Origin of the sequence: Blastomonas ursincola (genome assembly GCF_013607875.1) — a bacterium.
GTDB lineage: Bacteria > Pseudomonadota > Alphaproteobacteria > Sphingomonadales > Sphingomonadaceae > Blastomonas > Blastomonas ursincola.
Genome location: NZ_VDES01000002.1, coordinates 1,184,297 through 1,241,967, shown reverse-complemented (window position 1 = coordinate 1,241,967; position 57,671 = coordinate 1,184,297). Strand labels below are relative to the sequence as shown.

General features: G+C 64.5%; 51 protein-coding genes and 1 riboswitch (1 of these 52 cut by a window edge). Of the genes, 22 read left to right on the top strand and 29 right to left on the bottom strand.

The window, feature by feature from the left end; all coding sequences use genetic code 11:
* Positions 1-99, top strand: the end of a protein-coding gene (locus FG486_RS12040; protein WP_181267652.1) for a DUF4384 domain-containing protein. It extends 381 nt beyond the left edge of the window; only the last 99 of its 480 coding nucleotides appear in the window; its start codon lies beyond the left edge, outside the window; the stop codon is at positions 97-99.
* 125 nt (positions 100-224) lie between these two features.
* Here the strand turns inward: FG486_RS12040 and FG486_RS12035 are convergent, their stop codons facing one another.
* Entirely contained in the window at positions 225-2,093 is a 1,869-nt protein-coding gene (locus FG486_RS12035) for a DNA/RNA non-specific endonuclease (protein ID WP_194249880.1), read from the bottom strand.
* Between the two features lie 148 nt (positions 2,094-2,241).
* Complete coding sequence (locus FG486_RS12030; protein WP_181267651.1) at positions 2,242-3,573, bottom strand: hypothetical protein; 1,332 nt, start codon at positions 3,571-3,573, stop codon at positions 2,242-2,244.
* Positions 3,574-3,757: 184 nt separating this feature from the next.
* Between FG486_RS12030 and FG486_RS12025 the strand changes: the two genes are divergently transcribed.
* Positions 3,758-4,411, top strand: coding sequence for a Crp/Fnr family transcriptional regulator (locus FG486_RS12025; RefSeq protein WP_066275075.1), 654 nt, complete (start codon positions 3,758-3,760; stop codon positions 4,409-4,411).
* A 58-nt stretch (positions 4,412-4,469) separates the two neighbouring features.
* Here the strand turns inward: FG486_RS12025 and FG486_RS12020 are convergent, their stop codons facing one another.
* The 8 genes from FG486_RS12020 to FG486_RS11985 are packed head-to-tail and all read right to left on the bottom strand — an operon-like array spanning position 4,470 to position 14,806.
* Complete coding sequence (locus tag FG486_RS12020) at positions 4,470-5,897, bottom strand: tetratricopeptide repeat-containing protein (RefSeq protein ID WP_338401608.1); 1,428 nt, start codon at positions 5,895-5,897, stop codon at positions 4,470-4,472.
* 15 nt (positions 5,898-5,912) lie between these two features.
* A complete protein-coding gene (locus FG486_RS12015; RefSeq protein WP_181267649.1) occupies positions 5,913-6,587 on the bottom strand; it encodes a hypothetical protein in 675 nt (224 codons plus the stop codon).
* A gap of 3 nt (positions 6,588-6,590) precedes the next feature.
* On the bottom strand, positions 6,591-8,291 hold the full coding sequence (locus tag FG486_RS12010; RefSeq protein ID WP_181267648.1) for a toll/interleukin-1 receptor domain-containing protein: 1,701 nt from the start codon (positions 8,289-8,291) through the stop codon (positions 6,591-6,593).
* A complete protein-coding gene (locus FG486_RS18190) occupies positions 8,209-8,595 on the bottom strand; it encodes a cytochrome b/b6 domain-containing protein (protein WP_241695707.1) in 387 nt (128 codons plus the stop codon). The genes FG486_RS12010 and FG486_RS18190 overlap by 83 nt, the downstream gene beginning before the upstream one ends.
* 40 nt (positions 8,596-8,635) lie before the next feature.
* Complete coding sequence (locus FG486_RS12000; protein WP_181267647.1) at positions 8,636-9,172, bottom strand: GNAT family N-acetyltransferase; 537 nt, start codon at positions 9,170-9,172, stop codon at positions 8,636-8,638.
* Positions 9,173-9,192: 20 nt separating this feature from the next.
* Complete coding sequence (locus FG486_RS11995) at positions 9,193-10,590, bottom strand: efflux transporter outer membrane subunit (protein ID WP_194249879.1); 1,398 nt, start codon at positions 10,588-10,590, stop codon at positions 9,193-9,195.
* Entirely contained in the window at positions 10,587-13,673 is a 3,087-nt protein-coding gene (locus tag FG486_RS11990) for a multidrug efflux RND transporter permease subunit (protein WP_181267646.1), read from the bottom strand. The genes FG486_RS11995 and FG486_RS11990 overlap by 4 nt, the downstream gene beginning before the upstream one ends.
* Positions 13,674-13,684: 11 nt before the next feature.
* Positions 13,685-14,806, bottom strand: coding sequence for an efflux RND transporter periplasmic adaptor subunit (locus FG486_RS11985; RefSeq protein ID WP_181267645.1), 1,122 nt, complete (start codon positions 14,804-14,806; stop codon positions 13,685-13,687).
* Between the two features lie 163 nt (positions 14,807-14,969).
* Between FG486_RS11985 and FG486_RS11980 the strand changes: the two genes are divergently transcribed.
* The 4 genes from FG486_RS11980 to FG486_RS11970 all read left to right on the top strand — a co-directional run bounded on the left by FG486_RS11980 (position 14,970) and on the right by FG486_RS11970 (position 17,792).
* Positions 14,970-15,659 carry a response regulator gene (locus tag FG486_RS11980; protein ID WP_181267644.1) on the top strand — a complete coding sequence of 230 codons (690 nt, stop codon included), beginning with the start codon at positions 14,970-14,972 and terminating at the stop codon, positions 15,657-15,659.
* Positions 15,656-16,696: a molybdopterin cofactor-binding domain-containing protein gene (locus FG486_RS18065; RefSeq protein WP_206678387.1), complete on the top strand. Its 1,041-nt coding sequence runs from the start codon at positions 15,656-15,658 to the stop codon at positions 16,694-16,696. Before FG486_RS11980 ends, FG486_RS18065 begins: the two co-directional genes overlap by 4 nt.
* 125 nt (positions 16,697-16,821) lie before the next feature.
* Positions 16,822-17,322, top strand: a complete 501-nt coding sequence (locus tag FG486_RS18060; protein ID WP_206678386.1) for a molybdopterin cofactor-binding domain-containing protein — start codon at positions 16,822-16,824, stop codon at positions 17,320-17,322.
* 14 nt (positions 17,323-17,336) lie between these two features.
* A complete protein-coding gene (locus FG486_RS11970) occupies positions 17,337-17,792 on the top strand; it encodes a (2Fe-2S)-binding protein (RefSeq protein ID WP_181267643.1) in 456 nt (151 codons plus the stop codon).
* A 557-nt stretch (positions 17,793-18,349) separates the two neighbouring features.
* On the opposite strand, the gene FG486_RS11965 is transcribed toward FG486_RS11970, so the two are convergent.
* Genes FG486_RS11965 through FG486_RS11910 form a run of 12 tightly spaced genes read right to left on the bottom strand, consistent with a single transcriptional unit; the run spans position 18,350 to position 29,893 of the window.
* On the bottom strand, positions 18,350-18,904 hold the full coding sequence (locus FG486_RS11965) for a histidine phosphatase family protein (protein ID WP_231749992.1): 555 nt from the start codon (positions 18,902-18,904) through the stop codon (positions 18,350-18,352).
* 20 nt (positions 18,905-18,924) lie between these two features.
* A complete protein-coding gene (locus FG486_RS11960) occupies positions 18,925-19,716 on the bottom strand; it encodes an adenosylcobinamide-GDP ribazoletransferase (RefSeq protein ID WP_231749993.1) in 792 nt (263 codons plus the stop codon).
* A gap of 1 nt (position 19,717) precedes the next feature.
* Positions 19,718-20,716: a nicotinate-nucleotide--dimethylbenzimidazole phosphoribosyltransferase gene (gene cobT / locus FG486_RS11955; protein WP_137775445.1), complete on the bottom strand. Its 999-nt coding sequence runs from the start codon at positions 20,714-20,716 to the stop codon at positions 19,718-19,720.
* Positions 20,716-21,354, bottom strand: coding sequence for a 5,6-dimethylbenzimidazole synthase (gene bluB, locus FG486_RS11950; protein WP_181267642.1), 639 nt, complete (start codon positions 21,352-21,354; stop codon positions 20,716-20,718). The genes cobT and bluB overlap by 1 nt, the downstream gene beginning before the upstream one ends.
* On the bottom strand, positions 21,351-22,808 hold the full coding sequence (locus FG486_RS11945) for a cobyric acid synthase (RefSeq protein ID WP_137775447.1): 1,458 nt from the start codon (positions 22,806-22,808) through the stop codon (positions 21,351-21,353). Before FG486_RS11945 ends, bluB begins: the two co-directional genes overlap by 4 nt.
* Entirely contained in the window at positions 22,796-23,722 is a 927-nt protein-coding gene (gene cbiB, locus FG486_RS11940; protein WP_181267641.1) for an adenosylcobinamide-phosphate synthase CbiB, read from the bottom strand. Before cbiB ends, FG486_RS11945 begins: the two co-directional genes overlap by 13 nt.
* Positions 23,723-23,724: 2 nt before the next feature.
* The gene (locus tag FG486_RS11935) at positions 23,725-24,501 is read right to left on the bottom strand and encodes an ABC transporter ATP-binding protein (RefSeq protein ID WP_066282999.1); all 777 of its coding nucleotides are present in this window, start codon (positions 24,499-24,501) and stop codon (positions 23,725-23,727) included.
* Positions 24,498-25,469 carry a FecCD family ABC transporter permease gene (locus FG486_RS11930; RefSeq protein ID WP_181267640.1) on the bottom strand — a complete coding sequence of 324 codons (972 nt, stop codon included), beginning with the start codon at positions 25,467-25,469 and terminating at the stop codon, positions 24,498-24,500. Before FG486_RS11930 ends, FG486_RS11935 begins: the two co-directional genes overlap by 4 nt.
* A complete protein-coding gene (locus tag FG486_RS11925) occupies positions 25,466-26,317 on the bottom strand; it encodes an ABC transporter substrate-binding protein (RefSeq protein ID WP_181267639.1) in 852 nt (283 codons plus the stop codon). The genes FG486_RS11930 and FG486_RS11925 overlap by 4 nt, the downstream gene beginning before the upstream one ends.
* The gene (gene cobO / locus FG486_RS11920) at positions 26,314-26,925 is read right to left on the bottom strand and encodes a cob(I)yrinic acid a,c-diamide adenosyltransferase (protein WP_066283013.1); all 612 of its coding nucleotides are present in this window, start codon (positions 26,923-26,925) and stop codon (positions 26,314-26,316) included. Before cobO ends, FG486_RS11925 begins: the two co-directional genes overlap by 4 nt.
* Complete coding sequence (locus FG486_RS11915; RefSeq protein ID WP_181267638.1) at positions 26,922-27,953, bottom strand: threonine-phosphate decarboxylase; 1,032 nt, start codon at positions 27,951-27,953, stop codon at positions 26,922-26,924. Before FG486_RS11915 ends, cobO begins: the two co-directional genes overlap by 4 nt.
* On the bottom strand, positions 27,953-29,893 hold the full coding sequence (locus FG486_RS11910; protein ID WP_181267637.1) for a TonB-dependent receptor plug domain-containing protein: 1,941 nt from the start codon (positions 29,891-29,893) through the stop codon (positions 27,953-27,955). The genes FG486_RS11915 and FG486_RS11910 overlap by 1 nt, the downstream gene beginning before the upstream one ends.
* A 144-nt stretch (positions 29,894-30,037) precedes the next feature.
* Positions 30,038-30,243: riboswitch (cobalamin riboswitch) on the bottom strand.
* Positions 30,244-30,296: 53 nt separating this feature from the next.
* On the opposite strand from FG486_RS11910, the gene cobU reads away from it, so the two are divergent.
* The 7 genes from cobU (at position 30,297) to FG486_RS11875 (ending at position 38,852) form a co-directional block, all read left to right on the top strand.
* Positions 30,297-30,791, top strand: coding sequence for a bifunctional adenosylcobinamide kinase/adenosylcobinamide-phosphate guanylyltransferase (gene cobU / locus FG486_RS11905; RefSeq protein WP_338401621.1), 495 nt, complete (start codon positions 30,297-30,299; stop codon positions 30,789-30,791).
* Between the two features lie 365 nt (positions 30,792-31,156).
* The gene (kdpF, locus tag FG486_RS11900; RefSeq protein ID WP_116969614.1) at positions 31,157-31,246 is read left to right on the top strand and encodes a K(+)-transporting ATPase subunit F; all 90 of its coding nucleotides are present in this window, start codon (positions 31,157-31,159) and stop codon (positions 31,244-31,246) included.
* Positions 31,246-33,261, top strand: a complete 2,016-nt coding sequence (gene kdpB / locus FG486_RS11895) for a potassium-transporting ATPase subunit KdpB (protein ID WP_181267635.1) — start codon at positions 31,246-31,248, stop codon at positions 33,259-33,261. The genes kdpF and kdpB overlap by 1 nt, the downstream gene beginning before the upstream one ends.
* 18 nt (positions 33,262-33,279) lie before the next feature.
* Positions 33,280-34,938 carry a potassium-transporting ATPase subunit KdpA gene (gene kdpA / locus FG486_RS11890; RefSeq protein ID WP_181267634.1) on the top strand — a complete coding sequence of 553 codons (1,659 nt, stop codon included), beginning with the start codon at positions 33,280-33,282 and terminating at the stop codon, positions 34,936-34,938.
* Positions 34,939-34,964: 26 nt separating this feature from the next.
* Positions 34,965-35,519: a potassium-transporting ATPase subunit KdpC gene (gene kdpC, locus FG486_RS11885; protein WP_181267633.1), complete on the top strand. Its 555-nt coding sequence runs from the start codon at positions 34,965-34,967 to the stop codon at positions 35,517-35,519.
* An 11-nt stretch (positions 35,520-35,530) separates the two neighbouring features.
* Positions 35,531-38,176, top strand: a complete 2,646-nt coding sequence (locus FG486_RS11880) for a sensor histidine kinase (RefSeq protein WP_181267632.1) — start codon at positions 35,531-35,533, stop codon at positions 38,174-38,176.
* Positions 38,169-38,852, top strand: a complete 684-nt coding sequence (locus tag FG486_RS11875; protein WP_181267631.1) for a response regulator transcription factor — start codon at positions 38,169-38,171, stop codon at positions 38,850-38,852. The genes FG486_RS11880 and FG486_RS11875 overlap by 8 nt, the downstream gene beginning before the upstream one ends.
* A 625-nt stretch (positions 38,853-39,477) precedes the next feature.
* Here FG486_RS11875 and FG486_RS11870 read toward each other — a convergent pair.
* Genes FG486_RS11870 through FG486_RS11860 form a run of 3 tightly spaced genes read right to left on the bottom strand, consistent with a single transcriptional unit; the run spans position 39,478 to position 41,737 of the window.
* Positions 39,478-40,584 carry an NADH:flavin oxidoreductase/NADH oxidase gene (locus FG486_RS11870; protein WP_206678385.1) on the bottom strand — a complete coding sequence of 369 codons (1,107 nt, stop codon included), beginning with the start codon at positions 40,582-40,584 and terminating at the stop codon, positions 39,478-39,480.
* Positions 40,584-41,039 carry a VOC family protein gene (locus tag FG486_RS11865; protein ID WP_181267629.1) on the bottom strand — a complete coding sequence of 152 codons (456 nt, stop codon included), beginning with the start codon at positions 41,037-41,039 and terminating at the stop codon, positions 40,584-40,586. Before FG486_RS11865 ends, FG486_RS11870 begins: the two co-directional genes overlap by 1 nt.
* Before the next feature lie 2 nt (positions 41,040-41,041).
* The gene (locus tag FG486_RS11860) at positions 41,042-41,737 is read right to left on the bottom strand and encodes a type 1 glutamine amidotransferase domain-containing protein (protein ID WP_181267628.1); all 696 of its coding nucleotides are present in this window, start codon (positions 41,735-41,737) and stop codon (positions 41,042-41,044) included.
* A gap of 219 nt (positions 41,738-41,956) precedes the next feature.
* Between FG486_RS11860 and FG486_RS11855 the strand changes: the two genes are divergently transcribed.
* Both FG486_RS11855 and FG486_RS11850 read left to right on the top strand, forming a co-directional pair.
* Positions 41,957-42,841, top strand: coding sequence for a LysR family transcriptional regulator (locus tag FG486_RS11855; protein WP_181267627.1), 885 nt, complete (start codon positions 41,957-41,959; stop codon positions 42,839-42,841).
* Positions 42,842-43,517: 676 nt separating this feature from the next.
* A complete protein-coding gene (locus tag FG486_RS11850) occupies positions 43,518-44,300 on the top strand; it encodes a ubiquinone biosynthesis protein COQ4 (protein WP_241695705.1) in 783 nt (260 codons plus the stop codon).
* On the opposite strand, the gene FG486_RS11845 is transcribed toward FG486_RS11850, so the two are convergent.
* From FG486_RS11845 to FG486_RS11835, 3 genes are all read right to left on the bottom strand, one after another.
* The gene (locus FG486_RS11845) at positions 44,297-44,929 is read right to left on the bottom strand and encodes a TetR/AcrR family transcriptional regulator (RefSeq protein WP_066283049.1); all 633 of its coding nucleotides are present in this window, start codon (positions 44,927-44,929) and stop codon (positions 44,297-44,299) included. The two genes, FG486_RS11850 and FG486_RS11845, sit on opposite strands and share 4 nt — an antisense overlap.
* Positions 44,930-45,141: 212 nt before the next feature.
* Positions 45,142-45,513 carry a tRNA-binding protein gene (locus FG486_RS11840; protein WP_066283052.1) on the bottom strand — a complete coding sequence of 124 codons (372 nt, stop codon included), beginning with the start codon at positions 45,511-45,513 and terminating at the stop codon, positions 45,142-45,144.
* Between the two features lie 112 nt (positions 45,514-45,625).
* Positions 45,626-46,513, bottom strand: a complete 888-nt coding sequence (locus tag FG486_RS11835) for a LysR family transcriptional regulator (RefSeq protein WP_181267626.1) — start codon at positions 46,511-46,513, stop codon at positions 45,626-45,628.
* A 118-nt stretch (positions 46,514-46,631) separates the two neighbouring features.
* Here FG486_RS11835 and FG486_RS11830 point away from each other — a divergent pair, with 118 nt between their 5' ends.
* The 7 genes from FG486_RS11830 to FG486_RS11800 all read left to right on the top strand — a co-directional run bounded on the left by FG486_RS11830 (position 46,632) and on the right by FG486_RS11800 (position 56,362).
* Positions 46,632-47,480: an oxidoreductase gene (locus tag FG486_RS11830; protein WP_181267625.1), complete on the top strand. Its 849-nt coding sequence runs from the start codon at positions 46,632-46,634 to the stop codon at positions 47,478-47,480.
* Positions 47,481-47,953: 473 nt separating this feature from the next.
* Positions 47,954-49,045, top strand: coding sequence for an efflux RND transporter periplasmic adaptor subunit (locus FG486_RS11825; RefSeq protein WP_338401607.1), 1,092 nt, complete (start codon positions 47,954-47,956; stop codon positions 49,043-49,045).
* 3 nt (positions 49,046-49,048) lie between these two features.
* Positions 49,049-52,246: an efflux RND transporter permease subunit gene (locus FG486_RS11820; RefSeq protein ID WP_181267623.1), complete on the top strand. Its 3,198-nt coding sequence runs from the start codon at positions 49,049-49,051 to the stop codon at positions 52,244-52,246.
* Positions 52,243-53,715, top strand: coding sequence for an efflux transporter outer membrane subunit (locus tag FG486_RS11815; protein ID WP_181267622.1), 1,473 nt, complete (start codon positions 52,243-52,245; stop codon positions 53,713-53,715). Before FG486_RS11820 ends, FG486_RS11815 begins: the two co-directional genes overlap by 4 nt.
* 151 nt (positions 53,716-53,866) lie before the next feature.
* The gene (locus tag FG486_RS11810; protein ID WP_066281291.1) at positions 53,867-54,466 is read left to right on the top strand and encodes an isochorismatase family protein; all 600 of its coding nucleotides are present in this window, start codon (positions 53,867-53,869) and stop codon (positions 54,464-54,466) included.
* 115 nt (positions 54,467-54,581) lie between these two features.
* Positions 54,582-55,373, top strand: a complete 792-nt coding sequence (locus FG486_RS11805; RefSeq protein ID WP_171009897.1) for a pirin family protein — start codon at positions 54,582-54,584, stop codon at positions 55,371-55,373.
* A gap of 104 nt (positions 55,374-55,477) precedes the next feature.
* Positions 55,478-56,362, top strand: coding sequence for an NmrA family NAD(P)-binding protein (locus FG486_RS11800; protein WP_181267621.1), 885 nt, complete (start codon positions 55,478-55,480; stop codon positions 56,360-56,362).
* 15 nt (positions 56,363-56,377) lie between these two features.
* Here FG486_RS11800 and FG486_RS11795 read toward each other — a convergent pair.
* The coding region (locus tag FG486_RS11795; protein WP_206678384.1) for an alginate export family protein at positions 56,378-57,671 on the bottom strand (1,294 nt) is incomplete at its 5' end.

Here is a 57,671-nt window from a genome sequence, read left to right as displayed (position 1 = left end):
CGGGAGCCTGGCGGCCGCGCCGCCAGTGCCGATATGAAACTCGCCGGCAATCATCGTCGGCAGGAGGTCACGCTTCGTTATCGCACCATCGGCCCCTGATCGCGCGTTCGGACACTCGTGGCTCAAAAGCCAACCACGCGAGGCCTGCACGGGGGGCTTCGCGTGGTGGCAACCATCGCACCAGGCTTCTGACGCGCCGCAATGGCGCGACCGCGAACCAGCGCTTATTCCTGCTCGGCGATGAACTGAGCCAGTTGCGCGGAGTCATGCGGTATGACCTCGCGGAGCGGCATCGCCTCGAAATAGTCGAGATCGATCTTGCGGACCTCGTCCTGTCGCGAGAAGACCATGCTGGCAATGCCCTGCATCAGCTCTTCGAGACTGGTCTGCCCCGCCAGTCGCTCGGCCACGTCATGACCGAAGGCCTCCATCACGTCGATGGTTATCGGAAGCACATGCTCGCCCGGGTCCTTGTAGCCCGTCATGAGCTCGCGATCGAACAGCGCCTCGTCCCAATGCGCCAGCGCCGTTCCAGGGCCGCCATCGCGCTCGACCTCCATGCCGGCAAGCGCAGCCATTCGTTTGACTGCATCCGGATAGAAGCGACCAGTTTGAGCGTCGAACAACTGTGACCAATTGTCCCAGCCTATCCCGAGCGTGTGGCCGATCTCGTGGATGATTGTTCCCGCGATCTCGTCAGCGGTGAAATCAAGCAGATACCGGGTGTTGAACTCGACCTGGCCGTACCGAACCCCGTCCTGTTCATAGGGCTGGTAGGCGCGTGCGATCGTATTGCCGAGATGGGTAAACAGCCCCAGACGGATGACGATCGAATAGCGCGGAAGGACGAAGCGGTTCCAGAAGTTGCACGCCGCGCGCGCTCCGTTCCTTAGCCGGTCCCCTGCATCGTTGACGATCTTGTAGGTGATGATGTTCGCCGGTGCGGCGACGATGCCGGCAGGCGGTTGCGGCGCAATGACAGGATCACCGGAAGCGGGGGCTTGCCCTCCCGGCTTGTCACCCCCGGAGCGATCGCTGGCGATCTCCTTGGCGCGCATGAGCCAGGAAAGCGTGTGCTGAAGAGTCTCGGCACGAGCCCTTTCCTCGCGCGTCGTCTGGCGGTGCTCGCCCAGCACCTGCTCGCTGGTCAGCCTTGCCTCTTCCTGCAGGTCCGCGATGAGCCCATCGATCGTCGATGCCACCGGCTGGGCCGCAGCGGGAACATCGAACTTTTCCTTCCACGTTTCGCGTCGACTCTCGATCGCCCGCATCAGGCGACTCGGCGCATCGGCTTGCATCGCAAGCTTGGCTGTCTCATCCGATTCCTGCCCGATCACATAGGTCCGTGCCCAGGAATCGAAGAAGCGAAGCTTGGTGCGCCGCTCGATTTCCTCGCGGGTCGACGGGTAAGCATCGGGATCGCTGCTGCGCGGCGCGGTCTGCGGGATGAGGAAGCAGTCGAGCTTGACGTTGGCGGGAGTCTCGTAAGGGTAGCGAACCGGATCGACGACCAGCGCGAAATAGGCCTCCGGCACCGGCACCAGCTTGCCCCCGTCGCGCGACACGTGCGGCGGATCATCGCCGAATACGGGTCCGACAATCACCCAGGCATAGTCCGCGCCGGGCTCGGTCTGGACGCCTCTGATCGCCTCCTCCAGCTTCGCCCACACACCCTGGTTGAGCACCTCGTACTGAGGGCTCATGTTCGACATCAGGAACGTCTCCATCTGCGCGAGACGTCCATATTGGCGGTTGATCACTTCATTGGGCGTCATGTGCCCGACATTGAGCGGAATGTTCCCGATCCTGCCGAACGTCCGGTTGCTCAACCGAAGCGCGGGGTCGAGCCGAACATCCGTATAATAGTGGAGAGGCCGCCTGAAATCGACCGCCGCCTCGGCATGCGCCACGCTATAGGCGGACCAGGCCGGCTGAAGCGTCTTGGGCGAAAATCCGACGACATAGCCCTGGTTGACCAGTATCTGCACGGGCCGATCAGGATCGAGATTCTGCGGCGCGCCGCGCCACAGGTGCAGATCGAGATGATGCGCCATCCCGGCGCTCAGCGGATGTATAGTGGTGTGATCGATCATGATATCCCCCATGGCGCCCCTGAGCGACAAACCGCCGATGGCGCGTTACCGTCAATTTGTTCCAATACCACAATGCTGCTTCGACTGCGGCGCGCATCTCGGAGTGGCCCATGTGCCATTCGACATCCGGATCGCCTCCTTCGCCCTCCTAGCTGCCGGGCGGCGCGTTACGTTCTTCCTCCTCTTTCTTCGCTTTGGCTTGTGCATCGTTGAGCGCCTTGAGCGCATCGGCTTGCGTTCGCCGTTCGACCGCTCTTTTGAGGGCATTGGTCTGTGCATCGCGCTGTTCGATTCCTGCCGCCACCCCGGCGTCGATCACCCCTGCCAGCGCATCCGCGCCGCCGGTACTGGTATATCCGATCGAGGTCAGTTCGCCCGTCTCAGCAAAAGTTGCCGTGACGGCGCGTGATCCGAAAATCCCGCTTCCGTCGAAGGGGATGATTTTGAGCGGGCCGATCTGCGGCGCCGGAACCGTTTTCTTGACCGTCGCCTCCTTATAGGCTGCGAAGGCGCGCGCGGCTTCGACATCTTTCAGTTGGCCGGGATTGAAATTCGGATCCGACGGTTCCAGAATGGCGTCGACTGAACCAGGCTCCCGATAGACTAGCGCGCGATAGATTTTTTGCTGACCGCTGCGCGGCGTTGTGGCGGCAGCATCCAGCTTGGTGACATAATTGGCTCTCGCGGTGAATTGCAGCATCTGCCCAAGACCGATTGCCTCAAAAGCTAGCTTCAGATCGTTGCTATCACGATAATCGAACCAATCGGACAAATTGGCTGGCGCAAGCTGCTGGGGCAGATTCTGATCCGTGCCGGGGGTCCAGACCACCGGTTTGAGACTGATCGTCAACCGCTCATTCGTCGCGTCGATCGCTTTTTCGGTGCGAGCGATCCGGTCAAGCTGGCTTTCCGACGCATTCCCGCTCGACAGCGCCTTCCTGAGGCCGTCCAGTTCCTTCTCCAGCTCGTTCCGCTGGTTGATCAATTGAGCGATTTCGTCCTTGCACTTGATCACCGCAGAAGATGATTTGATGAAGCCTGCGGCAACAGGAGGAACGCCGACAGTCAACGCGCCCACGAAGCTTACAGCCTTGATCGCAGCGGCGACGATCTTCCCGCCCTGCCCGGTCGAACTGCCGTTGAAGCTCTTGAGCGTGCCGTTCTCATGATTTTCAAGCTTGATTGCACGATCGACGAACAGGTTGCCCTTGGGGTTGATGCGGATTTTTGTGCCACGGAAATAGGACGGCGTGATTGCTGTCACGGTGTCCATCGCAAAGCCGGACAGATCATTCGTATCGCCACGCGGACAGGTCGTAATTCTGTAGCTGACGCCAAAAGTGATCTTCACCTCGGGCAAATGGTAATCCAGCGTAAACGGCGGCTCCTGCTCGTTAGACTTCGGCTCGGCATGGGCTGGCGCAGAGACCGCTGCTGCCGCAGTCGAAAGGATCGCAATCATGACATTGGATTTGCGCATTGCTGTTGCTCCAGTTTATGTTGCGGCATGCGTCGGACCGTCTTGTGGCGATCAGCCAGGCCTGGAATCAGGGATGTCATTTCTGTCGATGGTGTGCGCGTGATTGCCGTCACGCCCGGCGCGGGCTCCGCCGACATCTTCGCGCGCCCCCGCTGCCCGACCTTGTTCGCTGCCAGGGCCTCTCATGGACCGGGTTGAGCGGCTTGCCGCGCTGGCATCCTTCTTTGCTTGCAGCGCCGCGGAGGCGGAGCGGCTCAACAACGCCATGGCCTTCGTCACCTATGCCCATGGCCAGACGCTGATCCATCAGGGCGATATGGGGGCAAAGGTCTGGATCGTGCTGGCCGGCCAGGCGCAGTTGCAGGTGATCGGCGGCGATGGTCAGGTCCAGTTGCTGATGGCGCACGGCCCGGGCGAACTGTTCGGCGCCTTGCCGCACGAGCGCGTGTTCGTATCGGACGTGATCGCACGAGACCGGATCGCGGTGCTTGAAATTGCCAGCATCAGCCTCAACCGCCTGATGCAGGAAGAAACGCGGATCGGCAGCGGCCTCGCGATGATCCTGGCACGCCAGTATCACGCTGCGCTCGACCGCATGGCCGCGCGCATCACGCTGTCGGCCACGGGCAGGGTCTGCGCTGAACTGCTCAACGCGGCGGGCGACGGGGACAGCATCGCCCCGCCGCCGGTGGTCGCAGCATTAGGCCTGATGGCGCAGACCACCCGCGAGACCGCCTCTCGCACGATCAACGGACTGATGCGGCGCGGCATTGTGCGGCGCGAGGCAGACCGGCTGACCATCGTCTCGCGCAAATTGCTCGAGGACATGGTCATCTAGCAGGTCGCGGCGAAAGGCCGGGCCAAGGTATCGGGCTCGCACCTGCGCGGACTTAAGGTTAGATGACGCTCCAGATCGGTTCGCGACCCGATGGCAGCGGCAGTTCGCCCAGCTCTTCCACCGTCCCGTCCCACCCGGCCAGGACCAGCGCCATGGCGGTGGGCTCGTCGCTGACCACCGTATTGGGATTGGCCACGGCCGCAAGCGCAGCTGCGCGCTGCAGGAGCGGCGAAGGGGCGTCATCGGGATCGCCGGGCGCCAGCAGGATTGCCGCACGACCGCTGGTGCCAGCGCTGGCAAGACGCCGTGCCTCGGTCGCCGCCGACAGAAGATCAGCGTGGATCGACCATGTGTGCTGATCCGCCCATACAAAGGTCTGCAAGCTCTGACGGGCAATGTCCGGGCTGGGTCTGGAAACTGGCGACCGCGCCGCCTCGATGATCGTCAAGGATCGACCGCTATCCCGCCACGCTGCCAGTTGCGGGCGCAGACCTTCGCCCTTGCCGAGCACGGTGACCGCAATGGCCCGGCTGGCGAGGACCTGAGCGTTGCGCACCGCGCGTCCCATCGCCACCCGGTCGGCATAGTCCACGGCGAGCGGGAGCGTGGGATCGCCCAGACCATAAGCCGTGACGGTGCTGGCCTGCGCCAGTGCCTCATCGAAGCGGCTGGTCCAGCGATCGCCGAACGCGGCGACGGAAATCTGACGAAACCGATCGACAGGATAGGGCAGCACGACGTGCAGCTCGGCCGCCGGGCATTCCGCATCGCGCCAGGCGATAAAGGCTTCCGCAAAGAGCAGGTCTGCTCCGGCAGCCAGAGCGCCGAAAGCAAAGCCCGGGCGCTCGCTGGCGATGAACTGCGCGATCGCCGCGACGACATCGGAAGCGTCGGGGTCGAGGCCGGTAATCCCGCTAAAATGGATGCTCGGCGGCGGTCGGTGCATGTCGAGCCATGCTGCATCCCAGCCTTTCTCGGCCAGGATCAGCGCGAACTGTTGGATGGTCGCGGCGTGATCTTCCCAGGCGTGCGGCTGCCGGGCCATCGCTGTGCCCAGCGCGGCGCGCGCCTCGGCCTCGTGATCGAGCAGCAGCAGGGCCTCGGCCCGCGTCGCTTCGCGCCAATAAGGCGTTTCGCCTTCGGCGGGATCGGCAGCGATCAGGTCGAGGACGTCCTCTGCAAAGCGCCGGGCCTGTGCGGGCTTGCCGGCGAACAGCGAGAGCGACGCCGCGTTGATCAGCGGATAGCTCGATCTCGCGATCTCCGCCGCCCTTGCATAGAGCTGCGCCGACTGATCGAACAGCCGCGCCCGGCCGGACCCTGCACCTGCACGCTTGGCCCGATCCTTGACGAGCCTCGCCTGCAGGGTCAGCGCCTTTGGATCGCTCGCAGAATCGAGCAGGCCATGCTCCGCCATCAAGGACCACGCCCGCTCCGGTGAGCCGGAACGGGCGAGGCGCAGGATTTGGGTGTAAGGGTTCAGCAAGGGACGACAGGCCTGTTATTCGAAGAACTCGATCATGCTGGCCCCGTTGGGTGGATGAATTCCGCCGTGATTGAGCATCGGCAACTCTGTTCCGGGCGCATGAGGTTCCTTGGGCGGGCGTGGCTTCTTGAACACCGGCGATATGGCGTCATCGGAATCGACGAAATCGAACACGATGGGGAAGCGCGCATACGAGCCAGCGTTCTTTGCCTTGTCGAGGGCGCTCGACGCGTCCACCACAAATGAACACACGGTCGGGTGCTTGCTGCCCGGCAATTTATGCTGCTTCGCATCGGTAATGATCGGGCTCTCTGGCATGCCCTCGATCGCCAGCGGCGTCACGATCTTGTCGCCGAAATAGGTTGCGGCATCATGAAGCGGACCGACGACACCATCCTCCGACGCGTCTTGCGCATGGCTGTGGTCGCCGCTGATCGCCACGAACACCAGACACGGCTGCGCGGGGTCGAAGGCCAGGTCGATCCCGCGGGGAGCATGCGTCGAGGCAGCGGGTTCCCACGATTTCGTCGCATCGCCCTGCTCGATCTCTTTCAAGGCTTCTGCCAAAGTGCCCTGAGACTTGCGCCTGAAGGCCGTCAGGACCTTTGCATAGCCCTTGTCGGCCTCTTCCTTGCTGTTGCCAATCACGAACAGGAAGATGTGTTCATGGGCAGGTGCACTTTCACTCATCGCTCATTCCTCCAACCGCTTGCGAAAATTGTCCAGATTTGATCGCCAGTCCGCCCGTTCAGGATCGAGCTGCGTCAGTTCCTGTGCGATCCGCAAGGCCGTCGTCAGCATCGCGCGCCTCACCGGCGGCGCCTCGAAGGATGCGAGATAGCCATAGATTTCCATCCGCTGCGACTTGATCTTGCGGTTGTCCGGGTGTGTGGAGGCAAGCCGGTCGGCCAGCTGCAAGGTCTTGCGCCGGACGCTGCCGGCATCATCGCGCCGGCCCGCCTGTTCCAGCGCGACGCTGTGCCACATCATGTTGAAGACCAGATCATAGGGCGCGCGCGAGGCGACCTTGTCGTCGGCAGCCAGCCGCTCGCCGAGCTCGACCGCGATCCGGCACTTGCCGAGCGTGGAATCGTCGACCGCTCTCGCCAGCCCATCGATTGCGCACAGATTGCCCGCGACCAGCGCCGTAGCCCGCCGCCATTCGGGGTCGCCGCTTTTCCAGGCCCGCAGCCCGGACAGCAGCGCCCAGCTCTGCCGGAGCTCGGCCTCGGCCTGTGCAGCTTTCCCTTCGGCTTCGGACAGAACGGCCAGGCGATTGAGGCTGAGGGCGTGATCGAATTGGCGCTCCGGATCGTCCGGCGCATCACCGAGCAGGCTCAGGGTCGTGCGCGCCCTCTCGCTGAGATTGCGCCGCGCCAGCGCGTAATCCTTGCGGAAGATGGCATCCTCGCCGAGCCGGCCGATAACCCGCGCACGCCGTTCCAGACTGTCGGGCGAGAGCGCAGTCAAGCTTTGCTGCCCTTCGTAATAGGCAAGGGCGCGCTGGTTCACGCGCGCCATCACCGCAACCCCCGCGGTGCCGGCAAGGTCTTCTTGCAGATCGGTCAGCATGAATTCGATCAGCCCCTCGGCCGCAGCCTGTTGCCGTTGCGCTTCGCCGCGCGCTTTGAGGGCGATCGCTGTCATCACCGCCATCACTAGGGCAATCGCGCAGGCCAGCCCCGTGACGGCCATCACGCGCCTTATCTGCCTTTGGCTGTCGCGCTGCACCAGCGCATCCAGCGGCACCCCGATGACGCCGGCCACCACCTTGAGGAACCCGAGGCGATAGCCATCGCCTTGCTTGCGCAGGTCCGCCGCCAATGGTTCGCAGCCGTCCTGCAGCAGCGCCGGGAAGGCCTCGCGGGGTTCTCCGTCGATCAAAGCCGCGAGGATCGGCCGATCGGGATGCAGTTCGCGGAACAGCGCGATTTCGCGCGCCACCCATTGCGAGGCCCTGGCCTCGGGCGAGCAGAGCACAATCAGCGCCTGCGAGGACGCGAGCGCGTTGCGCACGCTGGCCGAAAGATCCGTTGCGGCGGCGAGGTCCTCACGATCGCGAAATATCGTGCCGATCCGGCCATCGCCCCCCGCCGGACGCATGTGCCGCGGCAGGCGATACCGTTCGAGCTTGCGATGCAGCCGCTGTGCGGCGGCGAAGTCCGCGTGGCTATAGCTCAAAAATGCCCGAAAGGATGGTGCAGCCGCGCTTCTCCCCTCGCTTGCCTCCACGTACCTGCCCCCCACCGCACGACAACTGAGTCCATGTAATCGTACGGCACTCGATAGTAGTTCATCTGTACTCAAAAGGCTACAGGCCTTGAATTGAGAGGTCGTTCTTCTGACGGTTTGAATCCTGCTTTCTTCCTGCGGATTTAAGGCGCGTCCGATCATCTGGGCCTAAGCTGACCGCATGAAATCGAGTAGGTTCAACGAAGCACTGATCGTTGCGATATTGAAGGTGCAGGCGACTCGTACGCGGATTGCGGTTGCTTGCCCGGTTCACACCGCAGCCATAACTGCCAGTAAGGTACACCTCCTTCACCGGCAGGGCGAGCGTGGCCGCAGGCGTGTCTCCGGGCAGGCTGGTCATGTACCAGCCGGACCAGATTAGACCCAGAATGATGACCGCGCGCAGCCAGTGCAGCATGTGCATCGAAAGCGGGTATTTCGTCAGCTGTTCAGCGGCGTCTGTCATGGAATGCACTTCCCCAGGATCAGATATTGCGCAGGCCGCCCTAGAGCCGAACGGGGTTCTTCGTCTTCATGAAGCGGAACATTTCCCCGTCACCGGGCAAGCCTGTGCTGCTCGATTGGTCCGGCTCCGAATGGCGTTCGTTGAAATATTCGACGATGTGGAAACCGCAGACATTGACGTAGAAGTGGATGTTGCGCTTCTCGAAACAGGGCGTGGCGGTTTCCCAGCTGCGCGTTTCGGGAAACATCGCCTCGATCGCGGACCATGCTGCCTTGCCTAATCCACGGCCGTGCTGATCGGGCGAGACATACAGAAGGTCGAGCGAATTTGCCTGGGTGTCGCGGTTGATCGTCACGACCGCGCCACCGACACGGTGCCCCTCGCGGAGGATCTGCAACACGATCGCATGGGGTGCGGACAGCGCTTCGTCCAGTTCGGCATCCGACGGTATCGGGCCGTCTGGCAGCCCGCCCAACTCCTCGACCACGGCAACGGCAAAGGCTGCCTGCAGCTCACGCTTGAAGGCGGGGTAATCGGCCGGGGTGGCGGTGCTAAGCGTTATCTGGCTGCAAGTCATGTCTTCGTCCTGTCGTTGTTTCAGGCACCGCCGCCCAGGGCACGGTAGAGCGCGGTCGCGCTGGTGAGTTCGCCGTGGCGCGCGGAAAGCAGCGCCTGCTGCGCAGCATAAAGCGTGCGCTGCGCATCGAGCAGTTCGAGCCGACTGGTCACCCCGGCCCGGTGCGAAAGACGGGTCAGGGCCAGTCTGCGTTTGGCCTGTGCCACGGCGGCCTTCTGCGCATCCAGCTGCGCGGTGAAGGTTGCTCTGGCGGCAAGGCCATCGGCGACCTCGCGAAAGGCGGTCTGGATCGCCTTTTCGTACGTGGCAATCGCGATCGACGTACGCACGCGCGACAGGTCGAGCGAGGCCTTCAGCTCGCCACCGCGAAAGATCGGGACGGAAAGCGCGGGGGAAAACGACCAGCTCTGGTTGGCCGACTGGAACAGCGATTGCAGCGCGAGGCTGGCAAAGCCGAACGCCCCGGTGAGCGACAGGCGCGGGAAAAAGGCTGCGCGCGCCGCGCCGACATCCGCATTGGCAGCGCGCAACTCGTGCTCCGCCTGCATGATGTCCGGTCGGCGGATGAGCAGATCGGACGGTGTATCGGCGGCGAGCGCGGTGCGGATCGGCTGGCCCATCAGGTCGATCGGTTCGGGCAGGTCCGTCAGCATGGGATAGCCGACCGCCAGCACCAGCGCATGGCTCGCCTGCATGTGCTCGCGCTGCCGTTGCGCCAGATCGGCCTCGGCCTGGCGAACCTGCCCCTCGGCTTGGGCGAGATCCATCCCGCCCGACTGGCCTGCGGCGTGACGCTGCTGCGTGAGGCGCAGCGAATCCTGCCAGTCGGCCAGGGTCGCCCGGGTCAGCCGCAGCTGCTCGTCGGCCAGCCGTTCGGCCAGATAGGCGTCGGCGACCGCTCCGATGACAGCCAGCCTGACCGCGCGCTGGCCCTCGCGCGAGGCCAGATAGCGCTCGCTCGCGGCAGCATTTTGTGCACGCAGCCGACCGAACAGGTCGATCTCGAAGCTGGTCAGCGCCGCCTGCGCCGTCACCTGACCGAAGGTGATGCCGGTATTTTCTCCCGGGGTCACGCCCACCCCTGCCCCCGCCACGCCCGATGGCTGGCGCTGGCGGGTATAGCCGGCATCCAGATTGACATTGGGCAGGCTTTGCGCCCGCTGGATACCGATCTGCGCGCGCGCCCCTTCGGCATTCAGCGCCGCGATGCGCAGGTCGCGGTTTTCGTTCAGCGCCAGTGCGATCAGCCGCTGCAGGCGCGGATCGCCGAACATCGCCCGCCATTCGGGCACCGCTTCACCGTCGAGCGCCACCGGATAGGCTGCAGCGACCGGCGGCGGCGGCAGATCAAGCCTGGAGGTCAGCGAGCAGGCGGTCGTGGCCAGCATCAGCCCGAGAACAAGGGCGCGCACCTTCATGCCTTTCCTGCCTTCCAGCGTTCCGCCAGACCCAGAACCACCACAAAGAAGACGGGCACGAAGATCACGGTCAGGACGGTGCCGGTAATCATTCCGCCGAACACGCCGGTGCCGATCGCCGTCTGCGTTTCCGCGCTCGCCCCGCGCGCCAGCATCAGCGGCACGACGCCCAAGGTGAAGGCCAGGCTGGTCATGATGATCGGGCGCAGTCGGACCCTGGCGGCCGTCATCGCTGCGGCCATCGGTCCCATGCCCTGTTCGCGATAGCGCTTGGCGAATTCGACGATCAGGATCGCATTCTTGGCGCTGAGCCCGATGATCGTGATCAGGCCGACGCGGAAGAAGATGTCGTTGGACAGGCCACGCAGCAGCACGGCAGCCACCGCGCCGATCAGCCCCAATGGTACGACCAGCAGGACGGAGGTCGGGATCGTCCAGCTTTCGTAGAGCGCGGCCAGCACCAGGAAGACGACCAGCATCGACAGCGCGAGCAGCAAGGGGGCCTGGGCACCGGCCTCGCGTTCCTGCAGCGATGCCCCGGTCCAGTCGATGCCGAAGCCGCGCGGCAGGCGGGCGGCGATCGCTTCCATCGCCTTCATCGCATCGCCGCTCGAAACGCCGGGCGCGGGCGAGCCGGTGATGCTGATCGAGGGATAGCCATTATATTTGGACAGTTGCAGCGGACCGCTTTCCCATGTGACCGCCACCAGCTCGGACAGCGCCACCGCCCCGCCCGCCGCGTTGCGGACGCGCATCGCCAGCACATCGTCGATGTTCATGCGATGCGGCGCATCGGCTTGCACGATCACCTGCTGCAACCGGCCCTGGTTGGGGAAGTCGTTGACATAGGCACTGCCGAGCGCGGTGCCGATCATGTCGGTGATCGCGGCAAACGATACACCCATCGCGCGCGCCTTGGCCCGGTCGATGTCCAACCGGATGCTCGTCCCGCTCGGCAATCCGTCGGCATAGACATTGGCGAGCTTCGGGTCGCTGGTAGCAAGCCGGAGCAGCTGATCACGCGCAGCTTCCAGCGCGGCGCGCCCCTTGCCCGCGCGATCCTCCAGGCGCAGCGTGAACCCGGACGAAGTGCCAAGTTCCTCGATGGCGGGCGGCATCATGTTCATGACCGAGCCTTCGTGGACCGCCCTGGCCATGGCCGCATCCGCCGCAGCGATTTCCGCGCGGGCATCGGCGCCGGGCTTGAGGATCGTGTAGATCATCGCGGCATTGGCCCCCGAGCCGGAAAAGCCGAAGCCGAGAATGGCCTGTGTGGTCAGCACCCCGGGCCGGGTTGCGGCGAAACGCTCGAACGCGCTCACCGCTTCCATCGTGCGGCTGGCGGTCGCGTCCGCCGGAAGCTGGAACGTGGTCATGTAATAGCCCTGATCCTCCTCGGGCAGGAATGACGAGGGCAGATTGACGAAGCCGATGCCCATCAGCCCGGCGAGCAGTAAGAAGATCGCCATCATCCGCCCGGTCTGCTTCAGCAGACGTCCGACCCAGGTCTCGTAAGCCGTGCTCGTCCGATCGAACCAGCGGTCGAAGGCGCGGAAGAAGCAGTGCTTCGGCCGCTCGCGGTCGACGGGCTTGAGCAAGGTGGCGCACAGCGCAGGCGTGAGCGTGAGCGCGAGTAAGGCAGAGAGCAGGATCGACACCGACATGGCGACGGCGAACTGGCGATAGATGGTGCCTACCGAACCCGAGGCAAAGGCCATCGGTATGAACACCGCCGACAGCACCAGTGTTATGCCGATGATCGTCGGCGTGATTTCCGCCATCGCGCGGATCGTCGCGTCGCGCGGGCTCAGCTTCTCCTCGTGCATCAGCCGCTCGACATTCTCGACCACCACGATGGCGTCATCGACGATGATGCCGATCGCGAGCACCATGCCGAACATGGTGAGCACGTTGATCGAAAAGCCCGCCAGCAGCATCACCGCGATGGTCCCGAGCAGCGCTATCGGCACGACGAGGGCCGGGATGAGCGTGTAACGCACGTTCTGGAGAAACAGGAACATCACCAGAAAGACGAGCACCATCGCCTCGACGAGCGTGTGCAGGACCTTCTCGATCGATACCCTGACAAAGGGCGCGGTGTCGTAGGGTGCCGACCAGCTCACGCCCTCGGGAAATCCATGCGACAGCTCGGCCATCCGCGCATTGACCGCCTTGGATACGGCAACGGCATTGGCGCCTGGCGACAGCTGGATCGCGGCGGATGCGGCGACCTTGCCATTTTCGCGCGTGGCGGTGCCGAAGCTCTGGCGGCCCAGCTCGATCCGGGCGACCTTGTCCAGCGTGACCGAAGATCCGTCCGCATTGGCCTTCAGGATGACCGCGCCGAAATCCTCCGGCGTCTTCAGCTGCCCGTCCGCGGTGAGCGGCACGGTGACCCGCTGCCCCCCGCTCGTCGGCTCGGTGCCCAGCGAGCCAGGCGCGATCGGGATGTTCTGTTCGGCAATTGCGGCGGTCACGTCACTGGCCGTCAGGCCGAAGCCCGCCAGTTTCGCCGGATCGATCCAGATGCGCATCGCGCGCTCGGCCGAAAAATTCTGGACCCGCCCGACGCCCGGCAGGCGCTTGAGCTCGTCGACGATGTTGCGTGTCATGTAATCGGCGAGCGCGACCTCATCGAGCCGTCCATCGTCCGACATCAGGCTGACGATCATCAGGAAGCCCGCGGACGCCGATTCCACCGTTACCCCGGCCTGGCGCACCGCCTGGGGCAGGCGCGCCTCGATCGACTTGAGCCGGTTCTGCACATCGACCTGCGCCATTTCCACATTGGTGCCGGGACGGAAGGTCGCGGTGACGGTTGCGCTGCCCGAGGTATCGGCGCTGCTCTCGAAATAGAGCAGGTTCTTCACCCCGGACATCTCGCGCTCGATCAGCGAGACGACGCTGTCGTTCAGCGTCTGCGGCGTCGCTCCGGGATAGCTGGCATAGATGCTGACGCTGGGCGGCGCGACGCTGGGAAAGCGGGCGACCGGCATCTGCGGCAGCGCGATGACGCCTGCAAGCACGATGGCTATCGCGATGACCCAGGCGAAGATGGGCCGGTCGATGAAGAAACGGGGCATCAATGGACCTTTCAGCGCTGGCGCCAGGGCCGGGTATCGACCGGGGTATTGGGCTGGACGCGGTCCTGCCCCTCGACGATCACGCGCTCGCCCCGGCGCAGGCCCGACACGATCACGTACCGCCCGTTCACCAGCGACCCCAAGGTGACGCGGCGGGCGCGCACGCGGTCCTGCTGCCCGACGACGCTGACCTGCGCCGCGCCCTCAGCATCGCGGGTGACGGCCTGCTGCGGCACCGTCAGTGCGGCAGACGGCTTGCCCTGCGGCAGGCGGGCACGCACGAACATGCCCGGCAGCAGCAATTCGCCTGGGTTGTCCACCGCGACGCGCACCAGCACGTCGCCGGTGCCGGGATCGACCGCGATGCCCGAAAGCAGGATGCGACCCTTGACCGGATGCACCTGGCCCGAGGCGTTCACGATCTCGACCAGCCCATCGCCCTTCCCCGCCGCGCGCATCGCGGCATAACGTTCGACCGGCTGGCGGATGTCGACATAAACCCGGTCGATCTGCTGCACGGTCGCCATCGCATTGGCGTCTCCGGCCGTAACCAGCGCGCCTTCAGTTATGTTCGCAGCGCCGATCCGCCCGGATATGGGCGAAGTCACCCGCGAGAAGCCGATATCGAGCTGACGGCGGCGCAGGATCGCGCGTGCCTCGCCCACCTCGGCTGCGGCCTGGTTGCGGGCGGCGACCGCATCGTCATAGCTTTGCCGCGAAATGGCATCGGCAGCGACCAGCGGTTGCAGCCGCTCGGCCTGCATTTTCGCGCGCGCAAAGGCCGCCGAGGCCTTGGCCAGCGTCGCGCGCGCGGTATCGGCATCAGCGCGATAGGGGGCGGGGCTGATCTGGAACAGCGGCTGCCCGGCGCGGACCATCGCGCCCTGCTCGAACAGCATGCGCTGGACAATGCCGCCGACCTGTGGCCGGATCTCCGCCGTCCGCCAGGCAATGACGCGTCCGGGCAGTTCCTCCACCGGCGCAGCGGTCGACGGGGCGACCGTGATGACCGAGACGGTGACCGCCTCTGGCGTGGCCTGGGCCTGGGTACTGCCGCTGCAGCCGGTCAGCGCAGCGCTGCAAGCCAGCAGGATCGGGCCGGTCAGGCACCGGAGGGTCAATCTGGTCTTCATACGGTCTCCGACCGCGACACCGATATGGGTGGCGGTGGAGGCCATGTGGAGCCATTGCGTCGAAGCTTGGTTGGCCTTGTGTGGAGGAATCGTGGACGGGGCTGGTGAGGGCGGCTTCGGCGTCCAAATACACCGCTAGACGCACGAGAATGAGGTTGATCGCGTGAGTGCTTTGGTCCTGATCGCAGAAGACGAACCCGAGATCGCCGAGATTGCCGTCGCCTATCTCGAGCGCGAGGGTTATCGCACCGTCCATGCGCTCGATGGCAAGGTGGCGCTCGAACTGCATCTGGCGCTGAAGCCGGATATCGTGCTGCTGGACGTCAACATGCCGCGGGTCGATGGCTGGGGGGTGCTGGCCGAATTACGCCGCCGGGGCGATACGCCGATCATCATGACCACCGCGCTCGACCAGGATATCGACAAGCTGCAGGCGCTGAGGATCGGGGCGGACGATTATGTCGTCAAACCCTATAATCCGGTCGAGGTGGTCGCGCGGGTCAAGGCGGTCCTGCGCCGGGTGTCGGGGGCGAGCACCGGGGGCGTGGTTCGCGTCGGCCGGGTCGAGATCGATGCCGAAAGCCATCTCGTGGTGGTCCATGGCGACGGTGGTGCGACCCATTTGTCGCTGACGCTGACCGAGTTCCGCATCCTCGCCCATATGGCACGCGCGCCGATGCGCGTGTTCTCGCGCGGCGAACTGGTCGATGCCTGCCTGCCGGGCGCCGAAGCGCTCGACCGGACGGTGGACAGCCATCTGAGCAAGCTGCGCAAGAAGCTGGAAGCCGCCGGAGCCGCCGGCATGCTGAGCGGCGTACGCGGCGTCGGCTACCGGCTGGCGGGCGTGGCATGAGACAGCCAGGCTCGCTGGGGAGACAGCTCGCGTTCTCGATGGTGACGGTCACCGTCTCCATGGTCCTGCTGACGCTGGTGGGCTTCTATATGACCTACTGGCTGGTCCTGAAACTTGCGCCATCGCTGCTGGGGCCCGAGGATTCGCTGATCCCCAACGGGGCCGATATCGCGGTTATCGTCGTGATGAGCGCGCTGGGGCTGGTCATCGCAAGCCGGGTGGCCTTCCGGATGGCCGTACGCATCGTCGAGCCGGTCACTGCCGTGGCCCATGCAGCGCGGCTGGTTGCTGGCGGCGACCTCTCCGCGCGCGTCACAATCGGCAGGACATCGTCGGGCGAGATGACCGTCTTGGTGGACGATTTCAACGCCATGGCCGGCAGGCTGGAGCGCATGGCGAGCGATGCGGTCGCCTGGAATGCGCAGATCGCGCACGAGTTGGAACCACCCAGTGCGACGGCCGAATGGGATGGGGACCGGCTCGAATGCTGGGCCTGTGTCCAGGACCCTCAGGGTACGCGCGATACGCTTGCCGAGGCGCTCGGCATCGACAAGGCCAATATCAAGGTCACGCCGACCTGGCTGGGCGGGGCTTTCGGACGCAAGTCCAAGCCCGATTTCGTGGTCGAAGCGGCGCTGATCGCGCGCGAGATTGGCAAGCCGGTCAAGGTGACCTGGACCCGCGAGGACGATATTCGTCACGGCTATTATCACTCGGTCAGTGCACAATATTGCGAGGCGGGTCTCGACGAGAAAGGAAAATGCACCGCCTGGCTCCATCGCACGGTCTTTCCGCCGATCAGTTCGACCTTCGACAACAGCGTGACCGAGCCGAGCGACGGCGAGATGAGCATGGGGGCCACAGACATGCCCTTTGCCATGCCGAACCTGCAGATTGAGTCCGGCAATGCCAGGAGCCATCTCAGGATCGGTTGGCTGAGATCGGTCGCAAATGTCACGCTTTTGCGGTGCAAAGCTTCGCGGCGGAGCTGGCGCATGCAGCTGGGCGCGACCAGAAGGACTATCTGCTCGAGCTGATTGGGCCCGCGCGCAAGATCGACCCGGCCGCCGAGGGAGCCACCTATGGCAATTACGGGGCCTAGCTCGGCGAGTATCCCATCGACACCGGTCGGCTGCGCCAGGTGGTGGAAAGGGCTGCAGCTATGGCCAAATGGGGGCGCAAGCTGCCCAAAGGCCGGGGCTTGGGGATTGCAGCGCACCGCTCGTTTCTCAGCTATGTCGCCACCGTGGTCGAAGTCGCGGTGAGCGCGGATGGCACGCTGACCATCCCGGGCGTATGGGTGGCGGTAGACGCAGGAACCGTCATCAATCCGCGGCATGTGCGCGCGCAGATGGAAGGCGGAACGATCTACGGTCTGTCGAACGCGCTCTACGGTGCGATCACCGCAAAGGATGGCGCGGTGGTGCAGGACAATTTCCCGAGCTGGCGGCTGATGCGGATGGGCGAGGCACCGCGGGCCTTTGAAGTGGAGATCGTCGCTTCCGACGCGCCGCCCGGCGGAGTCGGGGAGCCACCGACGCCGCCAGCAGCGCCGGCGCTTGCCAACGCGATTTTCGCGGCCACCGGCCACCGTCTGCGCACGCTGCCGTTTATCGGAGCGGACGGTAGCAAGCTGGCACTGCCCACCAAGCAGAGCGCATAGGACAAAGGAAAAATATGGCTATTTCGCTGAAGGTTAACGGAAAATCCCGCACCGTCGATGCCGCACCGGGCACGCCGCTACTTTGGGTGCTGCGCGATCACTTGGGCTTGACCGGCACGAAATTCGGCTGCGGTGCGGCGCAGTGCGGCGCATGCACGGTGCATGTCAATGGCGAGCCGACGCGCGCGTGCGTGACGCCGCACGATTCGCTCGCCGACGCCGAAATCGTCACGATCGAAGGTGTCTCCGGCGCGGCGGCGGAGGCAATCCGCAACGCATGGATCGCCAAAGATGTACCGCAATGTGGCTATTGCCAGGCGGGCCAGATCATGTCGGCAACCGCGCTGCTGAAGTCAAACCCGGCACCCGACGATGCCGCGATCGATGAGGCCATGAGCGGCAATCTTTGCCGATGTGCAACCTATATGAGCATCCGGCGCGCTATCAAGGAAGCTGCAGCGACACTATGATTCTGCCATGGCGAGGCTTGCGGCCAGTCCCCCTTAAGGTTCCGACGGAGTTGCACAGCGCCGCAAGACTTCCTCCCAATTGACGACCTGCCACCAGACGTCGACATGGTCTGCGGGGCGGCTGTGAATAATGCGAGGATGGACACGGTCACAGACATCGTTGCGCAGTCGCTGAACGTCCTGGCGCTCGGCCACAAGCCATTGCAATGTTGTGTGAGCCTCTCGGTCGACCCAGTGTCACGGACCAAGCCGGGCATGGTGTGTGGCCGCGATTGTGAAGGCGCTGACGCCTATTTTATGGAATTGCCGCCAGCAGCGATCCTTTAAATCCACCATTTGCTGTCGTCCCGGTCACAAGCCTTGCGAAATGAAGAATAGCCGCTTCTAGTGTAACCGGTTGTTCGCCCTGCGTCGGCGAACGACCGCTTCGTTTCCTGCGCCCAGCTCGAGTGTTTGCTTCTGACAAGACCCTGTAGCGCGACTTTGAGGGGGACGACCAACGTTGCCGCACCTCATCCAGCAATTGTCACCGGCACCAATTGGGACAGGTCAACTCACTAAGAGCAGTAACCGCAATGACCATCGTCCGGAATTGCTATCTCAACCGCATCGCCAGGAGCCGGAACCAGTCTCGGCCATTCGCGGACGGGCACGCCATTCAGGGTGCCTGCAATCGCTGCGATCGGCCCACCATGGGTGACGACCAGCCCACGCTGCCGGGGTAGCTCGCGCCACGCGGCAAGCGACCGGGCTGCGAGTTCCATTGTGGTCTCTCCGCCTCCGGGACGGAAGCGCGCGGGATCATCGATCATCCCGTCCATCGCATCACCCGTCTCGCGATAGATGGCAGACCAGCTTCGCCCCTCCCAGCTACCAAAATCGCGCTCTTGCCAGGCCGGATCGGCGCTGGCGTCCAGTCCGGAAAGCGCCGCGATGGCTTGCGCGAGCCGCTGCGCGCGGCGAAGGCCCGAATGCAGCACGATGTCCGGCTTCCACCGCGCCAGATCGGGTGCCAGCGCCCGCACCTGCGCCGCCCCTGCCCGGCTGAGGCCCATGTCGCTCTGCCCATAGCACCGGCCCCGCCATGCACGCGCGACTTCGGTATGCCGCACCAGCAGAACCTTGGCGCACATCAGCAGGCAGCGGTAGCAGCCAGCAGCAGGATGAGCTGACCGGCATAGGCCGCAAAGCCCAGGCAATCGCCGGTGCTGCCCCCCAGTCGGCGCAGCAGTAGCGCGCGGAACCAGAGCAGGAACGCCGCTGCACCCAGCAACGCGCCGAGCAGGTGCATCGGCCGATCGATCGCAAATCCCAGCAATCCGGGCAAGGCCGTCGCCATGGCTGCGAGGAGGGTGGAGAGCCCCACCCCCGCGCCGATGTCCTTGGCAAGGCCAGTCCCCTGCGGCGCCGGAGAAACAGCCGCCATCAGCAAGACAACGAGCAGCCGACCGAACGTGGCCGACGCGACAATGGCAGCGAGCGCCTGCAACGGGGCCATGCTGCCGAGCACCGCCACTATCAGCGCTGCGCGCAGGCCGACCGCGAGTATCAGTCCCAGGCTGCCATAGCTGCCGATGCGGCTGTCCTTCATGATCCGCCGAACATCCTCCGCGTCATGGCCGCCCCCAAAGGCGTCGCAGAAATCGGCCACCGCATCCTCGTGAAACGCGCCGGTCAGCCGGGCCTCTACCGCCAGCGCGATCAGCACCGCGACCCATGCTGGCCAGAGGCTGGCCGCCGCGAGCGCGACCGCCCCCGTGATGGTACCGATACCCGCACCCACAAGCGGAAACCATGCCACGGCACGCACCAGCCCGGTGGCAACCTGGCCTGCGGTCAGCGCGGCGGTGCCGGGCACGGGAATGCGCGTGAGAAACTGGACCGCCAGTAAGGTGGGTGCCCAGAAGGGCGGTCTGTCATGCATATCAGGCCCCGATATCCGCAAGCAACGCCACATCGCTGAGCAGCGCCGCAGCGCTGTCCAGCAGCGGCAGCGCGACCAGCGCACCACTGCCCTCGCCCAGTCGCATCTGCCATTCGAGCACCGGGGCGAGGCCCAGCTGCGCCAGCGCTGCGCGATGGCCCGGCTCGGCGGAGAGATGGCCCGCGATCATCGCCGCACGCGTGCCGGGGCACAGCCGTTCGGCGATCAGCGCGGCGGCGGTCGTCACATAACCGTCGAGCAGCACCGTCGAGCCCTGCCGGGCTGCTTCGGCGTAGAAGCCTGCCATTGCGGCGATTTCGAACCCAGCGATCGCGGCCAGCGCCGGTTTGTCGGTGCGCCCGCCGAGCCGACCAACGGCTGCGGCCACGATGTCGCGCTTGACGCTGCGCATCGCCGCATCCGCCCCGGCGCCATGGCCGGTCGCGGTGTCGGCGTCGATGCCGGTCAGCGCATGGGTGATGCACGCCGCCGCCGTGGTGTTGCCTATCCCCATTTCCCCCGCGATCAGCAGACGATAGCCGGAGGCGACCGCTGCCCGCGCCTCGCCAGCACCGAGCGCCCAGGCCGTGTCGAACTGCTCCACAGACATCGCGGGCCTCAGGCTGAGGTCCGCCGTGCCCGAAGCGACGGCTTGCGCGACGAAATGATCGGGCCAGGGACCGCGCGGGGGCTCGACCATGCCAGCATCGACCACCCGCACATCGACGCAATGCGCCTGCGCGAGCGCGGTGCTGCTCGCCTTGCCCCTCAGGATCGTCTCGACCATCGCGGTGGTCACCGCCGAGGGCCAGGGGGTCACGCCCTGCGCCACCACACCATGATCGGCGGCGAACAGGACCAGGCGGCGCGGGCGCGTCACCGGCGTCATCGACAGGCTCGCCACCGCCAGATCGACCGCCAGACTTTCCAGCTGCCCCAGGCTGCCCTGCGGCTTGGCCAACGCGTCAAGCCTGGCCTGAACGTCGTCACGGGTAATCATCAGCGCTCCAGTCTCGTGATTTCGGCAGGCAGGCGGTCCTGCCAGCCATGGCGGACCAGCTCGGGCGTGTCGCTCTCACGCTCGGGATAGCCTAGGCACAGCAGCGCGACAAAGCGCCAGTCGCCGGACACGTCGAGCAGCGCATTCATCCCCGCCGGATCGAGGATCGACACCCAGCCAAACCCGATGCCGTGCGCGCGCGCGGCAAGCCAGAGCGTGTGCACCGCCGTCACCACCGACCAGCACAGCGTCTCGGGCATCGTCACCCGGCCAAGCCCGTGGCCCGCCTCCGTCTGCGCATCGCAGAACACCGCGAGTATCTCGGGCGCCTCGCGCAGCCCATGCAGCTTGAGCCGGTCGTACAGCGCCTTGCGTTCGCCCGAATAGAGTGCGCCCGCTTGCTGCTTCTGCGCTTCGACCTCGGCGATCAGCGCGGCGCGGCGCTCGGCCGAGACGATGCGGACGAAGCGCCAGGGCTGGGCATTGCCCACAGATGGGCCGCGACAGGCGGTGTCGAGCAGCTGCTCGAGCACGCCCTCGGGCAGCGGTCGCGCCTCGAAATGCCGAACATCGCGCCGCCAGGCCAGTAGGTTGTCGAGCTGATCGCGAAACGCTGGCTCGAACGCGGGCCCGGTCATCGCGCGAGCCCCGCAATGGCGAGCAGCCGGTTGATATCGACATGCTCTTCCAGCCCACTGGCGAGCGCATCGAGCGCCTGATCGACGCGGTGCGCTTGCGCGATGCCATCGCTCTGCCCCCCAAGCCGCGCGAGCCAGGCTCCGCGCTGGGCAGGATGATCGAACAGCCGGTGGATATAGCATCCCGCGATCCGGCCATCGGCGCTGACCGCACCATCCTCCTCGCCACTGTCGAGCCGGAGCAGCGGCGCCACCGGTTCGAGCGCGCGGGTCTGACCGACATGGATTTCATAGCCGACAAAAGGTTGGCCATCGCTCAGGCTTGTGCCGGTAACATCGATCACGCGCTTGTCCCCTGTCAGCCGCGTCGCCACGGGCAGATAGCCGAGGCCCTCAACGCTGCCCGCCTGTCCCTCGATGCCATCGGGATCCTCGATGGTTTGCCCCAGCATCTGATAGCCGCCGCAGATGCCGAGCAATGCCCCGCCGCGGCGGACATGCGAGGCAATGTCGATGTCCCAGCCCTGCGCGCGCAAGAAGGCGAGATCGGCGATCGTCGCCTTGGTGCCGGGCAGGATGACCAGCGCGGCATCGCCGGGCAGCGGCTGGCCGGGCGGAACCATCATCAGCCGGACGGAGGGTTCATGTGCCAGGGCATCGAAATCGTCGAAATTGGCGATCCGCGACAGCATCGGCACTGCGATGGTGATGCGGCCATCCCCGGTAGTAGCCGCATCGAGCACGACCGCATCCTCGGCGGGCAGCTGGCGCGCGGCGGCGAGCCAGGGGATGACGCCCAGCCCCGGCCATCCGGTACGGCGCGCAATCTCTGCATAACCATCGTCGAATAGGCGAACATCGCCGCGAAACTTGTTGATGAGGAAGCCCCGGATCATCGCCGCATCGTCCGGATCGATCACCGCCCTGGTGCCGACGATCGCGGCGATCACCCCGCCCCGGTCAATATCGCCGACCAGCACCACCGGCACCCCGGCGACGCGGGCAAAGCCCATATTGGCGATGTCGCCCGCGCGCAGGTTGATCTCTGCCGGGCTGCCCGCACCTTCGACGATGACGATATCGGCCTCGGCCCTGAGCCGCTCCCAGGATTGCAGCACCGCAGCGAGCAGATCGCCCTTGCGCTGCTGGTAATCCGCCGCGCCCAGCGTGCCTGCCACCCTGCCCTGCACCACCAGCTGCGCGCCGGTGTCCGATTGCGGCTTGATCAGCACCGGGTTCATGTCGATGCTCGGCTCTGCCCGGCAGGCCAGCGCCTGCAGGGCCTGCGCCCGCCCGATCTCCCCGCCCGCAGCCACGGCGGCGTTGTTCGACATGTTCTGCGGCTTGAACGGCCGCACCTTCAGCCCCCGATTGGCCAGCAATCGGCACAGCCCGGCGACCAGCACAGACTTGCCGACATCCGACCCCGTTCCCTGCAGCATCACAGATGCCATGCGATGACTCCCACCAATATCCACAGCAGCAGGCACGCCCGGCGATAGACCCACAGGCTGCGCTGCACGTCCCGTGCACCGGGGGCGGGTCCATCGCCCAGCCAAGCGCGATGCGCGGGCTCGCCATCATAGGTGACCGGCCCGCCGAGCCTGCGCTGGAGCACGCCCGCCATCGCGGCTTCGGGCCAGCCCCCATTGGGCGAAGCGTGATGGCGGGCATCGCGCAGCATGATGCGCCATCCACCCATGCCCGCCATACAAACAAGCAGCCCAGAAAGCCGGGCGGGAAGAAAGTTCACCACGTCATCGGTCCGTGCTGCCGCCCAGCCAAAATGGAGATAGCGCGCATCGCGGTGCCCGATCATCGAATCTGCCGTGTTCACGGCCTTGCATAGCAACAGACCCGGCAAGCCTGCGACCAGAAACCAGAAGGCGGGTGCGACCACGCCGTCGCAGAAGCTTTCGGCGAGGCTCTCGATCGCCGCCACCGCGACGCGCTGTTCGTCCAGCGCCGCCGTATCGCGCCCGACGATCATCGCGACCGCTGCGCGCGCTCCGCCAAGATCGCCGCCCAGCAGTGGTCGGGCGACAGCGCGGACGTGATCGTCGAGGCTGCGCTGCGCCAGGCCCGTAGTGGTAATGGCAACGACGACCAGCACGGCCGCCCCCTCGCCTGCCCAAGTTTCGGCGAGCCACCCGATCGCCGCCGCGCCGCCCGCCACGAGCAGCACCAGCAGCCCCCCCATCGCCCGGCGACGCACAGGGCCGCCATGGTTCCACCGGCGTTCGAGCGAGGCAATGCCAGCACTGATCCAGGTCACCGGGTGACCGACTGCGCCGAACATCCAGGCGGGATAACCGATCGCGGCTTCGGCGATCAGCGCGAGCAGCAGCTGTTCGGGCCGCGCCAGCATGGTCAGCGCGCCATGCTCGACGTGACGATGAAGCGCTCGCCATCGGGGGTGGTGCCGATCTCGGCGGCGACACTATAGGTGGCCGCGATCCGCTCGGGCGTCAGCACCGCATCGGGCGCGCCCTGCGCGATCGCCTCGCCATCGCACAGCAGCAGGATCTCGTCCGCCACGCGGAGCGCGTGACCCAGATCGTGGAGCACGACGATCACCCCTGCCCCGCCGCGCGCGACATCGCGCAGGCATGCCAGCGTCTCGAGCTGGTGCGCAGGATCGAGATTGGCGAGCGGTTCGTCGGCGAGGAGCCATTGCGGCTCGCCCGCCAGCACCCGCGCCATCAGGACGCGCGCGCGTTCGCCGCCCGAGAGCGCAGTCATCGTGCGGCTGGCGAAGCGGGCAGTATCGGTCGCCTTCATCGCGCGCGCCACCGCCTGGCGGTCCGCCTCGGTCTTGCCCCAGCGCGGACGGTGCGGATAGCGGCCGAGCGCGACCAGCGTCGCGACATCCACGTCCCAGTGCACGTCGCCGCCCTGGGGTAGCAGCCCGATCTGCCGTGCCAGATCGCGCAGGGCAAAAGTCGAACGCGGTTGTCCACCGAGCAGCACCTGCCCCTCATCCGGGGTGTGGAGCCCGGCGAGGCAGGCGAGCAGGCTCGACTTGCCCGCGCCATTGGGGCCCAGCACGGCGGTAACGCGCCCTGGCGCGAATGCGGCGCTGATCGGTCCCAGCACGCGCCGCCCGCCCAGGCGGAGCGTGATGCCCTCGACCGCGAGCACGCTCATGCGAACCTCCGGCGCATCCGCAACAGCAGGACAAGGAAGAACGGTCCGCCAAGCATCGACATCGCGATGCCGAGCCGCAATTCGCTGACGGTCGGGATCGCGCGCACCAGGCTGTCGGCAAGCAGCAGCAGCAGCGCGCCCGCCAGCGCCGAGGGCAGCAGCACCGCCGAGGGCCGGTTGCCGACAAAGGGCCGGACCAGATGCGGCACGATCAGCCCGACAAAGCCGATGATCCCCGCCGTCGCCACCGATGCGCCGACGCACAAGGCGACGCCAATCACGATCAGCAGCTGCAGCCGCCGGGGATCGACGCCCATCGACCGCGCGGCGGACTCGCCCAGCGTCAGTGCATCGAGCGTGCGTCCCGTGAACGCCAGCAGCAGGCACCCCAGCGCGAGCAGCGGAACGGCAAGCCGCACGTCGTCCCAGCTGCGATCGGTCAGCGCGCCCATCAGCCAGGTCACGATCTGGGCGGTGGCAAAGGGCGTGGGAGCGAGGCTGATCGCCAGCGCCGTCATCGACCCGGCCACGCTCGAGAGGATCACCCCCGCCAATGTGAACACGATGATGCTGCCCGACTGACCGACGAGCAGCGCGAGCAGCGCCATCGTGATCGCGGCCCCCGCCAGCGCGAAAGCCGGCAGCAGCCAGGGCGCGGCGGCATAGCCGAAATAGAGCGAGATCACCGCGCCCAGCGCCGCGCCCGAGGACACGCCGAACAGTCCGGGATCGGCCAGCGGGTTGCGCAGATAGCCCTGCATCGCCGCGCCCGACAGGCCCAGGCCCGCCCCCACCAGCGCGGCCAGCACCGTGCGCGGCAGGCGCAGCTCGGCGATGATCGGCCAGCGCGGATCGCCCGCGATCCACGCGTCGAGCGGGATCCAGACCTTTCCGGCCATCAGCGACAGCAGCATCGCCGCGAGGATCACGACGCAAAGCCCAAGGTTGAGCGACAGCGACCGGCTCATAGCGCGCGCCTGATCCGGGCCAGGTGCGCGACCGCGTCGATGATTGTCGGGCCGCCGCAGTGCAGCAGGCGCTCAGGATAACGTCGCACGGCAATCGCCTGGAGCAGGCCCGCCAGCACCGGATGGCGCAGCATCCGGTCGCTGCTGTCCTCTGCTCCGACCGACAGCAGCACCTGTGGGGGGCGGGCGACCAGATGCTCGAGCGGCAGGACGTCCCATTGCTTCAGGCCGTAATCGCCGCTCATGTTGCGATAGCCGGTGCGGCTGAGCAGCTCGCTCGCCAGCGTGCCCTCGCCCGGCACCAGCCCGCCGCCCTGCCAGATTAGCGCAGCGGGCGCGGGGCCATGCTGCACCGATGCTGCGCGAACGGCCGCATCGATCCGCGCCACCAGCCTCTCACCGCGCTGCCGCTGCTGGACCGCCGCTGCGATCGTGCGGATCTGTTCCTGGCTCTCGGCGATGCTCTCTGGCACGCCGATCTGCACCAGGCGGATGCGCATCCGATGGAGGGCGGCGATGGTCGCCGGTGCCACATGCGCACCGGCGATGACGATGTCTGGAGCCTGTGCGACCACCTCTTCCGCTGTCCCCGAGGTCGCCGCGAAACGCCGGGCCAGGTCGACCGGGATCGAGGTTGCGCGCGGATCGTGCGAATAATGGCTGATCGCGGCGATCTGCCCGGGCTCTGCCACCTGCATCAGCACCGCATCGACGCACGGGTTGATAGAGACGACCCGGGGCCGCGTTGAACCTGCGTTGCGTGCGTCATCCTGCGCGGCGCGGTCAGCCGCCTGCGAGGCGCAGCCCGCGACCGCAACCGCCAGCGCCAGGGCGCAGGCGCGGATCAATATTCCACGCCCTTCTGCGCCTTGAACCCGGCCTTGTACGGATGCTTCACCTCGCCGAATTCGGTAACCAGATCGGCAATGGCAATCAGCTCCGGCTTCGCGCTGCGCCCGGTGATGCAGATATGCTTGGTCAGCGGGCGGTCATTGAGAAACGCCACGATCTCGTCGATCGGCAGCGTATCCTGCCGCAGCACGATGTTCAGCTCGTCGAGGATGATGAAGTCATAATCGGGGTCTAGGATCAGCTGCTTCGAGCGTTCCCAGGCCGCACGCGCCGCCGCGATGTCCTTTGCGCGGTCCTGCGTGTCCCAGGTGAAGCCCTCGCCCATCACCTCGAAGGTCAGCAGATCGGGATTGGCCTGGAAGAAATTCTTCTCGCCGGTCTCCCAGCTGCCTTTGACATATTGCACGATGCCGACCTTCATCCCCCAGCCCAGCGAGCGGATCGCCATGCCGAAGGCGGAGGAGGACTTGCCCTTGCCGTTGCCGGTATGGACGATCAGCAACCCACGCTCCAGGGTGCGGCGCGCCTGCATGCGTTCGCGCACGGCCTGAACGCGCTTCATCCGCGCATTGTGGCGGGCGAAATCCTCTTGCGTGTCGGTCATGTCATTCTCCAGCCGCTAAGGGCTTCGTCCAGTCTCGCCCAATCGCTCTCGTCACGCGGAAGTCCGATCCGCAGCCAGCAGGGTTCGTAATCGAACGGCCGGGTGAGCACGCCCGCCTGCGCCAGATAAACGAACAGGCGGTCTCGGTGGCGGACGGAGACGAGCGTGAAGAATGCGGTGCACCCGACAATCGCGATTCCATGCCGGGTCAGAAGTTCGACCAGCCGCTGCGATGCGGTGGCCAGTCGCGCCCGCTGTGCGATTTGCCATTCCGCATCGCTGTAAGCCGCCAGCCCGGTCGCCAGCGCCGGACCCGAGATGGGCCAGTCGCCGATCAGCGCGCGCAGCTCGGTTCCGATCTCTTGCTGCGCGACCACGAAGCCCAGGCGCAAACCTGCCAGCCCAAAGAACTTGCCGAAGGACCGCAGCACGATCAGTCCCGGCCAATCGCTGCCCGCCAAGCTGTTTGCCGGGTCCGCATCTGCGAAAGCTTCGTCGACGATTACATGGCCACCGCGCTTGGCTACAGTCAACGCCGCCCATTCCAGCAACAGAGGATCGGCAACAAGACCATCAGGGTTATTCGGCCGGGCAAGCACAAGAACGTCATGAGCAGGTGCCATGAGCCCGATATCGTCGAATGCGCATGCCGCTGGCTTGTAAGCGCCCCACATTGCTGCATGACCCGAATAGCCCGGCCGGACAATGGCCGCGCGGAAAACGAAGGATCTGCGTCCCAGCATCAGCCCGAGCAACCGCATCGCAAGGTCACTTCCGGGCACCGCTACGACCCGTTTCGGGTCCACCCCGAATGAGACCGCGGCTGCCGCTTCCAGCTTCGCAAGGTCGCCCGGATCAGGCAACTGCTCTGCTGCTGCGGCAGTCAGGGAGACCGGGTAGGGCCATGGCGCGATCCCCGTCGACAGATCGGTCCAATTCTCAATATGCGGAAAGGCCGCGCGCGCGAGATCGATCCGCCCGCCGTGACGGGCGAATTCGCCGACCAGCGCGCGGGGCGTGCCCTGCATCAGTAGCTCAGCCGCACGCCGACATAGCCGGCGCGGCCCGGCGTACCATAGCGGAACACCGTCTCGTAGCGCTCGTCGAACAGGTTCTCGATGCGCCCGTACAGCTCGATGCGGTCGGTGATCGGGAACGCCGCGCGCAAGTCCGCAAGCACATAGCCTTCGACCTTGCGGCTGTTATTGGCATTGTCGAAACTCGTACCGACATGGGTCAGCGTGATCCCGGTCTCCAGCCCGAAGCTCCAGCGGTAATCGAGCAGCGCGGTGACGCTGTGCTGCGGTCGCCGGACGAGCTGGCGGCCGAAATTGACATTGCCGGGCGACCGGTTGGTGGCGTCGGTATAGGTATAGTTCGCCTGCAGTCGCAGCGCATCGACCGGCTGCATCATCAGGCCAATCTCGACCCCTTCGGCGCGCGCCTTGGACACATTGTCATAGGTGCCCGAAGGACGCCCGGCGCAGATGCCGGTGCGCGGCAGCGGGCACGAGATGAAGATGATCAGATCGTCGGAATCGCGGCGGAAATAGGTGGCGCTGGCCTGAAGCCGTCCCTCGACCAGATCCTGCGTGATGCCGGCATCCCACCCCTTCGAGCGCTCTGGACTCAGCAGCCGGTTACCGAAATCGCTCTGCAGCTGGAACAGCGAGGGTGCCTTGAACCCTTCGGCATAGCTGGCGCGCAGCGTGGTGCCGGTCGCCGCAATCGCGTAGACGCCGCTGGCCCCCAGCGTCGTCGCGCCGCCGAACCGGTTGTGATCGTCATGCCTGACGCCGCCGGTCAGCGTCAGGCTCCGGACCGGGCTGGCGACGAGCTGCGCGTAGACGCTGTCGATCCTGGCGCGGCCGATCGAGGGCACCGCGCCGAAGCTGCTGCTCGAAAAGCGCGAGGTCTCGCGCTCGAGCCCGCCGGTCAGCTGCCATCCCTCGGCAATGTCGAAAATGCCCTGATATTCGATGCGCTCGTTGCGGCCATGGCCGGCAAAGGTCTCGCTCGGCACGCCGTCGAGCGCGATGCTGCGCCGCCGCGTATCGGTATAGGCATAGCCCAGCCGGTTGCGGAAGCGTCCGTCGAACAATGCCGCGTTGATCCCGGTATAGCCAACGAACTCGCGGGTGCGCGATTCCTCGTTCACGTCGCCAAAGGCAAAGCTGGGCGGCGGAAAGCCGTCGATATTGACCCGGCCTTCGGAATACCAGCCGCGCGCATCGACCGACAGCCAGTCGGTCAGCGCCAGGTTGAAATTGCCGTTCGCGCCGTAATTGCGGTAACCGTCCTTCTCGGTGCCGCCGCGCGCCTCGCTGAAGGCCGAAATACCGTCGGTGCGGAAATAGCCCGCGCCGATACTGGCCGATAGCGGCCCTGCCTTGCCCGACACATTGCCGACCAGCTGGCCGGTATCGCGATAGCCATATTCGCCACGCAGGTTGACACTGAGCCGCTCGGTCGGCTGGCGCGTGATCATGTTGACGACGCCGCCGATCGCCTGGCTGCCCCACAACACCGAGGACGGGCCGCGCAGTACCTCGATCCGATCGATATTGCCGACCAGCAGGTTGCCGAAATTGAAGCCGCCGCCGGGCGACGAGGGGTCGTTGAGCTTGATGCCATCGACCAGAGCCACGGTCTGGTCGCTTTCCGCACCGCGGATCGAGACCGATGTCGACGTGCCGATGCCGCCGTTGCGCACGATGGTGACGCCCGGCACGGTGCGTAGGATGTCGGCAACGGCCTGGGTCTGCCGACGCTCGATCTCCGCGCTGTCGAGCACGGTGATCGACTGGCCTACCTTGTCGAGCGATTGCGCCGTGCGATTGGCGGTGACGACGATGACCGGCTCGCGCGCGCCGGCGCCCGCTGCAATGTCCTGCGCGAAGGCGGGAGTGCTCACGCAGGCGCAGACGGCAAGCGTGGATAGGGTGTATTTCAAAAATGCATCAGGCATGGCTATCCCCTGTCAAAACAACAAGGGGTTACACGCGCCGATGGCACGACGGATCAGTCGCTGGCTTGTCACCCGCGCGCGAACCCCGACCGATGTCGTCACGCGAGGATGAACCTCGATCACGCTGAACACCCCGTCCGCGCAAAGGACCGACTGCGTCAGGCAGGTCTCCTGGCTCCCGGGTCATCGCATTCGCCCCGCCTTCCCGGAGGCCGAGGCCTCCAGTGGCATATCAGGGCGACCGCTATCCGGTCACAGTTGCGGGGACAGCCGCGGATTACAGGGGTTTATCCCTGCTTCCGCGTTCCCTATTAATCCCATCTCTGGGAACCTGTCGCGTAGCCGCATTATTGCGAGTGAAAACGCTTTGCAAGGGAAATGGGTCGATGCGGTGCTGACATTCATCTTGGGCGGTGCCCGCTCCGGCAAGAGCGAGCGGGCGCAGGCACTGGCAGAGAGCCAGTCGGGCAAGCTCGTCTATCTGGCCACGGCGCAGGCTTTTGACGATGAGATGGCCGACCGGATTGCGCGGCATCGGCAGGATCGCGGACCGCGCTGGCGCACCGTCGAATGCCCGATCGACCTGCCAGAAGCGATCACGCGCGAGGCCGCGCCAGGCCGCGTGCTGCTTGTCGACTGCCTGACGCTCTGGACGAGCAACATACTTTTAAACGAACTGAATTTCCCCGCAGTGTCGAAGCAGCTGATGGATGCACTTCTGGCGGCCAAATCGCCGATAATATTGGTCAGCAATGAAGTCGGGATGGGCATCGTCCCGGACAATGCGCTGGCGCGCCGGTTTCGCGACATGGCGGGACGGCTCAATCAAGACATCGCCGCCATCGCGGATCGCGCCGAGATCATGTTTGCGGGACTCGTCGTGCCGCTCAAAGGGTGAGCATAGAAGCTCAGAAGCCTCAGCAACAGGCTGTGGCGGAGTGGACGAAGCCATGATCACTGGTGAGCCGAAAAGGCACCCCGGGACCGGCATTTGAGCCAGCCCCGGGGCATGAGTTTCGACGAGTCCGGCGGGACAATTCTCGTCTGGGCAAGAAGCATCTTGCTGGCGGCCCGATGGCGCATGGCAACGTGAAACATCCATGTGGATCAACGCCTTGCGACATGAAATCCTCGTGAAACCCGCGCCCGATGCCGAGTGAACAAAGCGATTTTCATGCGTTTTTCATGCCGCGGGCGGCTTTTGCCCCGCGCATTTTCACGCATCGGAGGCGCACCTGACGCTCCGCTAAACAAGGAGCTCATATGTCCTTCGATCTTGCGCTGGCCGGCATCGTTGCCGTCGGCCTGCTCGTCTATCTCGTCGTCGTCCTGATGACCCCGGAGCGCTTCTGATGGAGCGCGCATCCCTGTTCGAGCGCAAGCTGGTGGTCCCGGCCCTGCGCGATTCCTTCGTCAAGCTCGACCCGCGCACGCTAGTGCGCAACCCCGTGATGTTCACGACTGCCGTGGTGGCTGCCGTCGCCACCGTGGTGATGGTGCGCAATCTGGCCATCGGCAGCGGCGATCCGCTGTTCGAGGGGCAGCTGGTCTTCTGGCTTTGGCTGACCGTGCTGTTCGGCAATTTTGCCGAGGCGCTGGCCGAAGGGCGCGGCAAGGCGCAGGCACAGTCGCTGCGCTCCACCAAGGATCAGCTTGTCGCCTATCGGCTGTTGCAGAATGGCTCCGTCGAGGAGATTCCGGCGACCCAGCTCCACGCAGGTGATGTGGTGCGGGTCATCCAGGGGCAGCTCATTCCCGCTGATGGCGAGGTCATCGCCGGGGTGGCCTCGGTCAACGAGGCGGCGATCACCGGCGAGAGCGCGCCGGTCATCCGCGAGGCGGGAGGCGACCGGTCTGCGGTGACCGCAGGCACCATGGTCATCGCCGATCAGATCGACATCAAGGTCACGGCAGAACCCGGCAGCGGGTTTCTCGACCGCATGATTGCGCTGGTCGAAGGGGCCAGCCGCCAGAAGACGCCCAACGAGATCGCGCTGACCGTTCTGCTCACCGGGCTAACGCTGATCTTCCTGATCGCCGTCGGCACCCTTCCTGCCTTTGCCGCCTATGCTGGGGGCGAGATTGCCGTGCCGGTGCTGATTGCGCTCTTCGTCGCGCTCATTCCCACCACCATCTCGGGACTGCTCTCGGCGATCGGCATTGCGGGCATGGACCGGCTGATCCGTTTCAACGTGCTCGCCAAATCGGGCCGCGCGGTCGAGGCGGCGGGGGATATCAGCACGCTGCTGCTCGACAAGACGGGCACGATCACCATCGGCGACCGGCAGGCGAGCGAGTTCGTGCCGCTGCCAGGCGTGGCCCTTGGCGATCTGGTCGCGGCTGCGCGCCTCTCGAGCTTGGCCGATACGACGCCCGAGGGCCGTTCGATCGTGGCGCTGGCGGGCGACGGCGATGCGATGCCCGAAGGGGCAGAACCCATCGCCTTTACCTCGCAGACCCGGGTAAGCGGGCTGATGATCGGCGAACGCGCGCTAATCAAGGGTGCGGTCGATGCCGTGCTGCGGCGACTGGGCGACAAGGCCGATCCGACCGCTGCCGCCGCGCTGCGTCAGGCATCCGAGGGCATTGCCCGGTCGGGCGGCACGCCGCTGGCCGTCGCCGATGGCAACCGGCTGCTCGGCGTCGTCCACCTCAAGGACATCGTCAAGGCGGGCATCCGCGAGCGCTTTGCCGAACTCCGCCGCATGGGCATCCGCACGGTCATGATCACCGGCGACAATCCGCTCACCGCCGCCTCGATCACGGCCGAAAGCGGGGTGGACGACTTCCTCGCCGAGGCGACCCCGGAGGACAAGCTGGCGCTGATCCGCAAGGAACAGGCCGGCGGCAAGCTGGTCGCGATGTGCGGCGACGGCACCAACGATGCGCCCGCGCTGGCGCAATCGGATGTCGGCGTCGCCATGAACACCGGCACCCAGGCCGCGCGCGAGGCGGGCAACATGGTCGATCTGGACAGCGATCCGACCAAGCTGATCGAGATCATCGGCATCGGCAAGCAGCTGCTGATGACCCGCGGCGCGCTGACCACCTTCTCGATCGCCAATGACGTCGCAAAGTATTTCGCGATCCTGCCCGCGATCTTCGTCGTGCTCTATCCATCGCTGGGCGTGCTCAACGTGATGGGGCTGGCAACGCCGTCGAGCGCGATCCTGTCCGCGATCATCTTCAACGCGATCATCATTCCGCTGCTGGTGCCGCTGGCGCTCAAGGGCGTGGCCTATCGACCGATGCCCGCCGCCAGCCAGCTGCTGCGCAATCTGGGCATCTATGGCCTGGGCGGCGTGGTCGCGCCGTTCATCGGCATCAAGCTCATCGACATCGCCGTTGCCGGCCTCGGCCTGGCCTGAGCGAGAGGACATTTCATCATGCTTGCATCCTTGCTTACCGTCGCGCTGATCGTCGGCGGTGCCGCACTGCTCTCCTGGCCGCTGGGCCGGTTCATGGCGGCGCTTTTCTCCGGTCGCTACGCCAAGGCCGATATACTGTTCGCACGCATTGCCGGTTCGTCGAAGGACCAGGACTGGAAAGCCTATTCGGTCGCGCTGCTGGTCTTCAACGCGGTGATGTTCGCCTTCGTGTTCGCGCTGCTCTCGCTTCAGCACCTGCTGCCGCTCAACCCGGACGGCCAGGGACCAGCCTCGATCCACCTCATCTTCAACACCACGGCCTCGTTCGTGACAAATACCAATCTCCAGCATTATTCGGGCGAGAGCACCTGGAGCTATCTGGCGCAGCTGGCCGGGCTGATGTGGCTCCAGTTCGTGTCCGCCGCGACCGGCATCGCCGCGCTCGCCGCGCTGGCGCGGGGGATTGCAGGCCACCCGAGCATGGGCAATTTCTTCATCGACCTGCAACGCGCCGCGTTCTGCGTGCTGCTGCCGATCGCGCTGGTCGTGGCTCTGTCGTTGGCGGCATCGGGCGTGCCGATGACGCTGGAAGGGGCAGCGCAGGTGACGACGCTGGAAGGCGCAGCGCAGACCATCGCGCGTGGCCCCGCCGCAGCCTTTGTCGCGATCAAGCAGCTCGGCACCAATGGCGGCGGCTTTTTCGGCCCCAATTCGACGCACCCGTTCGAGAACCCGACGCTCTGGGCGAATTTCATCGAGATGTTCGCGATCATCATCATCCCGATGGCCTGCGTCTGGATGTTCGGCCGGATGATCGGACGCATCCGCCATGCCGGAGCCATCTTCGGCGTGATGGCGGCGCTGCTGCTGGTCAAGATCACGGCGGTCATCGCCTTCGAGGCTACGCCGAGCCAGGCCTTTGCCGACCTGCCGATCGAACAGAATGTGGGCAATCTGGAAGGCAAGGAACTGCGCCTCGGTGCCACCACCGGCCCACTCTGGGCGGCGATCACCACCTCGACCAGCAACGGCTCGGTCGGCGCGATGCATGACAGCCTGAACCCGCTCGCAGGGCTGGTCCCGATGGCCGGCATGTGGCTGAACGAGACCTTTGGCGGCGTCGGCGTCGGCATGATCAACATGTTCCTCTACATCATCGTCGCGGTGTTCGTGGCGGGCATGATGGTCGGTCGCACGCCGGAATATCTCGGCCACCGGATCGAGGGGCGCGAGATGCGGCTGGCAGTGCTGGCGTTGATCAGCCACCCGGTGCTGATCCTGGGCGGCACCGCGCTGTTCGCGGCGACCAGCTGGGGTGTCGATACGCTCGCCAATAGCGGCGCGCACGGCTTCTCGGAGATCCTCTACGAGTTCAGCTCGTCGGCGGCCAATAATGGCTCGGGCTTCGAGGGACTCGGCGACAACACCGCGCCCTGGAACTGGGCGACGGGCATCGTGATGCTCATCGGCCGCTATCTGCCGATCCTCGTTCCGCTCGCTATCGTCGGATCGTTGATGGCCAAGCGGCGCAGCGCCGAGAGCGCGGGCACGCTGAGCGTGGAAGGCAACACCTTTGGTATCATGCTGCTGATCACCATCCTGATCTTCGGCGCGCTCACCTTCTTCCCCGCTGCGGCACTCGGACCGATCGCCGAACATGTCACGCTGATGCGTTGAAGCCAGGCCAGACAAGGAACACCATCATGAATCATATCCTCCCCTCGCTGCGGCTGTGGATCGCGACATTGCTGATCTGCGTCCTGGCCTATGGCGCGGTTGTCCTAGGCTTTGCTCAGACCGTCGCGCCCTTCCAGGCCAATGGATCGATCATCGTGCAGGATGGCAGGCCTATCGGCAGCCGGCTGATCGCGCAGAATTTCACGCAGGATCGCTATTTCTGGCCGCGTCCCTCGGCCGCCGATTACAACGGCATGGGGGCGATGGGCAGCAACCTGTCGCCCACCAGCGACAAGCTGAAGCAGCGCGCCGCCGAAACCGTGTCGCGATACGCCGCCGCGCAGGACGATCCGATCCCGGCCGATCTTGTCGCAGCATCCGGTGGTGGGCTTGACCCGCATATCTCGCTCGCCGGTGCGCGCTATCAGGCCGGACGTGTCGCCGCTGCACGCGGTCTGCCGGTACGCAGCGTCGAGGCCGTGATCGATCGCCTCGCCTTTGCCCCCGGTGGAGCGTTCGCCCCGGACCGGATCGTTAATGTGCTCGAGCTGAATATGGCACTCGACAAGCTGGGCCGCTAAGGCTGGAAGCGATGAACGAAGCCCTTCCCGAGCGCGATGCCGATCGCTTCCTGCGCATGGCCAGGGCTGAGCAGCAGGGCAAGCTCACCGTCTATCTCGGCGCGGCCCCCGGCGTCGGCAAGACCTATCGCATGTTGCAGGAGGCCGCCCGGCGCAAGGCCGAGGGCGAGGACGTGGTCATAGGGGTCGCGGAGACCCATGGCCGGGGCGAAACCCAGGCACTGCTCGCCCCGTTCGAGATCCTGCCCCGGCGTTCGGTCGAGCATCAGGGGCACAGGCTCGAGGAGTTCGATCTCGACGCTGCGCTGGCCCGGCGGCCCAGCCTGATCCTGGTGGACGAACTGGCGCACACCAACGCGCCGGGCAGCCGCCATCCCAAGCGCTGGCAGGATGTCGCCGAACTGCTCGCCGAGGGGATCGATGTCGCCTCCACGGTCAACATCCAGCATATCGAGAGCCTGAACGATCTGGTCGCGGGGTTCACGCATATCCGGGTGCGCGAGACCATTCCCGACAGCTTTCTGGAAGACGCCGAACTGATCGTCGTCGATCTGCCGCCCGAGGCGCTGATCGAGCGGCTGCGCGCGGGCAAGGTCTATCTGCCCGACACCGCGGGCCGCGCGCTCGCCAATTTCTTCACGCCCAACAAGCTCGCCGCGCTGCGCGAACTGGCGCTGCGCTTCGCCGCGCATAATGTGGACCGCCGGCTCAGCAGCCAGCTCGAACTGAGCGGCGAGCGGGCTGATTTCGTTTCCGGCGAGCGCCTGATGGTGGCGGTCAGCCCCGGCAGAGGCGGCGCGCGCGTGGTGCGCCAGGCCAAGCGCATGGCCGATCTGCTGCACGTGCCCTGGACTGCGGTCGTCGTGGAGAGCGCGAGCGCGCGCGGCGTCGCGGGCAGCCAGCGCGAGCAGCTCGCCGACAATCTGGCACTGGCATCCTCGCTCGGCGCGTCGCTGATGACCGTCGCGGCGCAGGATGTCGGCCAGGCATTGGTCGAACAGGCGCGTGCACTGCGCGCCAGCCAGATCGTCATCGGCAAGAGCAGGCGAAGCCGCTGGTTCGAATGGCGACACGGATCGGTGGCGCAGGATGTCATCCGCCATGCCCGGAGCATTCCGGTGCATGTTGTTCCGCTCGACGAGGCTGACGAAAAGCCAGTGCGGGCTTATGATCCCTATTCGCAGCGCGACAATGCCATCGCCTTTCTCGCCGTCGCCGCCGTCGTGGGCGTGCTGTATCTGCTTAAGCCGTGGATCGCCCCCGGCGCAATCGATCTGCTGCTGCTGTTTCCAGTGGTCATCACTTCGATGTTCCTGCGGATGCGGGCCGGGCTCTGGGCGGCGCTTTGGGCAGCGCTGGGCTATAATTTCTTCTTTATCGAACCGCTCTATACACTATCGATTCACAGCCCGGCGGATCTGGTCACCTTCATTGTGCTGGCGACGGTTGCAGGCGTGATCGGTGCGCTGGCGGGCAAGGTGCGCCGCCAGGCCGAAACCAGCGCCGGGGTCGCCCGGCTCAATGCCTCGCTCGCCCGCTTCGCCGGGCTGATGGGTGCTCTGTCCGACCGTGACGAGACCGCCAGGGTCGCCTGTCGGGAAATCGGCAATCTGCTCGATGTGCAGGCGATGATCGTGTCGCTGGAAGACGGCGCGGTCGTCGTGCGCGGCAATGAGGACTTTGCGCAACTCGAAATGGTCGATGAGACCGCCGCGCGCTGGGCGCTGGAGCATGGCCAGACGGCTGGCCGCGACACCGGAACGCTGGCATCGGCGGACTGGCAATTCCACCCGCTCAAGACCGCACTCGGCACCATGGGGGCGCTGGGCGTGGCGCGATCGAGCAACGAGCGGGTGATCCGGCCCGATGACGCGACCTTGCTTGCCTCACTGGTCGATCAGACGGCACTGGCGCACGAGCGGCTGGTGCTGGAAGCCGAAGCGCGGCAGGTCGATGGTCTGCGCGAGCGCGACCGGCTGCGCGGGGCGCTGCTCGGCAGCATCGCGCATGACCTGCGCACGCCGCTCACCGCCGTGATAGCCGCGACCGAAGCCATCCCGGCCGAGGGCGCCTATGCCGACGAGGTGCGCATCGCGCGCAGTGAGACGCGCCGGCTGCAACGCTTCCTCAACGATCTGCTCGAAGCCTCGCGGATAGAGGACGGATCGATCGAGCCGAAATGGGAAAGCGTGGACCTGACCGACATCATCCATGCCGTGCTGCGCGATCTGCGCCAGGACCGGCCGGGAAGCCGCGTGAAGGCCAGCATCGATGAGGACTGCCCGCTGGTGCAGAGCGATCCGCTGCTGCTGCGGCACGTGCTCATAAACCTGATCGACAATGCGCTGAAATTCTCGCCGCCTGACAGCCGCGTCGATGTCGAGCTGCTTCTCCACGCCAATGCCCTGATCTGCCGCGTGGCCGACCGGGGACCCGGCCTGCCTGCCGACCAGCACGGCATGTTCGATCGCTTCCACCGGCTTGAGGGAAGCGACCGGGTCGGCGGTTCTGGCCTCGGCCTGTGGATTGCCAAGAACTTTGTCGAGGCCGTAAGGGGCAGCATCGCCGCATCGAACCGCGAGGGTGGCGGTGCGGTATTCGAGATTGCGCTGCCGCTGACAGGGGTGGCCAGGCTGGACCAAGGTGCCGATGCGTAACGACGTGCTGATCATCGATGACGAGCCGGCGATCCGGCGGCTGCTGATTGGCGCGCTCGAACGCAATGCGCTGTCGCATGTCGAAGCCGGCACAGCGGCTGAAGGCTTGCGCCTTGCGACGATGGAACCCAGCCCGCTTGTTGCACTGCTCGATCTGGGTCTGCCTGACCGCGATGGTCTGGAAATCGTCCCGCAACTCTCCGCGCGGGGGATCGCGGTGATCGTGCTGACCGCAAGGGACGCCACCGACGAGAAGGTCGCCGCACTCGATCTCGGTGCGGACGATTTCGTGACCAAGCCATTCGACAGCGAGGAACTGCTCGCCCGCATCCGCTCGGCGCTCCGGCGCAAGGCCGGCCCACAGGCGGACAGCGCGAAGCGCCAGTTCCTCGAAGGCAGCATCGACCGCGACACCCACCGCGTGACCATTCGCGGCGCGCAGGTCGATCTGACGCCGCGGGAATTCAACCTGCTCTGGGCGCTGTCCGACCGACCAGGCCGGGTCATCACGCATGACCGGCTGCTGGAAGAAGTCTGGGGTCCGGCGCACCGCCACGATCTCGATTATCTGCGGGTTGCCGTCCGGGCGCTGCGTCGCAAGATCGAACAGGACCCGACCCACCCCAGGCTGATCGTCAACGAGCCGGGCATCGGCTATCGCATCTCGGTGACCTGACGACTGCGTGGAGCGCGTTGGCCAACTGATGGGTGCCGCGCAGAGCACTACCGTGTCCATGGGAAAGAGTGCGCCCGATCAGGCCGGGGTGCCATTTTCCGCTATCATTAAACGGAGTTCTCGCAGTTGTCCGAGATCCGTGGATGTCTTGCTGGCGACGAACCGGACAGCAAACAGGTCCTGCGCTAACGACGGAAACTGTCCCCAAGGAGCTTGTAATGTTTCGGAGAGGAGCGCTGGTGCGCCTATGGGACCCCAACATTGCTTTAATTTATTGTTTTTTGTCATAAACTATCTCCAATATCCGATTTTGCTCCCAAATTTGCCCCCATAATTTTAGTAAGCATGTGATCTCATTAGTGTTCTAGTCAAAAATTGTGACTATTCCCGGACGCTGTTAACGATTTTTTTGTCCAATTGATCTCGCTGAATGAACCGATCGGACCGGTATTTCGTCCTTCCTCAACCCCAAAATGGGGCCACCGATTTTTGCCCTGTCGACGTTAATTTCTCAAATTATATGACTACCGAATAACCAAAATCTGCCAGGTGGCTTCCGGGGTGGTCGAGCAGGCCGCAAGCGTAACGACGCCGGCAGCGGCGAGCACAAGTTTGATGGAGCGTCTCATGGCTTCATTTCCTTGAGGATGCGCCCGGCTTCGCGCGGCTCGGAGCGGAGATATTGCGGTGGTGCCTTGGCCGATGCCCCCAGCGCAGCGGCGGCGTGCCACGGCCAGCGGGGGTCCCACAGCACCGTGCGCGCAATCGCGATCATGTCGGCCTCGCCGCGCGCGATGATCTGTTCGGCCTGATGCGGATCGGTGATGAGGCCCACGGCGATAACCGGCATGTTCACAGTATCCTTGACCGTGCGGGCCAGCGGTACCTGGTAGCCCGGGCCCACTGGAATGTCCTGCCGCGGATCGAGCCCGCCGCTTGACACGTGAATCGCGGCACAGCCGCGGGCTTCGAGTTCACGGGCGAAGACTGCGGTTTCATGAGGCGTCCAGCCGCCCTCGACCCAATCGGTGCCGGACACGCGCACAGTGACGGGCTTGTCGGCGGGAAATGCTGCACGCACCGCGTCGAACACCTCGAGCGGTACGCGCATCCGATTTTCGAGACTGCCGCCATATTCATCCGTGCGCGCGTTCGACAACGGCGAAAGGAATTCGTGGAGCAAATAGCCATGCGCGGCGTGGATCTGGATCCCATCGAGTCCCAACCGGTCCGCCCGCTGCGCCGCGTCCACAAAGGCAGCGATGATGCGGTCCATGCCCTGGCGATCGAGCGCTACGGGCGGATGATCGCTCTGCTTGAAAGCAAGCGCGCTTGGCGCAACCGTTTGCCAGCCATTGGCATCAGTGGGTGGAATCTGCGCGCCGCCATTCCAGGGTTTGGCGCAGCTTGCCTTGCGGCCTGCATGGGCAAGCTGGATGACGAGCGGGATGTCCGACCAGCGGCGCACGCTTTGCAGCACGCGCCGCATCGCGTCCTCCGTGCGGTCGTCGTACAGACCGACATCGCCATAGGTAATGCGGCCTTCCGGGCTGACCGCGGTGGCTTCAATGGTCAGCGCGGCTGCGCCCGACATCGCCAGATGGCCCAGATGCATCTGGTGCCAGTCGTTCATCGCGCCATCTTCGGCCGAATACTGGCACATCGGCGCGATCACGATGCGGTTGGCGAGTTGCAGCCCGCCAATCTCGATCGGTTCGAACAATTGCGCCATTACCATTCTCCCGTATTGGGCATTGAGGCCCAGGGCTCGGCGGGGGCCTTGTGCTCACCTTTTTGAAGCAGCTCGATCGAGATGCCGTCTGGCGAGCGCACGAAAGCCATGTGCCCGTCGCGCGGTGGCCGGTTGATCGTCACGCCGCCGGCTTGCAGCCGGGCACAGGTTTCGTAGATGTCGTCGACGCGGTAGGCGAGGTGACCGAAATTGCGGCCTCCGGTATAGGCCTCGGGCGTGCTGCCATCCTCGGGCGGCCAGTTGTAGGTCAGCTCAACCTCGGCTCTGCCGCGCTCGCCCTCGCCGCGATGGTCCTCATCGGCAGCCAGGAAAAAGAGGGTGTAGCGCCCGCGTTCGCTCTCCATCCGCCGGGTTTCCTTAAGGCCCAGCAATTCGAAGAAGCGCAGCGTCGCTTCGGGATCGCTGACCCGCAGCATGGTGTGAAGATAGTGCATGATCAGGCTGCCTTTTCCTTGAGAACTTCCATCACCAGCTGCGCCGTGCGGGTGGCCGAGGCGGGGTTCTGCCCCGTCACCATATTGCCATCGCGCAGGGCAAAGGGCTGAAAATCGGGGCCCGCCTCGTGCTTCGCGCCCAGTTCCTTCATCCGCGTTTCCAGCAGGAAGGGAACGGCATTGTCGAGCCCGACCGCGCGTTCCTCGCTGTCAGTGAAAGCGGCAACGCGGCGTCCTGCGACCAGCGGTGTGCCGTCGGGCTTCTTCGCGGAGACCAGTCCCGCCGGGCCATGGCAGACCGCAGCAACGATCTTGCCCTCGCGGTCGAACCGCTCGACCAGCCGCGCCAGTTCCTCGCTTACCGGATAGTCGAACATCGTGCCGTGGCCGCCCGGCAGGAACACCGCGTCATACCCGTCGGGATCGATGCTGGTGAACGCCGGCGTGCTTGCAATCTCGGCCTTCAGCGCCTCGTCCTTGAGATAGCGTTCGACAGAAGCATCGTTCTCGCCATCGGCATTGACGCTGCGCTGATCGACCGGGATCGCGCCGCCCCTGATCGAGGCAAGCGTGACCTCGGCCCCGGAGTCGCGAAAGGCGTAATAGGGGGTGGTGAGTTCTTCGAGCCACACGCCGGTCGGTTCGGTGCCGGGGATCATGCGGTCTGCCGAGGTGGCAATCATCAGAATGCGGGTCATTGCTTTGGGTCCTTTGTCATGGAGATGGATCGAGCGACCATGTGCGGTCGATAGCGGCGATGCCGCCGCCGCCATGGCGAGCGAGCTCATGCCTGTCAGAAAAGTGCGTCGGTCTTGCATGGGTTGGCTCCTTCGATGGACGACCCAGATAGGCCGAAGGTTTCATCAGGAAATCCAAGAGGAATAGCGGTCAGGCATAAATTGTTTTATGGAACGGGAATGTCTCTCCAGCAGCTGCGCACCTTTGTCGAAGTTTACCGACGCCGTTCGCTGAGCGATGCGGCACGCGCGCTCGGCCTCACCCAGCCCGCCGCCTCTCAGCATATCGCCTCGCTGGAAGCGCAGCTTGGCCACCCGCTATTCGACCGGCATTCGCGCGGAGTGCGGCCCACGGCCATCGCCGACGATCTCGCGCTCTCCATCGGCGGCAGTCTCGATACAGCCGAAGCCGCGCTCTCGGCTGCACGTGCCCGCTCGATCAGAATCTCGGGGACCGTCCACATCGCCGCACCATCCGATATGCTGGGCGAAATGATCACGCCGAGGCTAGGCCCCCTGATTGCGGCGGGGCTCGATCTGCGGTTGCATATCGGCGGGCGTGATGCGCTTTACGCCATGCTGCTTGATGACAGGGTGCACCTCGGGTTCACAGCCTCACAGCCGGATGACGCGCGGCTCGCCTATCAGAAAGTCGGCACTGAAGATCTGCGGGCAGTGGCGGCACCCTCGGTGGCCGAGCAGATCGGGCGAAGTCCTCTGGCACATGCTCTCAATACCGTGCCGCATCTCGCCTACGATCTTGACCGGCCGCTGGTGAGGAACTGGCTCGAAGCGAACAGCATCGAAGTGTCGCGCCCCCCTGCGCTGACCGCGCCCGATCTTCGAGTCTTGCGATCCGCCTTGTGCGCGGGATTGGGGTGGACGGTGCTGCCGAGCTATCTCACGGATGCCCAGCGCGCTGCTTGCGTCCTTGTCGAAATCGCGGCGCCGGTGAACGTGCCGACCAACGCATTCTATCTCGTCTGGGCCAAATCGTCCCTGCGCCACCCGCGCGTCGCCTTTGCACGCGATGCGTTGATCACCGCCTTAGCCGACAAACCTTAGGTTCCGCCAACCCATTGGTGAACCCCAGTTTCTGGCTCGTGGGGTAACCTGAGCGCTCAAGATGATGAGCACGCGCCGGCAACTACGGGCAAATCGCCCGGGCCTAAGCATGTCTGTGCAGTTGATCAAGGATTGGGAGGAAGCGAATTTGATGCCCCCCTAACCGACCAGGCCTTTACCAAGTCAAAGGGGGCCCGCCGATGCGATGCTCTCGGGCCTAGGACACTGGATGCTTTTCGCGGAATCGGAGGCCACAACTGCCCCTCTCCACAGTTCATTGGCACGCTGGATTTGCGCAGTCCGAGGAGCTGATCAGGCGTTGAAGGCCCGGCGACCGGCAGCTTTTGCCTGCATCTGATATTCGGCCTCGCCATCACGAGCTCCGGCGCGGGTTTGGCCTCGGCCAATGCGTTGGAACCTATGCAATCATGACCGCCTAAATCAGCCTCAGCCCTGCAGCAGCATTCTGCAACTTGTATGTTCTCGACCCGGGCGCGCTGGTCAGTGCGGCAAGCTACTCCGCATCGACGGCGAGCAGATGCCGCACAGTTTTTTCCAAGTTCGCGGGTGAATGCGTAGCTTTTGAAGACCTTGCCACATAGCGATTGACACACATTTTGGAAGTCATTACTTTCTTTTTTAGACGGCCGGACTCGTAGATTGGAGCCTTGACACCATGATGCCTGCCTTCCATCCCGATCGCCCGCCTCGACGAATGCGCCCATTGCAGGCGCTGCATCACTTCCGAGCCCTGGCCCGCAATGCTGATGATACCGCGCAAGTGTTTCTGATGGGCGAGTGTCTTCCCAACCGGAGCACGAGGCGCATCGGCGTGGACTTCTGCCTCAGCAGTCTGGGACAGGATTTGATGACCAGTGAACCTGCACTCGCTCCGTTGCTCGACGACCATGAGCGCCTGCTGGCTTTCGGTCCGGACAGCGTCGCCCACGCGTATGTCGCCTTCATGCGGACCGAGGGGCTGACCGCAGCTGGACTGGTCGCTGCGAGCCGGTTTCCGGGTCAGGTCGAATATGCAGACCAGATGCAATGGTTCGTCAACCGCCTGCGAGACACGCATGATCTCGCTCATGTCCTGACCGGCTATGGCCGCGATCCTCTGGGCGAGCAATGCGTACTCGGCTTCACCAGCGGGCAGTACCGCGACTGGACCGAGACGATCATTGCTTGGGCGGGCACCGCCGAATTCGCGTTGAGGGTGCCTGGCCGCGCGCCCTTCATCGGTGCGGTGGCCGAGGCTCGGCGCAACGGGCGCGCGGCGCAGGCGATTTTCCGCCAAAACATCAGTGCCCTGCTCGCTGAACCGCTGGCAGCGGCGCGGCGGCGAATGGGGATCGGTGAGCCTAGTGTCTATAGGCGTGCACACGCGCGCCTGCGGGAACAGGGAATCGATCCCTACCGCATCGGCGGCCCGGCTCGTCCGGTTACGGCACCGATCTAGCTCTCGGCGGGCTCGGCGATGTGGGGAGCCACGAGGCTGTGAATCATGCCTTTGAGCTCGGCAATCAGGAGCGCCGCCTCCTCAGGCTCGGCCTTGAGCGCCAAATCGATCACCCGACCAGATGTCTCGATGATAATCCGGCAGATCACGCCGCGCCGCATCGCATCGAGTTCAACCCCGAGATCCACCAGGGCGGCCGCAAGATTCGTCTCGAGGGCCAGAATATGACGCGCGTCGACCGATTGAAGCTGTGGAGAGACCTGGCAGGCGGCGCGGAGCAATGCATAAACCGGGCTTCGCCGCGCAGCAAAATAGAAGCTGTCGACCATCCGGTCGCTGATACGTCGCCAGTCAGTACCTGCCCGAAGCGCGCGGAAGCTCCCGATCCACTGCCTCTCGCGCTCGCAGGAACGTTCTACCAGTTCAGTGAGCACAGCCCATTTGTTGGGAAAATAGCGATAGACCGCGCGCGGCCCCACTCCCGAACGGTCGGCCAGCAGATTCGTGTTGAAGCCGTTCACGCCAAACTCGACCAACAACGCTTCTGCCTGATCAAGCAGACGCTGCATCGTCTCGCGGCTGCGCGCCTGTTTCGGACGGGCGCGCAGGACGGTGTCGGAACCTTTCATGCCTATGCTTAACATCGTGCGGCGATCAGGCGCAACTTCCGTCTGGTTCTGGTCGCTGCGGAATCACTGGGAGAGGCATGGCTTTGAGCGAACCAGCGGCTGCTGTTCGATACCGCGTTGCTAGCTTTCTAAGTCCTTGATCACGCAAAGCCAAAAAAGCACAACCCTCTACAGGCAAAAAGAAAAAGAGGCAGATCGGACCGGATTACATGTCAGAATAGCCTCGCGCCCACAGGAACATTACCATCGGGTGCGAACAGTACCACCGCGCCGTTCTCGTCCGGAAAGCCGACTGTCAGGACTTCTGACAGGAACTTGCCAATCTGGCGCGGCGGAAAGTTGACGACTGCAGCGATCAGGCGGCCGGTCAATGTCTCCGGGGTGTAATGCTCCGTAATCTGAGCGGATGACCGCTTAACGCCGATCGTGGGACCGAAATCGATCTGCAGCTTCAGGGCAGGCTTGCGCGCTTCGGGAAAGGGGCGCGCTTCGATGATCCGGCCCACTCGAATATCGACTTTCAGAAAGTCCTCAAATGCGATTGGTGCGGCGGCAGGTGCTAGGGGATCATGAACAAAATGCATGCCCCCGATTTAGCACCTTTCGCAACGCTGGGTCCATTCGCTGATGCAGATTGCGGACTTGAAGACGTTACATCAAATTTACGAATGTTTCCATGCCTGAACCGGGATACACCTATGCGCGCACTGCATCTACGAAAGCCCTGATTTTTGGAGCCTGGGTTGCACGGCGCGGGAAATAAAGGAACAGCCCCGGTTCCTCGATGGACGCTGCGGGGAGCACCTGTTCAAGCCTCCCCGCCTGGATTGCATCGCGCATCAGCGGTTCAAAGCCATAGGCAATTCCGACGCTCTGGGATGCAAGCTCGATCGCCAGCAATGGTTCAGTAACCCGGACCGAGCCGGAGACCTTGACGGCGACATCCTTCCCTTCGTCGGCCAAATCCCATGCGTAAACGCCACCGCCACTCAACTGACGAAAGCCTATGCAGTTGTGGGTCTTCAGATCGGCCAACGCCCGCGGTTTTCCACGCAGCCGGAGATATTCTGGCGAGGCAGCCATAATGGCCTTGAACGGCGGCGTCAGCCGGACTGCAACCATGTCCTGTGCAATCATCTCGCCCAGACGAACCCCCATATCATGGCCTGCGCGCACGATGTCGACCAGAGCCTCGTCGCTTGTCACCTCGACCACCAAGCGCGGATGACGACCGGCAAGTCTGGCAATGATCCGCGTCAATGCCAGCGGCATGGCTACGCTCGGTGCGTTGATGCGAACTGTCCCGGTCACATTTCCATCGGCGGCCTGGATCATGGATGCGGCCTCTTCGAGCGCATCGAGCGCCGGAATCGCGGCAGCGAGAAAGGTTTGCCCCGCTTCAGTCAGCGAGACGCTCCGGGTCGTGCGGGCAAATAGGGGCGTACGCAATCGCTCCTCGAACAGCCGGACGGCATGGCTGACGGCAGACGGGCTCAGCCCCAGCTCCGCAGCTGCACGGGCAAAGCTCCGTCGTTCGGCAACCCTGCGGACGACCGGCAGATGCGCAAGGAGGTCTCGATCCATTACTGAATCATATCGCATAGTGCGTGCAGTTTGAAGCGCATTATCGAATGATCGCCTGAACGCCATACATGTCGCACGCCCAGCAAGGCGCAAGTTTTAAGAAAAGAGGAGACATGAAATGACCAGGCAAGCCCAAACGTGGTTCATCACGGGTGCATCGAGCGGCTTCGGCGAGGCTTTTGCGCGGTACGCACTGGCCCAAGGCGATAACGTCGTCGCGACCGCGCGCAGCCCTGATCGGCTCGACGCGCTTGTCAACTCAGCGCCCGAGCGCATCATCGCATTGAAGCTGGACGTCACCATGGCGGGCGATGCCGAAGCCGCAGTCGCAGAGGCGATCGCCCGCTTTGGCCGGATCGACATACTCATCAACAACGCTGGCTATGGTATCGTCGGTGCTGTCGAAGAGACGCCCGAGCACGAATTGCGCGCGCTGATGGAGACCAATTTCTTCGGAGCTACGACTGTCATCCGCGCTGCCCTGCCATTCATGCGCAAGCAGGGTTCAGGAGCCATCGTTAATGTCTCGAGCATGGGCGGCCAAATGTCCGTTCCCGGCTTCGCCCCCTATTCGGCCAGCAAGTTCGCGCTGGAAGGGCTTTCGGAGGGGTTGCACGGTGAACTGGCGCCATTCGGCATCAAGGTCATGATAGTCGAGCCCGGAGCATTCCGCACCTCGTTTGCAGGCAGTGCTCTTCGCCATATGCCGATCATCGCGGATTATCGGGAAGCGGTCTCGGGAACACGGGACTTTGCGTCGGGCATGCACCTCAGCCAAGCTGGCGATCCGATGAAGGCTGCCCAAGCCATCGGTCTGGCGCTCCAGGCACCGGATACCCCGCTTCGTCTGCAACTGGGCGAAGACGCCATCATGGCCGTGCGCGATCACGCCCAGGCGCTCCTGGCAGAATTGGAGGTTTGGGAAGCGGTTGGGCTCGATACCGCCTTTGCAGAAACAGGCGCATGATCATGAGGTCTCCGGGTGCGGCGCTTTTCCATCGCGCGCTGCACCCGCGACCTGAAGGCACAAGCTCTGCCCCCCTTGCAGCCGGGCGAGCATGTGGCATTGAAAGCTGCATGCGCGACAAACATCCTCACGCTCCCTGCCCTTTTCCCGCAAAATCGGTTTCGTGGTGGCAAGATGGGGAACGCAGGCCTTTCCCAACTGGGCGACGATAGTCCGGCCGTCCTCGCGGCTCGACGAGAGGGTTTCAGCATTCCCTGAAGCCAGCGTCCAGGGGAGTAGCCGGATTGTCAGCCATCACGGACCAAGGCACTCGCTCGCCAAGACCGGGAAGCTGGTGCATTGCAAAAGCAGCCAGACCAGGCGGCCAACACGGCCTGGTGCATTTCGCCTCAACGCTGATTTTGCTTTCGACGCTGCTGTTACCAGCATGCAGCAGCGAGCCACCTCCTCCCCCGCCACCGCCATCTGCAACCGTGGCCACGGCCCTCCAGCGCGTCGTCGTTGACTGGGACGAGTATATCGGTCGGTTCGTGGCCGAAGAGGATGTGCAACTCATTCCCCGGGTTTCCGGCCCGATCACCCGCATCGCATTTCAGGACGGCCGCCGTGTGAACCGGGGCGATCTCCTGTTCGTCGTGGATCAGCGCCCGTTTCGCGCAGCCCTGTCGGAGGCCGAAGCGAGTGTCGCGAGTGCCCGCGCAACGCTTGTCAATGCAACGCTGCAGGCAAACAGGGCAACTGCACTGGTCGACAGCGATGCGATCAGCCGTGAAGAGAGTGACACGATCACTGCCGCTCTGCGGACCGCCCGGGCGGGGCTGGCCGCAGCTCAGGCACGCCAGCGAACGGCAAGCCTGGATCTGTCACTCACGGAGGTTCGGGCCCCGATTTCGGGGCTTGTCTCCAGCCGCAGGGTCGATGTCGGTGATTTCGTGACAGCCGGTCAGACCGAGTTGACCCGCATAGTTCGGCTTGACCCCATCCGCTTCAGCTTTGACGGCGCGGAAGCGTTTTACCTCAAGTACATGCGCCAGGACGCACAGGGCCAGCGGCGGAGCTCGCGCTTCGCGCCCAATCCCGTGGAAATCCAGCTGGCCGATGAAAACCGCTATGGCTGGCGCGGCAGCATGCGGTTCATCGACAACGGCATCAACCCCAATACCGGCACGATCCAGGCTTATGCCGTGGTCGCCAATCCGGACGGATTCCTGGTGCCCGGCATGTTCGGTCGGGCGAGGCTTCTTGGTTCTGGCAGCTACAAGGCAATGCTGGTGCCTGACGAAGCCATATTGACCGATCAGACAAGAAAGCTCGTCTATGTTCTCAATGGCAAGAACGAAGTCGTGCCGCGCCCTGTCGTGACCGGCCCCATGGTCGAAGGCCTGCGCGTCATTCGCGAGGGGCTGGCGCCGACAGAGAAGCTGGTGATTGACGGACTGGCGCGGCTGCAGCCCGGCACACTCATCAGCCCCAGACAAGGCAGGATTCGTCCTCGCGCGAAGAACGACGCGCCGATTGCCCAGCCCCTCGCGGCGCCTGCGCCAGCGCAAGCAACGGCGCGCTGAACGATGCGGCTGGCCCATTTCTGCATAGACCGCCCCATATTCGCTGCGGTCCTCTCGATCTTCATCACCATTTTCGGCGTCATTGCCTATCCTACCCTGCCGGTAGCCCAGTATCCCCAGATCGCGCCCCCCACTGTTGTCGTGTCGGCCAGCTTCCCGGGCGCCTCTGCCGAAACAATTGCCGATGTTGTCGCAGCACCGCTTGAGGAGGCAATAAACGGCGTAGAGGACATGCTTTATATCTCCTCCTCCTCGACGGGGGACGGCAACCTGGCGATCACCATCACCTTCCAGCAGGGGACCGATGTCGATCAGGCCCAGGTTCTGGTTCAGAACCGGGTCAGTTCCGCCGAGCCGCGCCTGCCAGAAGAAGTGCGCCAGATCGGTGTGACCGTGCGCAAGAACTCTCCCGACCTGCTACTTGTTGCCAATTTCTTCTCCCCTGATGGTTCATTGCCGCAGCCTTACATCTCCAACTATGCCACACTGCAGTTGATCGACCGGATTTCGCGCATCGAAGGCGTAGGCTCGGCACGGCTGATCGGCGGCCGGGACTATAACATGCGCGTCTGGATCGATCCCGAGCTGGCCGCCAGCCGGAGCCTGACCGTCGATGAGGTCGTTGCCGCTATTCGAGCCCAAAATGCCCAGGTTTCTGCAGGGTCGATCGGCCAGGCGCCTTTCAACAGCGCAGGCACGGCATTCCAGCTGGGCATCCAGACGCAGGGCCGGCTTTCGACACCGGAAGAGTTCGGCAACATCATCGTGAAGCGCGAAGGTTTAGCACTGACCCGGCTGAGCGACATCGCAAGGGTCGAGCTGGGCGCGCAGGACTACAGCATCAATGCGTTTTCAAATGGGAGGCCGACCGTGGCGCTGGCCATTTCGCAGCTTCCGGGGTCGAATGCGCTGAGTGTGGCCGAGGCTGTCAAGACCGAACTCGCAAGGGCGGCCGGCGATTTTCCTCCGGGGATGGACTATTCCATTCCCTATAATCCGACCAGCTATGTCGAAGCGTCGATCGCCGCCGTAGAGGACACGCTGATCGAGGCCATCGTCCTGGTGGCGCTGGTGGTACTGCTTTTTCTGCAAAGCTGGCGCGCGGCGATCATCCCCATCGTCGCCATCCCTATCGCACTTGCAGGGGCGCTTGCCGCACTGGCGGGGCTGGGCCTTTCCCTCAACAGCCTGTCGCTGTTCGGGCTTGTCCTGGCAATCGGCATTGTGGTCGATGACGCGATCGTTGTCGTCGAGAATGTCGAACGGCTGATGGAAGAAAAGCATCTCTCGCCGCTAGCAGCCGCCCATGCGACAATGGACGAAGTATCGGGTGCACTCGTCGCCATTGCACTCGTCCTCTGCGGCGTGTTCATCCCCACAGCCTTCATCCCTGGCATTTCCGGCCAGTTCTATCAGCAGTTCGCAATGACGATTGCCAGCGCGACGGCTGTCTCGGCCTTTGTATCGCTGACCCTGTCACCTGCACTTGCAGCGCTGCTGTTGCGACCACGCGAGCATGGCCATGCCCCGCCGGCCGCCGGCTGGCGCGGCTGGCCCGCTCAATTCGCCAAAGGGTTTAACACCGGCTTCGCGCGTCTGTCGGATCGCTACGGCAGACTGACAGCCAGAACGCTGCGCAGCCTGACCTTCATGGGGATAGCCTATCTGTGCCTGCTGCTTGCCACGGGCTGGCGCTTTGCCGAAACGCCATCCGGCTTCATTCCTGCCCAGGACCAGGGCTATGTCATCGGCGTGGTCCAGATGCCGCCGGGCGCATCGCTGCAACGCACGACCAGCGTGGTCGAACAGGCTCAGGCCATTGCTCTTCGCAATCCGTCGGTCAGCAACACCGTAGCCTTTGCCGGGTTTGACGGAGCGACCTTCACGAACGCGCCCAATGCGGCTGCAATCTTCATCACCCTGAAGGAGGCGGGCACGCGGCCCCATGCCGACATTGTTGCCAATGAACTGCGCGGTGCACTGGTTGGAATTACCGCTGCGAACCTGCTGATCATTCCACCGCCTCCCGTGTCCGGATTGGGCACCGGCGGCGGGTTCAAGATGGTTATCGAGGATAGGGGCGGCGCCGGTCTAAAGGCTCTGGAGGGTGCAGCCTTCGCGATGATGGGCGCGGCCAATCAGGCCGAAGGCATCATGGGCGCATTCACGACATTCAACACGCGGACACCGCAGCTGCTCGCCGATATTGACCGCGCCAGGGCAGAGCAACTGGGGGTGCCAGTTGAGAATATCTTCTCTACTCTGGGCACCTATCTTGGTTCACGCTACATCAACGATTTCAACTATCTGGGCCGAACCTTCAGGGTCACGGCCCAGGCCGATGCCCCCTATCGTGACGACCTTTCCGACATAGGCCGGTTGCGGACCCGATCAGCGACCGGGGACATGGTCCCGCTCGATGCCGTGATGAACCTGCGCGACGACTCCGGCGCCTATCGCGTAGTCCGATACAATCTCTATCGTGCCGCAGAATTGCAGGGTGACACGATGCCAGGATACTCGACAGGCCAGTCGCTCGACACCATGGAAAGGCTTGCGGCCAGAATCCTGCCTCAGGGTTTCGATTACGAATGGACAGAACTGGCCTATCAGCAACGCGCCGCCAGCAATACCGGATCGCTGATTTTTGCGCTGGGTGTCCTGTTCGTGTTCCTGTTGCTTGCCGCGCAGTATGAAAGCCTGGCGCTGCCCCTGGCCGTGATCCTGATCGTGCCGATGTGTCTGCTGGCCGCCATTGTCGGCGTGAACATCATGGGCCGGGACAACAACATCCTGACCCAGATCGGTCTGGTGGTGCTGATCGGCCTGGCGGCGAAAAATGCCATTCTGATCGTCGAATTTGCGAAGCTGAACGAGGAAAATGGCATGGCACCGAAAGCGGCCGCGCAACACGCGGCAGCACAGCGGTTACGCCCGATCCTCATGACATCGATGGCCTTCATCCTGGGCGTGCTTCCATTGGTCATTTCCACCGGACCAGGCGCCGAAATGCGCCAGGCTCTTGGCATTGCGGTGTTCTTCGGCATGATCGGCGTCACCGTGTTCGGACTGATGTTCACGCCCTCCTTCTATGTGCTGGTAAGGATGCTCGAACAACGGCTTGCGACCCTGCGCGGATCGCGAACAGCACCTCCTTCCGAGACGAGGACGGGAACCGCCACCCCTGCCGGAGAAGGATGATGCAGTCCGGACGTCTTGCGCTCGCTGTGCTCCTGTCTGCAAGCCTATCGGCCTGCGTCGTCGGCCCCGACTTCAGCCGCCCTCTCGTCCCGCAGGCCGCAAAGCAGGAATTTGGCGAGGCGGGCACTCCCGAGTTTGCCAAAGCCTCTCTGCCCGATCAATGGTGGCGACTGTTCGAGGACCCCGTTCTCGATGGGCTGATTGTGCGGGCGCTGCAGCACAATACCGATGTTCGCCAAGCCAGTGCCAATTTGCGGCGCGCCCGTGCGCTGGTCCGCGAAGCGCGAGCTGGGCAGTTTCCGGCCCTGACGGCCCGTGGCGCTGCAAACACCAACCGGGTAGGCACCGGGGCCAATGCCGGACTGGGCTTTGCACCGGCACAACCGCCGGAATTCGAGCTTTACGAGCTTGCATCGGACGCCGCCTATGAACTGGACCTTTTCGGCGGCGTCCGTCGATCCGTCGAGGCTTCAAGGGCCGATGCGCTGGCGGCAGCGGCGGAACTGGACTCTGTTCGGGTCAGCGTAGCGGCAGAGGTTGCCCGAAACTATGTCCTGGCCTGCTCCAATCGCCTGCAGCTCAATGTCGCGCGCGACGCCGTGTCCAATCAGGAAAGGACACTCGCGCTGGTGCGGCGGCTTCACACCCTGGGCCGAGTAGCGGCCCGCGATATCCATGCCGCAGAAGGACTTTTGGCCCAGGCTGAAGCTGCGCTTCCGGCGCTGGATGCCGAGAACCGAGCAGCAATCCATGCACTGCGGACTCTGATCGGGGGAGAACCAGGCGAGGATCTAGCCGAGGTCGGGAAATGCGAGGTTCCGCCGGAGCCAAGATCGGCGATCCCGGTGGGCGATGGCGCCGGCCTGATCGCGCGACGCCCAGATGTGCGGGCTGCCGAAGCACGTCTAGCATCAGATACCGCCCGGATCGGTGTTGCAACCGCAGCCCTCTACCCCTCGATCCGCCTAGCGGGGTCCCTGGCCACAAGCGGAATCGATCCCAATGATCTTGGACGTTCTGCCAATATCGGCTTTTCGCTTGGCCCCCTGATATCATGGTCGATTCCGGTCGACGGCGCTGCCCGTGCACGGGTGACGGCAGCATCGGCGCAGGCAGATGCTCGCCTTGCCGCATTCGATGGTGCGGTCCTCACTGCGCTCCAGGAAACAGAACAGGCCCTCGCGCGGCTGAAGGCAACGACCGAGCGGAGCCTGACGCTGGCCGAGGCAGAGAGAGCCGCAGCGCAGTCCGCGTACCTCACCCGCATTCGGTTCAGCAGCGGCAAGGACAATGCGCTCCAGCTGCTGGGAGCGGAAGCAGATCTTCTGCAGGCCAGACAGGCGCTGGCGCTGGCGAAAGCGGCCAAGGCCGAGGCATCTGTCGGGGTCTTTCGCGCGCTGGGTGGCGGATGGGAGCAAGCGCCGCAGGTGGTCGAAATCGACGCACGCAGCAAGCACCCGTCCCAGTGAGCATCGACGCCTTGCGGTGGCAAAGGTGCAACAGAACCTCGACGCAAGATTTGGGCGCAAGATCGAAGCGTTACCGGCAGGATCGGCAACGCGGGAACAGAGGATTTCCGGCATCACAAACTGAGCTGTTTCCAAGCCAGGAAAGACGATCATGACACACCCCTTCCGCCCGAATAGTTCCGCCCTCCTGCTGATCGATCACCAGGTCGGCACGATGCAGCTGGTGAAGAACTTGCCGCTGGAGCAGGTTCGGACGATGACGCTTGCGCTCGCCCGCGCCGCAAAGATCCTGCAAATGCCGGTCATTCTGACCTCAAGTCAGGAAGAACGTATCCAGGGTCCGCTGATGCCAGAGCTGGCCGAAATCCTGCCGGATGCTTTCGAAGCACGTGTCAGGCGCGCAGGCATTGTCAACGCTTGGACGGATGCACAATTCGTGGCTGCGGTTGAGGCAACAGGACGCAAGGACCTGATCATGGCCGGTATCACCACCGATGTCTGCCTCGTCTTCCCGTCCATCAGCGCGGTCGAACAAGGTTATCGCGTGCAGGCCGTGATGGATGCATCGGGTTCTCCGTTCGAGCTGAGCGAGGACATGTCGCGGCGACGCATGCAGGATGCCGGCGTGGTGCTGACGGCGACCAACACAATGATTGCCGAACTGGCACAGGATTGGTCATCGACAGAAGGGTCCCAACTGATCGAACTGCTTTTCACGTCCGTACTTCCTCCGGTCAGCCATGCGGGATAGTCTCGACTATCCCGGTGCCTGGGCCCGGGGCAGTGCCAGTTCCAGCGATGACAAGCCTGAGCCGATTTCTCGCGTCGTGCGCCCATTGTTCACCAGTCGCGGGCCGGGCTTCAGGGTGCAGCATCTCGACGGAGCCGTTCTGGGCACGTCAATCGATCCCTGGCTGGCCATCGACCGGTTCTGGATGAGTCGGCCGACTTTCCCGCCCCATCCCCACGCCGGCTTTTCCGCGATCACCTATGTGATGCCGGAATCTGCTGGCGTTATGCGCAACCGGGACAGCGCTGGCGGCAGACACAAGATCACGCCCGGTGGATTGCACTGGACTTCCGCAGGGTCAGGCATTCTCCATGAGGAAATCCCCGCAACCGACCAGCCAGTCGAGGGACTTCAGATCTTTCTGAACCACCCCATGCAGCGCAAACACGACAAGCCTGTGGTGCATCATCTGGAACCCGGTGACATCCCGATCATTTGCGGTTCCGATGGCAGCTGGATCCGAGTGCTGGCAGGTGGCTTTCGGGACCGGATCAGCCCCATCGCAACCACCAGCCCGGTAACCTTGCTGGACATATGGCTTGCCCCCTTTGCCCGGTTCGACTGGTATAGCCATGATCAGCCGGCCAATCTGGCTGTCGTGCATCAGGGTGAGCTCATGGCCGCCACAGCAACGGCCGATGCGGGCGAAGTTGTGCTGCCCAATGGTGATGGCTCGCTCTATCTGGCAGCAACGGGCAATGGCGCTCGGCTGGTGCTCTTTTGCGGTACGCCGATCAGGGAACCAGTCCATTGGGTTGGTCCGCTCTGCATGGCCAGCGAGGAAGACGCCTATCGCGCACTGGTGCGATACAGGACGGGCCTGATGGGCTCGCTGCAGCCTTACCGCAGAGGACTGTGCGCCAAATGAAGCCAGCAGGCGCGCTCGTGCGTAGCTGGCACCAGCCATCGATTTCGCGATGCCTTTACAAGCAGAGCGGCCATGCCTGATCAATATCTGAGGGAGTTGCATTCATGATAATAGTTGCCGGAGCGACCGGGGATTTGGGTGGGCGTATCGTTCGGGAACTTGCTGGCCTCGGCGCACCGGTTGCTGCCCTGGTGCGCACAGAATCTTCGGCAAGGCATCTCGAGGGCATGGCCTCGCAAGTGAGATACGCCGACTTCGATGACGTAGATTCGATCGCGCGCGCGCTGAACGGAGTTCATTGCGTGGTATCCGCGCTCAGCGGCCTGGAACCGGTCATTCTCGGCGCGCAGGGTCGCTTGCTCGATGCGGCGGTGAAGGCGGGCGTACCCCGCTTCATTCCATCGGATTATGCCATCGACTTCCGGCAGGTGCCACAGGGCAGCAACCGAAATCTTAATCTTCGCAGCGCCTTCCTGCAGCGCGCGGAAAGTTCCGGTCTGCGTCTGACATCCGTGCTGAACGGCGCCTTCATGGACATGCTGACAGGCACGATCCCGATCGTCCAGCACAGCATTCGCCGCGTAATCTATTGGGGCAGTGCCGACCAGCCAATGGACTTCACGACCATTGCCGACACGGCCCGGTTCACGGCACATGCGGCGATGGACCCCGATACGCCCCGCTGGCTGCGGATTTCCGGAGCGCGTGTCACCGTGCGCGACATCGCTGCGGCGACCAGCCGGGTGCGCGGCCGATCTTACGGCATACTTCCCGTCGGAACTTTGGGAACCCTAGGCCTTACCATTCGGCTGGCCAGGCTGTTTGCGCCAGGCACGCCCGACGATCTCTATCCTGCCTGGCAGGGGATGCAGTATCTCAGGAACCTGCTTGCCGGCGAAGGGCTTCTCGCCACGCCGCTCGACAATGAACGATATCCGTCCATGACATGGACGAGCTTGGAGGCAGTTTTGCGGCAGGACACCCGATAAAGTGGGGCAGCCCATTCAAAAGCGAAGGGATGCGGACACAACTAGAAACTCGATGGATCGGCCACCCAGCTGTCGCAGTGTTTGCCCGGGCCTGAAGCTGACGGCCTGGCCATATAGCCGCAGATGCCGATTCACGGACCAGTCGGCGGTCAGCACCTTCTGATCGCCGATATAGCGGCTTCCCTGCCCTGAAGATCCCTGAACAACCGCAAGGGGGGCGGTGTAGATCGCGTCGGCGAGCCGATGGCGCCACAGGAAATCCCAGTTGGCAGACAGCAGCAACGATGGCTGCGGCCGCAGCGATATGCCCGGATTGATGTCGACCAGATTGGCCGGAACCACTAGATTGGCTTCGGAGAAATAGGGCAGCTTCGGGTAGAGTGGGTCAAAGGTACCACTGATGCCGTCGCCGGGACGGCGATCGCCGCTGGCCAGATCGACCTTCAGGCTGATCCTCGGTTCCAGGGCAGTAGCGCCAAAGGTGAAGCCGACATCGCTTGCCAGCGTCCACGCACGAATGCGCTGACCGCCTGCAAAGCCGCGCTGGATCACCGCCTCGACGTCCCAATCGAAACCCGATCGACGTCCGAACAGCCGCGCCCCGAGGGATTGGCGGAAGCCTCCTGGCCGGGGGGCAAGAGGGCTGTCGGCATTCTGCCTGCGTTCGAGAAGATAAAGGTCGGCCTTCAAGGGCCCCGCGATCTGCTGCGTCACATAGACACCCGCCAACCGGTCCTCGGCTCCACTCGTGTCGTCCAGCAGTCCTGGCCGTGCCTGCACCGGCCACGTGACAAAAGCATCGACACTTCCCTGCCCTGCGTCCAGCCGCATACGGACGCCATCAAAGGCCAGTCGCTGGTTCGGGCCATCGCGCAGCGCGATCAGGCGCTGCGACCCGAAAGCCATTTCCTGTCGACCCAGCCGAACCATCGCGGCCTGCGATTTCGACCGGACCTGATAATCGAGAAACAGCTGGCTTAGATCGCCATCATTTTGCTGGATCGCAGGAAAGGGCTTGGGCTCACCGATGGCCTGCAGCGTGCCTCCCTGCAAAAAGACACGCAGCGAAGAGTCAAGGCGAATGTCGGCATGGACAAGCTGCCGAACCAGCAGCGCCTGCCGATCCGGTTCGGGTCGGGTCAAAGCACCGTTGGACAGTTCGGTGCGGAGCCTCAGTTCGCCCCCCAGGCTCAGCATCAGCCCGTCAGGATCGCCGAGGCACTTGTATTCGGCTTCCGAAGACTGCGGCAGGCTCCGGCAAAGGGGGCGCCAATCCTCCTCGTAGCGCAAAGGGGCGATGCCAGGCGGG

Coding starts and splice junctions, on each gene's coding strand:
- FG486_RS12035 (WP_194249880.1), bottom strand. CDS start 2,093: ATGATCGATCACACCACTATACATCCGCTGAGCGCCGGGATGGCGCAT.
- FG486_RS18060 (WP_206678386.1), top strand. CDS start 16,822: ATGGCCAAATGGGGGCGCAAGCTGCCCAAAGGCCGGGGCTTGGGGATT.
- FG486_RS12015 (WP_181267649.1), bottom strand. CDS start 6,587: ATGAGTGAAAGTGCACCTGCCCATGAACACATCTTCCTGTTCGTGATT.
- FG486_RS11845 (WP_066283049.1), bottom strand. CDS start 44,929: ATGAAAGGTTCCGACACCGTCCTGCGCGCCCGTCCGAAACAGGCGCGC.
- cbiB (WP_181267641.1), bottom strand. CDS start 23,722: ATGCTGGCGCGGCCCGAACAGCTGCTGCTCGCGCTGATCGCCGAAGCC.
- FG486_RS18065 (WP_206678387.1), top strand. CDS start 15,656: ATGAGACAGCCAGGCTCGCTGGGGAGACAGCTCGCGTTCTCGATGGTG.
- FG486_RS18190 (WP_241695707.1), bottom strand. CDS start 8,595: ATGACAGACGCCGCTGAACAGCTGACGAAATACCCGCTTTCGATGCAC.
- FG486_RS11930 (WP_181267640.1), bottom strand. CDS start 25,469: ATGAGCCGGTCGCTGTCGCTCAACCTTGGGCTTTGCGTCGTGATCCTC.
- FG486_RS11935 (WP_066282999.1), bottom strand. CDS start 24,501: ATGAGCGTGCTCGCGGTCGAGGGCATCACGCTCCGCCTGGGCGGGCGG.
- FG486_RS11995 (WP_194249879.1), bottom strand. CDS start 10,590: ATGAAGGTGCGCGCCCTTGTTCTCGGGCTGATGCTGGCCACGACCGCC.
- FG486_RS11820 (WP_181267623.1), top strand. CDS start 49,049: ATGCGGCTGGCCCATTTCTGCATAGACCGCCCCATATTCGCTGCGGTC.
- FG486_RS11840 (WP_066283052.1), bottom strand. CDS start 45,513: ATGCATTTTGTTCATGATCCCCTAGCACCTGCCGCCGCACCAATCGCA.
- kdpC (WP_181267633.1), top strand. CDS start 34,965: ATGAATCATATCCTCCCCTCGCTGCGGCTGTGGATCGCGACATTGCTG.
- cobT (WP_137775445.1), bottom strand. CDS start 20,716: ATGATTACCCGTGACGACGTTCAGGCCAGGCTTGACGCGTTGGCCAAG.
- FG486_RS11855 (WP_181267627.1), top strand. CDS start 41,957: ATGTCTCTCCAGCAGCTGCGCACCTTTGTCGAAGTTTACCGACGCCGT.
- FG486_RS12030 (WP_181267651.1), bottom strand. CDS start 3,573: ATGCGCAAATCCAATGTCATGATTGCGATCCTTTCGACTGCGGCAGCA.
- FG486_RS11865 (WP_181267629.1), bottom strand. CDS start 41,039: ATGCACTATCTTCACACCATGCTGCGGGTCAGCGATCCCGAAGCGACG.
- FG486_RS12025 (WP_066275075.1), top strand. CDS start 3,758: ATGGACCGGGTTGAGCGGCTTGCCGCGCTGGCATCCTTCTTTGCTTGC.
- cobO (WP_066283013.1), bottom strand. CDS start 26,925: ATGACCGACACGCAAGAGGATTTCGCCCGCCACAATGCGCGGATGAAG.
- FG486_RS11850 (WP_241695705.1), top strand. CDS start 43,518: ATGATGCCTGCCTTCCATCCCGATCGCCCGCCTCGACGAATGCGCCCA.
- FG486_RS11915 (WP_181267638.1), bottom strand. CDS start 27,953: ATGCAGGGCACGCCCCGCGCGCTGGTCGGCGAATTCGCCCGTCACGGC.
- bluB (WP_181267642.1), bottom strand. CDS start 21,354: ATGACCGGGCCCGCGTTCGAGCCAGCGTTTCGCGATCAGCTCGACAAC.
- FG486_RS12010 (WP_181267648.1), bottom strand. CDS start 8,291: ATGATCGGACGCGCCTTAAATCCGCAGGAAGAAAGCAGGATTCAAACC.
- kdpA (WP_181267634.1), top strand. CDS start 33,280: ATGCTTGCATCCTTGCTTACCGTCGCGCTGATCGTCGGCGGTGCCGCA.
- FG486_RS11815 (WP_181267622.1), top strand. CDS start 52,243: ATGATGCAGTCCGGACGTCTTGCGCTCGCTGTGCTCCTGTCTGCAAGC.
- FG486_RS11875 (WP_181267631.1), top strand. CDS start 38,169: ATGCGTAACGACGTGCTGATCATCGATGACGAGCCGGCGATCCGGCGG.
- FG486_RS11870 (WP_206678385.1), bottom strand. CDS start 40,584: ATGGCGCAATTGTTCGAACCGATCGAGATTGGCGGGCTGCAACTCGCC.
- FG486_RS11970 (WP_181267643.1), top strand. CDS start 17,337: ATGGCTATTTCGCTGAAGGTTAACGGAAAATCCCGCACCGTCGATGCC.
- FG486_RS11985 (WP_181267645.1), bottom strand. CDS start 14,806: ATGAAGACCAGATTGACCCTCCGGTGCCTGACCGGCCCGATCCTGCTG.
- FG486_RS12000 (WP_181267647.1), bottom strand. CDS start 9,172: ATGACTTGCAGCCAGATAACGCTTAGCACCGCCACCCCGGCCGATTAC.
- FG486_RS11880 (WP_181267632.1), top strand. CDS start 35,531: ATGAACGAAGCCCTTCCCGAGCGCGATGCCGATCGCTTCCTGCGCATG.
- FG486_RS11910 (WP_181267637.1), bottom strand. CDS start 29,893: ATGCCTGATGCATTTTTGAAATACACCCTATCCACGCTTGCCGTCTGC.
- kdpF (WP_116969614.1), top strand. CDS start 31,157: ATGTCCTTCGATCTTGCGCTGGCCGGCATCGTTGCCGTCGGCCTGCTC.
- FG486_RS11945 (WP_137775447.1), bottom strand. CDS start 22,808: ATGGCATCTGTGATGCTGCAGGGAACGGGGTCGGATGTCGGCAAGTCT.
- FG486_RS11830 (WP_181267625.1), top strand. CDS start 46,632: ATGACCAGGCAAGCCCAAACGTGGTTCATCACGGGTGCATCGAGCGGC.
- FG486_RS11835 (WP_181267626.1), bottom strand. CDS start 46,513: ATGGATCGAGACCTCCTTGCGCATCTGCCGGTCGTCCGCAGGGTTGCC.
- FG486_RS11960 (WP_231749993.1), bottom strand. CDS start 19,716: ATGCATGACAGACCGCCCTTCTGGGCACCCACCTTACTGGCGGTCCAG.
- FG486_RS11860 (WP_181267628.1), bottom strand. CDS start 41,737: ATGACCCGCATTCTGATGATTGCCACCTCGGCAGACCGCATGATCCCC.
- kdpB (WP_181267635.1), top strand. CDS start 31,246: ATGGAGCGCGCATCCCTGTTCGAGCGCAAGCTGGTGGTCCCGGCCCTG.
- FG486_RS11810 (WP_066281291.1), top strand. CDS start 53,867: ATGACACACCCCTTCCGCCCGAATAGTTCCGCCCTCCTGCTGATCGAT.
- FG486_RS11800 (WP_181267621.1), top strand. CDS start 55,478: ATGATAATAGTTGCCGGAGCGACCGGGGATTTGGGTGGGCGTATCGTT.
- FG486_RS11990 (WP_181267646.1), bottom strand. CDS start 13,673: ATGCCCCGTTTCTTCATCGACCGGCCCATCTTCGCCTGGGTCATCGCG.